The 57,671-nt window shown below is 53.6% G+C and carries 48 protein-coding genes and 1 pseudogene (1 of these 49 running past the window's edge); 25 read left to right on the forward strand and 24 right to left on the reverse strand.

Going from position 1 to position 57,671, the window contains the following annotated elements:
- Together H627_RS20330 and H627_RS17220 are read left to right on the forward strand one after the other, a co-directional pair.
- A pseudogene (locus H627_RS20330) lies at window positions 1-242 on the forward strand (IS66 family transposase); the annotation flags it as partial.
- A gap of 28 nt (window positions 243-270) precedes the next feature.
- Complete coding sequence (locus H627_RS17220) at window positions 271-3,729, forward strand: LPXTG cell wall anchor domain-containing protein (protein ID WP_152319376.1); 3,459 nt, start codon at window positions 271-273, stop codon at window positions 3,727-3,729.
- Between the two features lie 72 nt (window positions 3,730-3,801).
- Here H627_RS17220 and H627_RS0106060 read toward each other — a convergent pair whose 3' ends face one another.
- From H627_RS0106060 to pnuC, 4 genes are all read right to left on the reverse strand, one after another.
- The gene (locus tag H627_RS0106060; RefSeq protein ID WP_027828219.1) at window positions 3,802-5,424 is read right to left on the reverse strand and encodes an ABC transporter ATP-binding protein; all 1,623 of its coding nucleotides are present in this window, start codon (window positions 5,422-5,424) and stop codon (window positions 3,802-3,804) included.
- Window positions 5,425-5,459: 35 nt separating this feature from the next.
- On the reverse strand, window positions 5,460-5,681 hold the full coding sequence (locus H627_RS19995; protein ID WP_152319375.1) for a hypothetical protein: 222 nt from the start codon (window positions 5,679-5,681) through the stop codon (window positions 5,460-5,462).
- 81 nt (window positions 5,682-5,762) lie between these two features.
- Window positions 5,763-6,506: a deoxynucleoside kinase gene (locus tag H627_RS17225; RefSeq protein WP_051225220.1), complete on the reverse strand. Its 744-nt coding sequence runs from the start codon at window positions 6,504-6,506 to the stop codon at window positions 5,763-5,765.
- A gap of 19 nt (window positions 6,507-6,525) precedes the next feature.
- The gene (pnuC, locus tag H627_RS0106070) at window positions 6,526-7,266 is read right to left on the reverse strand and encodes a nicotinamide riboside transporter PnuC (protein WP_027828220.1); all 741 of its coding nucleotides are present in this window, start codon (window positions 7,264-7,266) and stop codon (window positions 6,526-6,528) included.
- A gap of 366 nt (window positions 7,267-7,632) precedes the next feature.
- Between pnuC and H627_RS20895 the strand changes: the two genes are divergently transcribed.
- A complete protein-coding gene (locus H627_RS20895; protein WP_027828222.1) occupies window positions 7,633-7,728 on the forward strand; it encodes a putative holin-like toxin in 96 nt (31 codons plus the stop codon).
- Window positions 7,729-8,077: 349 nt separating this feature from the next.
- On the opposite strand, the gene H627_RS0106085 is transcribed toward H627_RS20895, so the two are convergent.
- On the reverse strand, window positions 8,078-9,748 hold the full coding sequence (locus H627_RS0106085; RefSeq protein WP_027828223.1) for a MutS-related protein: 1,671 nt from the start codon (window positions 9,746-9,748) through the stop codon (window positions 8,078-8,080).
- 197 nt (window positions 9,749-9,945) lie between these two features.
- Here H627_RS0106085 and H627_RS0106090 point away from each other — a divergent pair, with 197 nt between their 5' ends.
- Complete coding sequence (locus H627_RS0106090) at window positions 9,946-11,721, forward strand: ABC transporter ATP-binding protein (protein WP_027828224.1); 1,776 nt, start codon at window positions 9,946-9,948, stop codon at window positions 11,719-11,721.
- A gap of 13 nt (window positions 11,722-11,734) precedes the next feature.
- Window positions 11,735-12,295 carry a MarR family winged helix-turn-helix transcriptional regulator gene (locus H627_RS17230; RefSeq protein ID WP_051225221.1) on the forward strand — a complete coding sequence of 187 codons (561 nt, stop codon included), beginning with the start codon at window positions 11,735-11,737 and terminating at the stop codon, window positions 12,293-12,295.
- 133 nt (window positions 12,296-12,428) lie between these two features.
- On the opposite strand, the gene H627_RS0106105 is transcribed toward H627_RS17230, so the two are convergent.
- Together H627_RS0106105 and H627_RS0106110 are read right to left on the reverse strand one after the other, a co-directional pair.
- Window positions 12,429-12,719: a type II toxin-antitoxin system YafQ family toxin gene (locus tag H627_RS0106105; RefSeq protein ID WP_027828225.1), complete on the reverse strand. Its 291-nt coding sequence runs from the start codon at window positions 12,717-12,719 to the stop codon at window positions 12,429-12,431.
- Window positions 12,706-12,984: a type II toxin-antitoxin system RelB/DinJ family antitoxin gene (locus tag H627_RS0106110; protein WP_027828226.1), complete on the reverse strand. Its 279-nt coding sequence runs from the start codon at window positions 12,982-12,984 to the stop codon at window positions 12,706-12,708. Before H627_RS0106110 ends, H627_RS0106105 begins: the two co-directional genes overlap by 14 nt.
- A 193-nt stretch (window positions 12,985-13,177) precedes the next feature.
- Here H627_RS0106110 and H627_RS0106115 point away from each other — a divergent pair, with 193 nt between their 5' ends.
- From H627_RS0106115 to H627_RS17245, 10 genes are all read left to right on the forward strand, one after another.
- Window positions 13,178-14,677 carry a DUF4127 family protein gene (locus H627_RS0106115; protein WP_027828227.1) on the forward strand — a complete coding sequence of 500 codons (1,500 nt, stop codon included), beginning with the start codon at window positions 13,178-13,180 and terminating at the stop codon, window positions 14,675-14,677.
- Window positions 14,674-16,383 (forward strand): glycoside hydrolase family 2 protein, encoded by a 1,710-nt coding sequence (locus H627_RS0106120; RefSeq protein ID WP_027828228.1) that lies wholly within the window; start codon window positions 14,674-14,676, stop codon window positions 16,381-16,383. Before H627_RS0106115 ends, H627_RS0106120 begins: the two co-directional genes overlap by 4 nt.
- A gap of 334 nt (window positions 16,384-16,717) precedes the next feature.
- A complete protein-coding gene (locus tag H627_RS0106125) occupies window positions 16,718-18,034 on the forward strand; it encodes an ABC transporter substrate-binding protein (RefSeq protein ID WP_027828229.1) in 1,317 nt (438 codons plus the stop codon).
- Window positions 18,035-18,202: 168 nt separating this feature from the next.
- Window positions 18,203-19,138, forward strand: a complete 936-nt coding sequence (locus tag H627_RS0106130; protein ID WP_027828230.1) for a carbohydrate ABC transporter permease — start codon at window positions 18,203-18,205, stop codon at window positions 19,136-19,138.
- Window positions 19,139-19,149: 11 nt separating this feature from the next.
- Entirely contained in the window at window positions 19,150-20,013 is an 864-nt protein-coding gene (locus tag H627_RS0106135; RefSeq protein ID WP_035440075.1) for a carbohydrate ABC transporter permease, read from the forward strand.
- Window positions 20,014-20,033: 20 nt separating this feature from the next.
- Entirely contained in the window at window positions 20,034-20,681 is a 648-nt protein-coding gene (locus tag H627_RS0106140; RefSeq protein ID WP_027828232.1) for a YesL family protein, read from the forward strand.
- 11 nt (window positions 20,682-20,692) lie between these two features.
- A complete protein-coding gene (locus tag H627_RS19160; protein WP_027828233.1) occupies window positions 20,693-21,481 on the forward strand; it encodes an acyltransferase domain-containing protein in 789 nt (262 codons plus the stop codon).
- Between the two features lie 34 nt (window positions 21,482-21,515).
- Window positions 21,516-24,092, forward strand: a complete 2,577-nt coding sequence (locus H627_RS0106150; protein ID WP_027828234.1) for a DUF4855 domain-containing protein — start codon at window positions 21,516-21,518, stop codon at window positions 24,090-24,092.
- A 21-nt stretch (window positions 24,093-24,113) separates the two neighbouring features.
- Entirely contained in the window at window positions 24,114-25,712 is a 1,599-nt protein-coding gene (locus H627_RS17240; protein WP_051225222.1) for an alpha-amylase family protein, read from the forward strand.
- Window positions 25,713-25,730: 18 nt separating this feature from the next.
- On the forward strand, window positions 25,731-28,019 hold the full coding sequence (locus H627_RS17245) for a glycoside hydrolase family 31 protein (protein ID WP_152319374.1): 2,289 nt from the start codon (window positions 25,731-25,733) through the stop codon (window positions 28,017-28,019).
- A 163-nt stretch (window positions 28,020-28,182) separates the two neighbouring features.
- On the opposite strand, the gene H627_RS0106165 is transcribed toward H627_RS17245, so the two are convergent.
- The 4 genes from H627_RS0106165 to H627_RS0106180 are packed head-to-tail and all read right to left on the reverse strand — an operon-like array spanning window position 28,183 to window position 31,421.
- Window positions 28,183-29,001 carry an alpha/beta hydrolase gene (locus H627_RS0106165; protein ID WP_035440076.1) on the reverse strand — a complete coding sequence of 273 codons (819 nt, stop codon included), beginning with the start codon at window positions 28,999-29,001 and terminating at the stop codon, window positions 28,183-28,185.
- Between the two features lie 29 nt (window positions 29,002-29,030).
- On the reverse strand, window positions 29,031-29,840 hold the full coding sequence (locus tag H627_RS0106170) for a MurR/RpiR family transcriptional regulator (protein ID WP_027828236.1): 810 nt from the start codon (window positions 29,838-29,840) through the stop codon (window positions 29,031-29,033).
- Window positions 29,806-30,720 (reverse strand): ROK family protein, encoded by a 915-nt coding sequence (locus H627_RS17250; protein ID WP_051225224.1) that lies wholly within the window; start codon window positions 30,718-30,720, stop codon window positions 29,806-29,808. The genes H627_RS0106170 and H627_RS17250 overlap by 35 nt, the downstream gene beginning before the upstream one ends.
- 2 nt (window positions 30,721-30,722) lie before the next feature.
- The gene (locus H627_RS0106180) at window positions 30,723-31,421 is read right to left on the reverse strand and encodes an N-acetylmannosamine-6-phosphate 2-epimerase (protein ID WP_027828237.1); all 699 of its coding nucleotides are present in this window, start codon (window positions 31,419-31,421) and stop codon (window positions 30,723-30,725) included.
- Window positions 31,422-32,277: 856 nt separating this feature from the next.
- On the opposite strand from H627_RS0106180, the gene iscB reads away from it, so the two are divergent.
- Window positions 32,278-33,594 carry an RNA-guided endonuclease IscB gene (gene iscB, locus H627_RS17255; protein ID WP_226999197.1) on the forward strand — a complete coding sequence of 439 codons (1,317 nt, stop codon included), beginning with the start codon at window positions 32,278-32,280 and terminating at the stop codon, window positions 33,592-33,594.
- A 61-nt stretch (window positions 33,595-33,655) separates the two neighbouring features.
- Here iscB and H627_RS0106190 read toward each other — a convergent pair whose 3' ends face one another.
- Genes H627_RS0106190 through H627_RS0106205 form a run of 4 tightly spaced genes read right to left on the reverse strand, consistent with a single transcriptional unit; the run spans window position 33,656 to window position 38,865 of the window.
- Complete coding sequence (locus H627_RS0106190) at window positions 33,656-34,489, reverse strand: carbohydrate ABC transporter permease (RefSeq protein ID WP_027828238.1); 834 nt, start codon at window positions 34,487-34,489, stop codon at window positions 33,656-33,658.
- Between the two features lie 10 nt (window positions 34,490-34,499).
- Window positions 34,500-35,375, reverse strand: a complete 876-nt coding sequence (locus tag H627_RS0106195; protein WP_027828239.1) for a carbohydrate ABC transporter permease — start codon at window positions 35,373-35,375, stop codon at window positions 34,500-34,502.
- A gap of 16 nt (window positions 35,376-35,391) precedes the next feature.
- Window positions 35,392-36,654, reverse strand: a complete 1,263-nt coding sequence (locus H627_RS0106200) for an extracellular solute-binding protein (RefSeq protein WP_027828240.1) — start codon at window positions 36,652-36,654, stop codon at window positions 35,392-35,394.
- Window positions 36,655-36,669: 15 nt separating this feature from the next.
- A complete protein-coding gene (locus H627_RS0106205; protein WP_027828241.1) occupies window positions 36,670-38,865 on the reverse strand; it encodes an alpha-galactosidase in 2,196 nt (731 codons plus the stop codon).
- A gap of 142 nt (window positions 38,866-39,007) precedes the next feature.
- On the opposite strand from H627_RS0106205, the gene H627_RS0106210 reads away from it, so the two are divergent.
- The 7 genes from H627_RS0106210 (at window position 39,008) to H627_RS19650 (ending at window position 45,149) form a co-directional block, all read left to right on the forward strand.
- Entirely contained in the window at window positions 39,008-39,832 is an 825-nt protein-coding gene (locus H627_RS0106210; RefSeq protein ID WP_027828242.1) for an AraC family transcriptional regulator, read from the forward strand.
- 202 nt (window positions 39,833-40,034) lie between these two features.
- Window positions 40,035-40,781 (forward strand): WxL domain-containing protein, encoded by a 747-nt coding sequence (locus H627_RS0106215; protein WP_027828243.1) that lies wholly within the window; start codon window positions 40,035-40,037, stop codon window positions 40,779-40,781.
- 67 nt (window positions 40,782-40,848) lie between these two features.
- Window positions 40,849-41,916 (forward strand): WxLIP family cell surface protein, encoded by a 1,068-nt coding sequence (locus H627_RS0106220; protein ID WP_051225225.1) that lies wholly within the window; start codon window positions 40,849-40,851, stop codon window positions 41,914-41,916.
- A gap of 13 nt (window positions 41,917-41,929) precedes the next feature.
- On the forward strand, window positions 41,930-42,211 hold the full coding sequence (locus H627_RS20335; RefSeq protein ID WP_162143228.1) for an LPXTG cell wall anchor domain-containing protein: 282 nt from the start codon (window positions 41,930-41,932) through the stop codon (window positions 42,209-42,211).
- Window positions 42,208-43,824 (forward strand): WxL domain-containing protein, encoded by a 1,617-nt coding sequence (locus H627_RS19165; protein ID WP_051225226.1) that lies wholly within the window; start codon window positions 42,208-42,210, stop codon window positions 43,822-43,824. The genes H627_RS20335 and H627_RS19165 overlap by 4 nt, the downstream gene beginning before the upstream one ends.
- Before the next feature lie 99 nt (window positions 43,825-43,923).
- On the forward strand, window positions 43,924-44,643 hold the full coding sequence (locus H627_RS0106235; RefSeq protein ID WP_027828247.1) for a hypothetical protein: 720 nt from the start codon (window positions 43,924-43,926) through the stop codon (window positions 44,641-44,643).
- Window positions 44,598-45,149, forward strand: a complete 552-nt coding sequence (locus H627_RS19650; protein ID WP_081674724.1) for a DUF3841 domain-containing protein — start codon at window positions 44,598-44,600, stop codon at window positions 45,147-45,149. The genes H627_RS0106235 and H627_RS19650 overlap by 46 nt, the downstream gene beginning before the upstream one ends.
- Window positions 45,150-45,206: 57 nt before the next feature.
- On the opposite strand, the gene H627_RS0106245 is transcribed toward H627_RS19650, so the two are convergent.
- Window positions 45,207-45,764: a TetR/AcrR family transcriptional regulator gene (locus H627_RS0106245; protein WP_027828248.1), complete on the reverse strand. Its 558-nt coding sequence runs from the start codon at window positions 45,762-45,764 to the stop codon at window positions 45,207-45,209.
- Between the two features lie 92 nt (window positions 45,765-45,856).
- Between H627_RS0106245 and H627_RS0106250 the strand changes: the two genes are divergently transcribed.
- Entirely contained in the window at window positions 45,857-46,603 is a 747-nt protein-coding gene (locus tag H627_RS0106250; RefSeq protein ID WP_027828249.1) for a sulfite exporter TauE/SafE family protein, read from the forward strand.
- Between the two features lie 111 nt (window positions 46,604-46,714).
- Here H627_RS0106250 and adhP read toward each other — a convergent pair whose 3' ends face one another.
- The 5 genes from adhP to H627_RS0106275 all read right to left on the reverse strand — a co-directional run bounded on the left by adhP (window position 46,715) and on the right by H627_RS0106275 (window position 52,015).
- Window positions 46,715-47,734, reverse strand: a complete 1,020-nt coding sequence (gene adhP, locus H627_RS0106255; RefSeq protein ID WP_035440077.1) for an alcohol dehydrogenase AdhP — start codon at window positions 47,732-47,734, stop codon at window positions 46,715-46,717.
- A 196-nt stretch (window positions 47,735-47,930) separates the two neighbouring features.
- Window positions 47,931-48,563, reverse strand: coding sequence for a TetR/AcrR family transcriptional regulator (locus tag H627_RS0106260; protein WP_027828251.1), 633 nt, complete (start codon window positions 48,561-48,563; stop codon window positions 47,931-47,933).
- Window positions 48,560-50,173, reverse strand: coding sequence for an ABC transporter permease (locus H627_RS0106265; protein WP_027828252.1), 1,614 nt, complete (start codon window positions 50,171-50,173; stop codon window positions 48,560-48,562). The genes H627_RS0106260 and H627_RS0106265 overlap by 4 nt, the downstream gene beginning before the upstream one ends.
- The gene (locus H627_RS0106270) at window positions 50,160-51,077 is read right to left on the reverse strand and encodes an ABC transporter ATP-binding protein (RefSeq protein WP_027828253.1); all 918 of its coding nucleotides are present in this window, start codon (window positions 51,075-51,077) and stop codon (window positions 50,160-50,162) included. The genes H627_RS0106265 and H627_RS0106270 overlap by 14 nt, the downstream gene beginning before the upstream one ends.
- 71 nt (window positions 51,078-51,148) lie before the next feature.
- Window positions 51,149-52,015: a LysR family transcriptional regulator gene (locus H627_RS0106275; RefSeq protein WP_027828254.1), complete on the reverse strand. Its 867-nt coding sequence runs from the start codon at window positions 52,013-52,015 to the stop codon at window positions 51,149-51,151.
- 117 nt (window positions 52,016-52,132) lie between these two features.
- On the opposite strand from H627_RS0106275, the gene H627_RS0106280 reads away from it, so the two are divergent.
- Window positions 52,133-52,876, forward strand: coding sequence for an SDR family oxidoreductase (locus tag H627_RS0106280; protein WP_027828255.1), 744 nt, complete (start codon window positions 52,133-52,135; stop codon window positions 52,874-52,876).
- Between the two features lie 134 nt (window positions 52,877-53,010).
- On the opposite strand, the gene H627_RS17260 is transcribed toward H627_RS0106280, so the two are convergent.
- The 3 genes from H627_RS17260 to H627_RS0106295 all read right to left on the reverse strand — a co-directional run.
- Window positions 53,011-54,141, reverse strand: a complete 1,131-nt coding sequence (locus H627_RS17260) for an alpha/beta hydrolase fold domain-containing protein (RefSeq protein ID WP_051225227.1) — start codon at window positions 54,139-54,141, stop codon at window positions 53,011-53,013.
- On the reverse strand, window positions 54,138-55,331 hold the full coding sequence (locus H627_RS0106290) for an MFS transporter (protein ID WP_027828256.1): 1,194 nt from the start codon (window positions 55,329-55,331) through the stop codon (window positions 54,138-54,140). The genes H627_RS17260 and H627_RS0106290 overlap by 4 nt, the downstream gene beginning before the upstream one ends.
- 162 nt (window positions 55,332-55,493) lie before the next feature.
- Window positions 55,494-57,671, reverse strand: partial view of a helix-turn-helix domain-containing protein gene (locus H627_RS0106295; protein WP_027828257.1) — the 3' portion only. It continues 45 nt past the right edge of the window; only the last 2,178 of its 2,223 coding nucleotides appear in the window; its start codon lies beyond the right edge, outside the window — the gene reads right to left on this strand; the stop codon is at window positions 55,494-55,496.

Raw genomic sequence — 57,671 nt, forward strand, 5'->3', positions numbered from 1 at the left:
CCGTCAAAGAACTGGTCATCGGTCGTAAAAATTGGCTGTTTTCGCAGAGCAAACGCGGCGCGACGGCTGCGGGGGTCATTCTTAGTCTGCTCACGACAGCACGGGCTAATCACCTCGATCCGAGTAAATATTTCAACTATCTATTCGACACAGTGCCTAATTTGCCGGCTCCCGGCGACATGGTCGCCTTGCAGGACTATTTGCCGTGGGCGCCGAAGGTGCAGGCGTTCTGTCACGAATAACAGCGGGTAAAGCAATGGTGCAATCTTCATGATAGAGGATTGCACCATTTTTGTCTTCACACCTATTTCAACGACCGCTTACAGTCAAGCAACAACACAAACAGAGGCTAATGTGCCAGCAGCAGAGACAAAAGCACAAGATGCCGCGAAAACGGCGGAGAATACAACGGCGGTTAAGTCTGCCATAAAAACTAATACATCAGTTTTGAACAATACAACCGCTCAGGCATCGGTACAGGCGCAATTACAGACAACTGATCAGACTGACCAAGTACAGGCTGCTGGTACGAAGGCGGCGGCTAAGCCTGCCGATTCAGCAGCAACGCCCCAACAGCTGGCCGCGACTGAGGATGATACAAAAGCAGATACCCAGAATGACGCCAAAGATGCCAAGACTGACACCAAGACAGATACCAAAGCCGATCCAAAGGAAACAGCTGATGACGACTATCAAACCGCTAAAGACAAAACCGACCACGCCAACGCGCTAGCCGCCAAGGCCAACCAAAGTGCGGCAGCACTGCAGGCGCTGCTGAAAGATCCTAAACCTGACGACACGGCTTGGCTGACGCAAGCCAACGCCGCGTTGAACGATTTAGCCAAGACGTCCAGCGATTTCACCGGCACCAAGATCAATACCGATGAGGTGGTCGCTGCTTACCAAGCCGCCCTTAATAATTTGCCGAACCAGCCCCAACCGAGCGCAATTCAGAAAGTCCAAGTGGGCAGCAAAGATGAAGCGGCGACATTGGCCAATTACAGCAAGCTGGTGGACGCTTATACCAGTCAAGTGAATACCATTTTGGCCAAAGTCAAAAACGGGCAGGCCAATTACACCACGGCCGAAGCGCTGCAAGCCGCGCAAAAGCAGTTGAAGGCGGCTGCTGATCAACTGAATGCGGCAATTAAGCAAGCTGTCGATAGTGCCAATAATGGCGATACCGCAGCAACCGAGCATGCCGTTACTGCGCCGGACACGACCGGCCGGACCCTGGACGACTACAAGCATGCCTATGACGATGCGTTAACCGCCTACAATTCGAATGTCGCTGTGTATAACGACACCACAATGGATCCGATGCAAAAAATCGATCCAGTGGGCACGAATCCAGATACCAGTACCACGCCCGATCCAACTAAGAATCCAGCCCAAACGGATTATGACCAGTTCAAAGATGAAGTCACCAAGGCCGCGGCTCAAAATAATGCGCACAACCACTATGCCGCAGCCAATGCGGCGTACAACAAGACCCAGACGGCTTTGACCGGTTTGGCGAGTACCGTTGGCGCCTGGCAAACGGCCGCTGATAATTACAACAAGATGGTCGCTGGTGTCAACGATGGCACACAAGTGACGACGGCCGATTTAACCGCTGGGCAGGCCGCTGTCACCAAAGCCCAAACGGATTTGGCGACAGCCGTCAACCAATTTGCCTCAGTGAATGACACGTATAACCAGGCACTAGCCGATTATCAAACGGCGCTCAATGATTACACCGCGAAAACCGGCAAAAATGCTCAAACGGCGGCGCTGGGTTATGGTTCTAGTGACGCGAATAGTACCTGGAATCAGTTCCAAAGCACGATCACCAAACTGCAAAACGACTTCACCGGGACAGACACCACAGCGGTACCGGCGCATAATGAAGCCATTATGCAGCAGAATTTGGTTAAATTTCAGGCCATCCAAGATATTGGTGCGGCGGCCCGCAACTTACAAGTTAAAGTCGAGCAGATTAACGCTGCCGCTAAGGCGCAGCAAAACGCGGTGGATACTTGGAATTCTGATATCGCCGCAGCGAAAGCCGACGGCCGCTGGGCTTTCTTCTTCGAGCAGCTGCATCTGGCCGGGGATGATTTAACGGCAAAGGATTACCAGTATATTGATGCGGTCAATGGCACGACGACACCGATTACCAGCACAACCGGTAAAGCGGATTATGGCAAGACCTACACCGATATTCAAGTTGGCCAGGCGATGGTCAATACGGATACTGATATTGCCAAGGATGCGACTAAGGCCAGTTATGCGTCTGCGGTCACTGCCTATCTCAAGGCAGTCAACGCCTACAATGCAACCGTGACTAAAGCGGAGGATAAACTCAGCACCGGCGATCCCACGGATGCGGCCACCGCAATCAAGGATGCCAATAATTTAAAGAACGGTCTGGAGGGCACGAATGGCTTTTCTGTCCAGTATCAGAAGCTGATCAAGACTTTAGCCGGTTTGGCGGCTGATCCGGATCAAAATGCTCAAGCTCTGAAAACCTTGGCTGATCCCCAAAAATTAAGTATGGATGGTTCAACTTCCCCTCAAAAAAAATATAATTCGAAGGTACAAACACTGATGGAAGCTGTGGTTTTTTCGTCAGGTACTTGGAATGATGCCTTACAGCAGAACTTTAATAATGCAACCTTCATTAATGACCAGACCTTTAACCCAACACAGTATACAGTGATCGATGACAAAGCCGCTCATCAGCTGTCAGCAGCGTCCCTGAAACGGATTTTTGAGGGCCAGTGGAACGACCTGGATTATAATCCCATCGGCTTCACGCTCCAGCCTACTTATACGCAGGATGGCAAAAAGCACTATTTAGCGGGGTATGGGATTTTCCAAGGAACCAATTCAGATGGTGATTTAAACGGTACAAATCAGATTTATACCTTCACGAGTGCAGATGCGGAACAAGAATTTGAAAAAAATGGATTGAAGCTCAGTGGTGATTCATCGCAAAATAGTTATGTGATTTTTTATTACCTGTCCGAGACCGATTACAGTCAGATGATCCCGACACCAACACCCGCCAAGGCGACCAATGTTAACCCGGTCAAGACACCAAGTCTAACGATGACGTCAGTATCCGCTTATGGCCCGAGTACAGCATTACCGGCACCCACAACGACCGATACGGTCACCGCGAATGGGCCAGCCTACCTCGCTGGGACACCAGCGACGCCTGATTATCAGTCGCCGGATAAAACGATCCAAGGGGCACCCACAATCACTTTGAATCAGCCCAAAGCACCGAGTACTCCGGGAACACCGGGCGGCCCCGGCCCGGGTACGCCAGACGATCCCAGTGCGCCAACGACACCGAGTGATCCTGGTACGCCAGGGGAGCCAAGTACCCCGGACCAACCGGGGACGCCGACGACACCAGGTCAGCCAGGCACACCAGTGACTCCTGGTCAGCCGAGTAAACCCGGCACGCCGATCACTAGCGGACAAACTAGTCAGCACGGCAGCCAGGGCGGGCAATGGCCCAATCTGACCAGCAATGCCCAGCAGGCAGGCCAAGTGCGGGGCAGCCGGCGGACACTGCGCCAGGTCGTATCGCTTCCTGGACACCAGCTGGCACGCACGCGGTTACCGCAAACCGGGGAGCACCGCAGCACCGGCTTGATGGCCATAGGTGCGGCCCTGATGGCTGTGTCCTTAGTCTTCGGCCGGACCTTGACCGTTCGCAAGCGGCGGCAGGATTAACAGAATAGACTGTTCCTTTTTGAACTAAAAAATCGAAGTCAGACTTGAAAAGAGTCCGGCTTCGATTTTTGATTACTGGTTAATGTCGTTCAGGGCGACTACCTGGTCCGCCAACGCCGCGATCTCCGGCCGCAGGTGATGGGTCACCATGAGGATCGTCAATCCCGGCATCGTCAGCAGGCTTTTCTCCAGGGCCAGACTGGCATCCTTATCCAGTGCGGACGTGGCTTCATCCAAGAGCAGAATTGGCCGGCCGCTTACCAGAGCACGGGCCAATGCAATCCGCTGCTTCTGCCCGCCGGACAGGTCGGTGCCGTTATGAGTCAAAACGGTCTCCAAGCCTTGGGCCAAGCCGTCAACGAAGGGGGTCAGGCCGACTTGCTGCAAAACCTGGGTCAGCTCGGCGGTTGGTACAGAGCGGCCGAGCGTAATGTTCCACGTGAAACTCGCATTAAAAATATACGGTTCCTGGGTCACATAGGCCAACTGGTCATGCAGGGCACCTTGAGGCAAGTCGCGATAATTCTGACCAGCCAGCGTGACGTCCCCGGTGTACTGGGTGATTTGTCCGCTGATGATACCCAGCAGGGTCGACTTGCCGGTGCCGGAGTCACCGGTTAGGATGAGTTTGCGGCCGACCGGAATTGTCAGTGATACATGGCGCAGCACTTTTTCCGGCCGATCGGCATAACCGTAGGTGACGTCGGTCAATTGCAGCGCGGTGGGCCGTGCCGACAAAGGATCAGCGGGCGTTCCCGGGACTGGTTTGTCCCCGGCACTGGCCAATTTATCCATGATCGGCCCCACCGAGCGGAATTCCCGCCAGTTGAAGGCGATCCCGCTGAGCTCAGCGAAGATCGTCCCGCCGAAGTACTGTACGCCGCTGATGGCGCCGACAGGCGTGAGCCGGCGCAGGATCAGCCAGCCGGCCTGGGCCAGCAAAAGCAGCTGGCTGAGAAAGGACAGGCCGTTGGTGCTGGCGTACATCGCCCCGCTGGCCCGGCCGAAAGCGATGTAGTGGTGATTCACATCCCGGGAGGCGGCCACGATTTTCTCCGCCAAGACTTTAGTCAGATTGGTCATGAATAAGGTGTCGAACCCGTTCAGCATGTCCTCCAGTACGTTGACCAGCCGCTCGTTGGCCTTGGTGCGGGCCAGTGAAGTCCGGTCCATCCAGGCCTTGAAGACCCGGGGGAAGATGACCATTGCCGCGGCAAAGACCAGGACGGTGACCAGCAGACTCCAGTGGAAGAAGAATAGGGTGGTGCCGCTGAAAATGATCTCGGCGATTTGCTGGATGATCATGAGCAGATCGCCGATGCCGTATTCGTTGATCGTACTGATGTCGTTCGTCAGCCACGAGGTATACGTGGCGGTGGTTTCGTGGTGGAAACCGGCATAATCCTGGGCGCCGAGGCGCTGGGCAACATCGGCTCGGATCAGCGTGTCGATTTCCTGAGTGAGTTTCGTTTTTTGGACGGTCTGAAAATAAAGCAGCACCGCGTAGCTTAAATCAGCGGCGATGGTGACGCCGACCCAGACAAAGAAGGGCCCGGCTTGGCGCTTCACGATCACGGTCAGCGCGGTGGCACTGCCGATGCCGCCCAGCGTCAGCAGCCCGGCGTTGACCACGATAATCGCGATGACGAGGGCCAAGCGCCCGCGGCGCTGGCCAAAATAATGCAGTAAAGACATAGAAGCATTCCTCATTTCTCAAATTCGATAACGGATCAGCAACTTGAGAAGTAAGCAGCGGAATGCACGGGTTTGCAGTCCGTGCGGTCAGGAATCCCCGGCGCCGCACGCAAAAAGCGGCGCAAATCATCACGATTCACGCCGCTCATCATTTTTACTGCATGATAATGATCGGAATTTAACGCTGCTCGGAAGGTGAGCGCTGAACTGTGGCTAATTTGAGGATGGTTCCTGTTCGATTGTTTTTCATCAGCCACAGTCCCTTCTATAATGTGCTCACTTGATAACTTTAGAATACCCATTGGCGGGGATAAAAGCAACGATTTGGTCTCAACTTTTTAACTGGCTTGGCTGTTCTTCAACACAGCCGTGACCGCCTGGGTTCGCCGCGCCAAAATCGTCTGATAGTCCGTTCGGGACAGCTTCCCCAGCGCCATCAATTTCTGCTCAATCTGGTCCAGCACATGCACCTTAGCCGCCGGATCGTTGACGAAATCATACTGATCCCGGTCGATCGTCACCATGGCCGAGCGGGTATAGCCCTTGGCCCAATCCACGTAAGCCTGGTTGACCCGCTGGTAGTAAGCGACCAAGTCCGGCTTGGTGTGGATGTCCTCCATCGCCCGGCCGCGCTTTTCAATCTCGCTGATCTCATAGTCCGGATCGATTTTCAGGTACACCGCCAAGTCCGGCATCCCGTTCCATGGGCTGCCGTTAACGTTGGCCTGCATTTCCTGGGACAGGGTGATGTAGATGTTGAAGTCCGTATCATCGATCTCGCCGTTTTGGTGGAGCTGAGAAGCCATGATGAAGTCGGATTCCAAGGATGAATCCATGACCGCGTTGGTTTGCGTCACGGCTTTCTTCAATTGCTGGTAGCGGAAGGTGAGAAAGGCGATCTGCAAAATCGTGCCTTCGGTCTTCCGGGTTTCTTTGCCTGCTGAATAAAATTTCTTCAGCATGTTGCTGATCATGACGTTATTTTCCACGTCTTCATAGTACGCCGGTGCTTGCAGATCCTGGGCGAGGATACGCGTCAGGGATGTTTTGCCTGCGCCGATACTGCCAAGAATATAAATCATTAATTATCGCCTCCGGACCTCAATGGGACTGGATTTCTTTCAAACCCAAGCGCTTGCGGCCGGCGTTGAACCAGGGACTGACGGTGAAGGCAAGAATGTCGTTGAGGACGTAAATACTGGAATTGATCGCCATGCCCAGACTGGCATCGCCCTGGGCAAACGTGACGGACCAGAGGATCAATTGAGCGATTCCACTGAACAGCCACCAGAAATACTGGTTGTTGTAGCGCAGGAAGCAGACGATGCCGCCGGTGAGGGAAATGGCGAAGGCCATACCGTCGTAAATCGGCCGGGGATCATTGGTGAAGCGGCCGATCAGGGCGGCACTGGCTGCCCAAACAGCGAGGGTGAAGAGAATCGACACGATCCATTCTTTGGCGGCGAAGGTCTTCAGGTGATCCTTCGTGTCGTCATTCCAGGTCCGCACACTGATCAATACCGGAATGTCCAGCGTGAGCACGTAAGCGGTCTGTTCAAAAATCGACAGATAGTTCTTGGCCGTGAAGCCAACAAACATGAAGCAGGCGGCACTGAGCAGACCCAACCAGCCGTTGACCGCTTTGGTTGCGTTGATTGCCAGGACACACAGCACGCCAAGCGTGGTGCCGATGAAGGTGATTACGGCGACGGGGGTGATCGGACTGTTCACCAGGGTCATGATCTGACAGCCCAGAGCGAACCAAAATAAATAGTAATTCTGCTGCGGCCAGCCTTTTAATTGATGGGCTAACCAACTGAAATAATTGCGGACTTGTGTCACATGAACCGACTCCTTTTTCAACTTGTTTTCAGAAATCCATTATAACCAGAATTGAGTTGAAAGAAAGGGTTGAAAACGCAATATGTATGTGTTATTGGAGGATAGACATACCATATGTTGTGTTTAGGCGTTATTGATTCTGAAAATCTAATCTTCAGTGATAGCGGCATATTTATTCACTGGTATATAACAAATCCCACTTCTGAGGAAGTGGGAAAACGCAGTACTGATGGCTATCTAGGCAGAAAACCGCTCAGATGGTATACTATTTGGGCAGAGCTTGCAGAGACGGCGGCTACATTCTGACTGCGGGAGGTGGTGTATTTTTGAAACCACTGTTTGACCACGGACAAGGAAGGGGTAGCCATGTCCACCGGGGACGCTTTACAAGTGATGGTTGCATTCGGGATTTTTGTCGTTGCACTCATCACGTTAGTGGTAAAGTTGATTGACCGAAAATAGGACGCAAAAATAACCGTCTCATGCTTGCTCAGGCCTAGACGGTTATTTCTACGTTGTTATGAGGGCCGCTTTTGAGCAACTCTGCGTTTCAGAGGGTATCGCCTGGAAAAGCGGTGCTCTTTTTCTATCCTCAGTATACAGGGTTGCTGACTATTTGTCACCAATCCAATTTGCCAAGTAACCGTCTCTAGCTGGGCAGCCAGACGGTTATTTCAACGTCGTATCATGTACCACTAGGGCCGCCATCAAAACGGCTCTGTGTTTCAGAGAGTACCGCTATGGAAAAGCGGCACTCTTTCGCTGTCTCTAGTATACAGACTTGCTGATTATCTGTCACCAGCGGGAATCGTCACTCCACCTGCGGCCACCGCTTGCTCTTTTCAAACGCCGTCGCCAGCTGATTGGCCTCCGTAATCAACGACTCCGGATAATCCATCGTCCCCAGCAGCGCGATCGCGTTGTGGGACGTCGCCGGTCCCTGGCGCAGCAGGTAGTCGAACTCGACGCCGTGGTCCTTTGTGACGGTTTCCTGGAAATGCCAGTTGTCGCAGGTCGCGGCCAGCATTTCGGTCAGTTCGTTATCGTGGGTGGCGATCATCACCAGGCTCGGATACTGGTTCAGCCAAGCCACCACACTGGCGGAAGCGGCGATGCGTTCCACGGTATTGGTGCCTTTGAGGATCTCATCCACGAAGCCGTAGCAGTGCTGGCCGGTGGCGACCAGGTCGAGGAGCCGTTTGATGGCTTTGATTTCTGCCACAAAGTAGCTGTCGCCCTGGGCCAGGTCGTCTTGGACGGCCATGGCGGTGATGACATTGCCGGGTTGGAGGGCGAAGGACTTGGCGGTACAGGTGTTGATCGTTTGGGCCAGAATGCAATTCACCGCCACGCTCTTCACATAGGTTGACTTGCCCGAAGCGTTAGACCCGGTGATGATCGTGTTTCGGCGCCAATTGACGGGGTTGGCTACGGCGTCCAGCAGCAACGGGTGGACCAAAGCGTCGGCGGTCACCGGGCCGGGGCGAAAGACGGGCTGGCAGGTATCCTGAATGGCCAGCCGGTAATTGGCAATGGCAATGGCGACTTCCAAATCACCCACACTCGCCCACAAATTCAGGGCGGCGTCATGCTTGTTTTGCAGCCGCTTGAGCACGAAGTTGTAGGCGATGAAGGGCAGCATGAAGAGACCGTTGATATAATCCATCAGCATCGCCATTTCATTGGCATCGGTGGTGCGAAAGGCGAAGGCAAACTCGGTGATCGCGGCGAGGGGCCGCAGGTTATCGCGAATCTCCTGCTGGACCGGGGTCTTGATCTTCGCCAGCTTCTGGGCAGTGACGATGGTCCGCACCAGATAGCTCATGGCGGTCAATTCGCCCTCCAGAGTCGCCTTTTCCTTTTGAAAATAAATGATATTGAACAGTGCGCTAAGCAGCAGAACCATACCGCTGGCGGGAATCAGGTTGGCGCTGCCCAGGGGAAAGGACACCCCCAGTACCACCAAAGAGACCAGCGGGATGGCGCCCATGATCACGTACTTCGTGATACCGTGCAGACTGCTCTCGGTGGTATGCAGTAGGTAGTTCTGACTCTGGTTGTGATCGACCCGGCCCAGCCGGGAGAAATCCTTCTGGACCTTCAGCCGTTCCTGGGGATGCTGGGTGAAAAAATCAATCAGCGGTTCGTTGACCGCGGCGTCACCGAAATTGAATCCGCGCAGCCGGCTGTACAGCCGCTCGGCGCCGATACTGGATTGGGTGGCGTTGATCTGCTTGAAGACGCGGAACATGTCCAGGTCGTGCCACGTGAGATCGTCAATGCGGCTGTCGTATTTGACCATCCGCCGCTGGGCTTCATAGGCCTCTTTCAAACTGGCTTCGGCGTTGCCCTGGTACGATTCGGGCAGCTCCCCCCATTCCCGGGTCAGCCGGCTGCCTAAGCGCTGATCGCTGATGTAGAGCCAAAAACCGATGAGGGCGATTAGGCCGATCACGATCAGTGCAATTGTCATGTAGTTCATGCTGCTCACCTGCCTCGTCCCACAGTATACCGGAAGCCGGTGCAGGGGTGGGAATAAATCAATCAAAAAAGATTTGTTAGTCTATGTTGACAGGGACTAACTATTCGAGTACACTGCTAATTTGTTAGTTAGATTAATCAGTAACTAACAAATAGTCCTCCCGGTTCCACCGGGACGTCAACAATGGAGGCAGTCGTATGCAGCGTTCAGCAGCACTCACTTCCCGCGCCCAAAACAGTGCGGGGCCAAAGAAATTTAATATGAAAAGCTTTCTCAAATTAATCAGGTCAATCAATCCCCACTATTGGGAACTCGCAGTGGGCCTAGGCCTGGGCCTGGTCGCCACCGCCGGCCAGTTACTGGTACCGACTTTGGCCAAGTCGCTGATCAACCAGCTGGGCCACGCCATCAACAATACGATGGTGGTCACGATTCTGATCCTGTTCATCGGCTCTGCGTTGGTCAGTGCCGTATCCGGCGCAGCCTTGGGCATCTTCGGTGAAGATGTGGTGGCCAAGCTGCGGGATAAGCTCTGGTCTAAATTGCTAGTGCTGCCGGTGACTTATTTCGACACCACCAAGTCCGGCGAGACAACTTCCCGCTTGGTCAATGATTCGACCCAGGTGAAAGACCTGTTGGCCAATTCAGTACCGCAAATGGTCACGTCGTTGTTCCAACTGGTGGGCGCGTTGGCCCTAATGCTGATGATGGATTGGCGGATGACCGCGATCATGTTTGCTGTCGTCCCGCTGTTCATCTTGATCTTCATGCCCGTGGCAACCCAATCCCGAAAGATTGCCTTTGCCCGGCAGGATAATTTGGCAGCGTTCAGCAGCGAAGCCAGCGATGTGCTGGGCGCCGTGCGGCTGGTCAAGTCGTCCAACGCAGAAGCCGTGGAAGGCCAGACTGGCCAACAGCGCATTCACCGGCTATACAAGTTGGGCATCAAAGAAGCCGTTTATGACGCCATCGCCCAGCCAATTACGACCACGCTGATGATGGGCATGATTGTTGGCGTATTGGCCTACGGTGCTAGCCGAGTTGTTACGGGGTCAATGAATATGGGTACATTATTTGCCTTCCTGATGTACCTCACCCAACTGATCGGTCCGTTCGCCACGCTGGGGCAGTTCTTCTCGGCCACGGCGAAGGCCAGCGGCTCCACGGCGCGCATCAATGAGCTGTTGAATGAACCGGAAGAAGCACGCCAAGGCACTCCCTTGACTGATATCGGTGGAGAGACTTTGGCGATGCAAAATGTGAACTTCGCCTACGAAGCCGATACACCAGTACTGAGGAATGTATCCTTCACTGCCGCCCCCGGTCAGGTGATCGCCTTCGCCGGTCCCTCTGGCGGCGGCAAGTCCACGATCATCAGCCTGTTGGAACGATTCTACACGCCGGATAGCGGGCGGATCATGATCGGCGGTCAAAATATCGCGGATGTTGATGTGGCTGCTTGGCGAGAGAAAATCGGCTTGGTCGGCCAGGATGCGACAATCATGGCCGGCACGATCCGGTATAATTTAACCTATGGGGCCAAACAGACGTATACCGATGAGCAATTGTGGCACGTCCTAGATATGGCGTACGCCAAGGACTTTGTCCAGGTCATGCCGGCGGGGTTGGATACCGAAGTCGGTGAACGGGGCGTTAAGGTCTCCGGCGGTCAACGCCAGCGGCTGGCCATCGCCCGGGCATTCTTACGGGATCCGCAGCTGCTGATTCTGGACGAAGCAACTGCCAGCCTGGACGCGGAGTCTGAAATGATGGTGCAAAAAGCCCTAAACAAGCTGATGCACGGCCGGACAACGATCGTCATTGCCCACCGCTTGAGTACTATCGTCAACGCGGATCGCATCTACTTTATTGAAAACGGTACGGTCACCGGCAGCGGTACGCACCAGGCGCTGGTCGCCAGTCATCCGGTGTATCGGCAATACGTACAGGATCAGTTCGGGCAAGTGGCTTGAGAAGGGAGATACCATGACTCAAACATCAGAAGTAATTCTCAAAACATTCGTTGATTTATTCCAAAAACGCTCATTCCGCGGGGCAATCGCCAGCGCCTATCGCTTTAATGGCGGCGCCGAGCAGCAACCCAACCAGATGCGGGCGCTGCAATTACTCGCCGATCGGGGCGAGCTGACTAACAGTGATCTGGTGGAGAGCTTGGATATTCGGCCGAGCTCGGTGAGTGTCTTGGTCCAGAAGTTAGAAAGTGCCGGTCTGGTCGCCCGCCATGCCGCCCCCGACGATAAACGGGTGCAGCTGATTGGGCTGACCGATGCCGGGCGCCAGTTCGTGCAGACAACGAAACAGTTGAAAAATGATCTGCCCAGCCAAGTTTTCAGCGCCTTAAACGATCAGGAGCAGGCAGATTTGCTGCATTTATTGCAAAAGCTGGACGCGGGGCTAGCCGATCAGGATGATCTGGATTGGCCAAAGGGCCGCCAGTTTGATGATATGCGGACTTGGGCCGAACGGTTCCGCAAGGCCGGCGGCTGGCACGGGTTTGGCGAGGGACCGCGGGGGTTGGGCCGGTAAAGCTGTTTGAGAATTTGACGTCGTTCTATCAAAAAGAAAGCCGGTATGCAGTTTGCCAAGATTTGGCGAACTGTATACCGGTTTTTTACGAACGTACGCGGCAACATGGTGTTAAAAGAGTTGACCAGCTACGTCATTTGCTAATCAATTCCTTGTGGCTGCCGGTGCGCACTAATACCAGGATGAGATCTTTTTTGACGATGCGATAGATGAGCAGCCAGTCCGGTGTAATGTGGAGCTCACGGTATCCGCGCCATTCGCTGCTGCTCAACGCGTGATCGTGGTATCGACTACGCAACAGCTCTTTGTGACCCTCTTCAGCAATAAGATTCACAACGGTGTGCAATTGCTGCATATCGTAGCCGTCTTTCTTGAGGCGCTTGAAGTCCCGGCGAAAGTGCGCAGTGTCTTTAGGCGTCAGCATTGTTCTGTTTCCACCAATCGTCTACCGATTTGTACGTCTTCAGTTTCTTGGAATCTTGTGCTTCAAGTAATGCAGCCATGGTATCCGCATTGAATCGCGATACCTGGAAAGGCAATGCCTGCTCACGCAAAGATTGTTTGAGGAAGAGGGTGATGGCCGTGGTCATGTCCATCCCAAGATCTGCGTACAGCTTCTGAGCGTCTTCTTTCAAGCTTTTGTCGACACGGAACGTGATTTGCCCTTTATCCTTAGTATCTGTTGCCATATTGATGAGCCTCCTTTTCGAAATACTCTTTTATGTCTATATTATACGCCCAGCGTAATCACATTGCACTGACACTGCATGACGATCGCTCTCACTAAGAAAAATATATCTGTAACAAGCAATTGATAAAAACGCTTTCCATAGATACAATGTAAGGGCCTGAGCAATTACATTTCTGGAAGGGGGAGTCAGAATGGCTCAGATCATGTTTTTACCGTTGGACGAACGACCGTGCAATTACGCTTATCCGTTGCGAATCGCACAACAAATGGCGGACATCAAGATGATCGCGCCACCGGCAGACATGCTATCCCATAAAAAAAAACCCGCCGACACCCAGGCGTTACGCCAATTCGTTTATGACCACACCTGGCGCAGCGACGTTCTGATTCTGCCGACAGAAATGCTGCTGTATGGCGGATTGTTACCATCGCGGCGACATCACCTGACGGCCGCCGATCTCAGCGGATATCTGCATTATTTACGGGCAGTGCGCGATGCCGCGCCACGGGCCCAGATTTACGTGTCCAGCCTGATCATGCGCACCCCGCAGTACAACAGCAGCGATGAAGAACCGGATTATTACGCCGAATGGGGCAAGAAGATCTTTGATTACGGCGTGCAATTAGATAAAACCGGGCAAACGACCACCGAGATCCCGGCGGACATCATCCAGGACTATACGACGCGCCGCCAGTTCAACCGGGAGGTCATCCTGGCCCTGCTTCAACTGGTGCACGAGCGGGTGATCGATTTTATGGTGATTCCCCAAGATGATTCCCATCCATACGGTTTTACCGCCATGGATCAACGTGTCATTTATCCTCAGATCAACCAACTGCGCTTGAACAATCGCGTGCTGGTCTATCCCGGCGCCGATGAGAGCGGATACGAGTTACTCGCCCGCGCGGTGAATCATCTGCACCACCAGACCCCGAAGTTCTATCCGTTGTATTCCTCGATCCATGGCCCATTAGTCATCCCGGCGTATGAAGATCGGTCAATCGGGGAAAGTCTCAAGTCCCACATCCTGGTGACCGGCAGTACGCTGGTCGGCACGCCGCGGGAGGCTGACGTGATTTTGGCCTACAACACACCGGCTAAGACCCAGCAAGAAGCCGCCGACCAGGATCACGCCGATATCAGTATGGCTCGGGAGCGCAACCTGCCCTATTTTGTCGATACCATTCGTCGCTTCGTTAATGAAGGGAGAAAGGTGAGTATCGCCGACAGTGCCTTTGCCAATGGCGGCGATCGCCAGTTGCTGACGATGCTGGCGGATCGGCCCAAATTGCTGCCGCATTTGCTGAGTTACCGGGCGTGGAACACCAACTGCAATACTCTTGGCAGCGTCCTCAGCGAGTCAGTGATCGGCCGAGAAATTCCCAACCAGCCGCGTTTGGCTAACCTCGTGGCGACGCTGAGCGATGATGTCTTTTATCAAGCTAGTATCCGCGCCGAGTTGACCCAGACGCTGCTGCCAGAATATCAGCTCAGCGCTTCTGATCTTGGCAAACACCAAAATATGGTTGCTCAAGCTGCCCGGGAAGGTATCGTGACCCTATACCGGCAGACAGTGCAGCGCAGCGGTCTACCGCCCCTGAAGAAAGCGCAAGTGAGCGTCACTTTTCCTTGGCAGCGCATGTTTGAGATCAACTGCACGGTTCAATTAAAGGAGGAAACCAAACTATGACAATACCTCGTCCAGAACATCCGCAACCCCAACTGGTCCGCCCCGACTGGCTGAACTTGAATGGCCAGTGGGATTTTTCCATTGATGCCGGCAACAGCGGTCGGGAGCGCCGGTTCTTTGCCGACCATCAATACGAACAGAAAATCACCGTGCCATTCTGTCCGGAAAGTGAATTGAGCGGCGTGCACCACCAAGACTTCATGCCCGCCGTGTGGTATCGGCGCCAATTTCAAATCACAGAAGCCCAGGCGGCTCAAACTACGCTGCTCCATTTTGGCGCCGTGGACTACGCCTGTGAAGTTTGGGTCAACGGGCAAAGCGTCGGAACCCACCGCGGCGGGTATGCCTCTTTCAGCTTCGATATTTCCGCCGCAGTCAAACTGGGAGAGAACACCGTCGTGGTATGGGCGCAGGATGAGGTCCGTACGCCGGGACAGCCCCACGGCAAACAGAGCACGACCTATGCCTCCCGCGATGTGTTCTATAGTCGGGTGACCGGCATTTGGCAAACTGTCTGGTTGGAATTTCTCCCCCGGACGCACATCGTTAACGTACAGTATTATCCGAACTTGGCGGGGCAAAGTATCGGCGTGCAAGTGCAACTCAAAGGTACCGCCAGCCTGACCGTTGATGTTAGTTATGCCGGCCAGTCCTGCGGTACCGCCACCGTTCAGGGGCAAACGGGCGTCGTCACGCTCAACGTGCCGCTCACTGCGCTGCATCTCTGGGAGGTCGGCCATGGCCGGCTGTATGATGTCACGCTCCACTATGGTGCCGATCAAGCAACCAGTTATTTCGGCATGCGGGATATTCAGATCAAAGGCAACCAGTTCCTGCTCAACGGCCAGCCGGTTTTTCAGCGGCTGGTATTGGACCAAGGCTACAATCCCCAGGGCATTTATACCGCCCCCACGGATCAATTCCTGGCCGACGATATTCAGCTGGCCTTAAAGGCCGGCTTCAACGGCGCTCGGTTGCACCAGAAGGTCTTCGAACCGCGCTTCCTCTATCATTGTGATCAGGCCGGCTTCATTGTCTGGGGCGAGTATGGCAATTGGGGTACGGACGTGGATGATGCCAGCGCCCTAAGCCACGTCTTGCCAGAATGGCTGGAAGTGGTTCAGCGGGACTTCAATCACCCATCAATTATCACCTGGTGCCCTTTCAATGAAACCTTGCAAAACCGTGACCGGCCCACCGGGGATATTTTGCTCCAGACGATTTATGCGTTGACCAAACAAGCCGACCCCACCCGGCCGTGTATTGACACCAGCGGCTTTACCCACACGGTGACAGATATTTACGATATCCATGACTACATCGGTGACGGGGATGAATTGGCGGAGAAATACGGCACATTGGCCCAAGGTGTTCTGCCGGATGTCCGCCAGATTAACGGTCAAGGCGACGCGACGAAACCAGTACTGCTCAGTGAATATGGCGGCATCCGCTGGTCCCCGGATGATTCCGGCTGGGGGTACGGCGATCAGCCCCATAGTGTGGCGGACTTCATCGCCCGCTACCGCGGCATCACCAACGCCTTGCTCAATAACCCGCAGATGTGCGGCTTTTGTTACACCCAGCTCTACGATGTGGAGCAGGAGAAGAACGGATTGTACACGTATGATCGGCAGCCAAAATTCGATCTGCCGACGATTAAAGCAATCACGTCGGCGCCAGCAGGTTATGAGGGCGCACCACTCTAGTATTCCCACTGTTTCTTGCCAGCTAATGCCCCTGGCAAGCACTTTTTTGAAGCTAAATGGAAAAAATATCTGTTTAAATGTATTTCAAAAATGATTTCCCTATGCTATCTTAAACATGTGAGCGGTTTCATTAAGCAACGTTACCGAATCGACGATCTGGGGAGGTTGGTCGATGGTTCTCGGTGGTGTCCCGGAGGCGCATAGGCGCGTTTCTCCTATGCCAAGTTTTCTTGCAGGTTTAGGCATTGGCGCGAATTCTAGAACCCGCCAGTGATATCCAATGCACTCATTAGTCTGTTGTATTTCAGAAACCCGAATGGGGAGGTATTCAAAAATGAAAAAGCACTTGATTCTGACGGCATTAACCGCTGTCTCCGCCGCTTTTCTCCTTTCTGCCTGTGGTTCCGGTACTGGTAATAAGACCAGCTCCGGCAGTGGCGGCGGCGAAAAGACGATCACGCTGCAAATTGGCGGCAAGGAAGATACGGAGCCGACATCGCAATATATGCGGTCTAAGAAGTGGGCCACAGACTTCAATAAGGCCCATAAAGGGAAGATTCAAGTCAAAATTGCCAGCGGCCGTGACCCGCAAGATACATTGACTGCTATTTCGGCCGGGTCCACACCGGACATTTTCTCCAACTATTGGAATAACGTCCCGCAATGGGCATCATCCCACGCCATCTTGAACCTGACTAAGTACATCAAGAAGTCTACGATCTTCAACAAGGATGACTTCCTGCCGTACGCGACGAAGATGGCTTCCACCCCTGAGGGTGTGCAATATGCCGTACCCAGTTACACCGAGTCGTCAGTCCTGATCTATAACCGGACGATGCTCAAGGAAGCAGGCTACAGCGAACCGCCTAAGACCTTGGATGAATTGGTGGCCATGAACAAGAAGATCACCAAGACTGAAAACGGTAAATTGACCCAAGCCGGGTTCATTCCGGACCAGCCGTGGCTGGATAACGTCGCCTGGCCGGTAGCAACCGGTGCGCAATGGGTGAATAAAGAAGGCAAGGTCACTTTCGACACAGCTAAGATGCGCAAGGCATACCAGATTCAAGTCGACATCATCAAGGACTTGGGCGGTTATAAAGCTGAGCAGCAATTCGTTTCTTCCATCGGTAAGATTCAGGAAGCATCCGACCCGGTATTGAATGGCAAGATTGCCATGATGCTGGTGCCTGACGGCTGGTTGGCCGCTTACTACAAGTATGGCAAGAAAGTCGACTGGGACGTTGCGCCGTTCCCGAGTGATTCCGGCGAAAACATGATCACCATCGGCACTTACTGTATCAATGCCAAGACCAAGAATCCGGATGCGGCATGGACGGTTCTGGAAGACTTCACCAGTGAAAAAACACTGAAGAAGTACTTCTTGGATGGCGACTTTAACAACGGCTCTATCTGGGCCCGCAAGAGTCTGATCAACGCGTTGGCGACTTCCAAGAAGTATCCGGCACAAATCAGAACTGTCGCGAAGAACTTGGAAACAGAGAAGCTGCGCGGTTTCGCCATCACGTCCTATACCAACGAGTATCTGGACGAAATCACGAAGGAAATGTCTGATGCTTTAGCTGGCCGGCAATCCGTTGCGGATGCCGCCGCCAAAGTACAAAAGACAATGGAAACCAAAGCGAAGTAACGGCCAGTACAGCAGGGCGATAATTAAACGCTGAGAGAGCGGGACAACTGTCGGTAGCCCTCGCACATTAAGGATAGCGACCCCTCTATCTCGGTTCTTAAAAGATATAGGGGCCGCTATTTTTATCGCCAGACCCTGGGTACTGCCAGTGATGGGAGAGTGTATACGATGACCGCACCGAAAACTAAATTTTGGAAAAAATCCAATACGGAGGAAAACGGCATTGGCCTGTTGTTCTCCATGCCTTGGATCATCGGGTTTATCGCCTTTCAGCTATATCCGATCATCCAAGCAATTTATCTGAGTTTTACGGAATATAACCTGTTCGATGACGCCAAATGGGTGGGCCTGAAGAACTATGTGGACATGGTGTCTGACGCGAATGTCTACTTAGCCCTGCGCAACACCCTGTATATGGCCGTGATCGGCTTGCCGATCACGATCTTGGTCTCCATTGGCATTGCGCTGCTCCTCAACTTCGGCATCAAGGGTTTGTCGTTCTTCCGAACGATTTACTATCTGCCCTCCATTGTGCCGCTGGTGGCCGCCGCGTCTGTCTTTATTTGGGTGCTGAATCCTGAGTTCGGGCTGTTTTCCCAGGCGTTATCGCCGTTCGGAATCACGGTACCGTCCTTCATTACGGATCCGGCCTATACCAAGCCGGGGTTGATCATCATGGACAGCTGGCGCAGCGGCCAAACCGCAATCATTATTCTGGCGGCGCTGCAAGCTATTCCCCGGACCCACTATGAAGCCGCTGATTTGGATGGGGCCAATGCGTGGGACAAGTTTTACCACATTACCCTGCCGGGGATTTCACCCACGCTGCTATTTGTTTTTATCACCGGTTTGATCGGTAGCCTGCAGTACTTCACCCAAGGGTTCGTCTTTTCTTCCATTTCCAACGGCGCGTCCAACATTGCAGGCTACGGTCCGGCCGGGTCCTTGCTGTTCTATGCGACGTATCTCTATAACACCGCGTTTAAGTATATGAAGTTCGGCTATGCCAGTGCGTTGGCCATGGTGCTCTTGGTGCTGATCATTATTCTCACCCTGATCACCTTCGCTATCTCCCGCAAAGCCGTTAACTACGCGACGGAATGAGGGGGATCACAATGAATAATACAACAACTGCTAACCACCTCACCGCGTTGAAGGTTAAGAAAGTCATCAAGCGGACCATTCCCTACATTATCATCTCAATCGTGGCGATTGTCTTCGTCATGCCGCTGTTGTGGATGATCAACACTTCGCTGAAGTCTTCAGCGGAGGTGTTTTCCACCACCTCCGGCTTCTTCCCGCGGGTCCCGCAATGGGATAACTACGTGAAGGTCTTCCAACGGATGCGGATCGGGCTGTACCTGAAGAATACGCTGATCACCTCGGTACTGCCGACGATCGGCCAACTGATTTCAGCGCCGATGACAGCCTATGCCATTTCGCTGATCAACTGGAAGGGGAAGAAGATTCTATTCCCCATCATCCTGTTGACGATGATGATTCCGGTCCAAGTGACGCAAGTTACCTTGTTCGGGATCTGGTCCAAGCTGAACATGGTCAACACCTTCACGCCGCTTATCCTGCCGGCCTTCTTTGGCGGGGCATACAACATTTTCCTACTGCGGCAATTCATGATGGGGTTGCCTAAGAGTTTGATTGAAGCTGCGAAAATCGATGGGGCAAGTCAAACTCGTATTCTGTACCAGATCATTTATCCGTTGTGTAAGCCGGTATTGATCACAATCGGGCTGATGACCTTCATGGGGGCGTGGAACGATCTGATGACGCCGCTGATCTATTTGTTCGATAGCGACAAGCTGACTCTGGCGGTGGCCCTGCAACGGTTCCTGACGGATGCTAATAAGCAGTGGGAACTGCTGATGGCGGCATCGACGATCTTCACAGCGCCAATCATTGTCCTGTTCTTCTTCGGGCAGCGCTACTTCATTGAGGGAATCGTCACATCTGGATTGAAGTAAGTACGAGAAAGGGTGGTCTTATGCTGGACTACGATAGTCCTTTGGGGCGGATTTTTTCCACAGTCGCCAATTTGTTATTGCTGAATTTCATCTTCATTTTGACCGCACTGCCGCTGATCACTGTCGGCGCCAGCTTGACCGCCCTGTATACCGCGACGATCAATTTGGTCCGGCAAGACGGAGAGTCGCCGGTCAAGGTCTACTTCCGAGCTTGGAAGAAGAATTTTGGCCGCAGTACCTTGCTATGGCTGGCAAGTCTCATGGTGTTGGCTGTGATGGTGCTGGATGCGTTATTTTTCCGGCGTATCGGTTTCCCAGGGGCCAGTCTGCTGTTCTATTTCAGCGTCGTCTGTATCATTGCGTTCCTGGTCGTGCTGACCTATCTTTTCCCGGTGCAGAGCACTTTCTACACCACGTTTTGGGCGGCGTTTAAGAACGCGGCACTATTCCCCCTGGCTTTTCCGGTGGACGCGCTGATCCTGTCTGCGATTACTTTTGTACCGGTGGTCCTGCTCTTGACTCACTTTGCGCAATTGTTGATTGGGTTCTTAACCCTCTATGTGTTCATTGGTTTTTCGCTTCAGGCCTACATCAACGCGTTTATTTTCGACAAGATCTTCAAACAATACACGGGGGCCGTCGGCGGTAAGTTTGCCGTGAAGCGCTAGGGGGTGGATCAATGCAGTTACAGGAGTTGTGTCAACGAATCGATATGCCGGAATCGGTCACGACCCAGCTAGTCGCAATCGACCGGCAGCGGGCAGTGCCGGTGAGCCGGTGGCAGGCTTTTTATCGCGGCCTGGCCGAATTTGAGCCTGATGAGGCGTTTTATCACAAGCTGCTGGCCGTCGCGCCCGATGATGCGTTGGGGTTCAACGTGCTGTGGCAGTCGCTGAATTTGGCGCTGCAAGCCGCTGACATTTACCGGCAGCGGAGTATTGCCGATGAGATTTACGCGGCTACGATGGGCTTCTTTTCCCGGACCGTCAAAGAAGGCCGCTTGGAACAGGGGATGTATTGTTTTCCCACTCGAACCTGGGGTATCCGCCAATTGCAGTTGCGGGAGTTTCGGCTGGGCACCCTGGAATTTGAAAAAACACCGACAGGCGTCATTGAGATCCACATTCCTTCGGATGCTGATCTTGACCAGTCCCAGCGCTTGGCGGCGTATGCCCAGGCGCGGCAATTCTGGGGTCCGGCGTATACCGATTATGAGTGCTTTTCGTGGCTTTTGTCCCCAGTACTCAAGCAGATTTTGCCGGCAAAATCGCATATTCTGCAGTTTCAAAGCGATTTTCGCATTGAACGGTGGGACAAAGAACAGGGTGATTACCGCAAGTGGATTTTTCATAATTCGCAAGCGCCAATCGCTGATCTCCCGGAGACCACATCGCTGCAACGCAGTGTAAAACAATTGCTGTTAAGCGGGGGAACGATTGGCGCCGGGGTGGGAAAATTAATTGTGTAATTGCTAGTCATGATTCAAGGAGGAGACAACACCGATGAAGAAACTGTTGGCATTCTGCTTACCATTGGCTTTTCTTGCACTTGGCGGTTTAGCCGCCCCGGCGAAGGTAACCGCCGCTGATTCAAGCATCACAAATGACGATCGGGTCACCCCGCAGCAAATCACCACTGTGCTGAACGGGTCGGCAACTGATCCCACGAAGGAGGCCGTACGCTTGACCCAAGGTGCTGGATACACTACGAGCATTAAGAGTGCGGCCCAATATACGGACACCGACACAAAAGAGTTAACCGATGGCGCAGTGGCCACCGACCAGAATTTTACCGATCCGATTTGGTCGGGTTACGCAACCAATGGTCAAGACTTGGTTGTGGAAATGAACTTAGGGAAGGACGTGGCCGATATCAGCCGCATTGGCGCGAACTTGGCCCTGGACCAGGATGCTTCAATCGGTGTACCGGCAGCGATGGAAGTATGGGCTGCTAATGCCCAGCATGATTACGCCTTGGTGGGTAAAAACATCCCGGCGGCAGACGCCAAATTGCCCGCGGGAAATACCTATACGGCTGCTGTGACGCTCCAGCAAAGTATCACCGCTCAGCGCATTAAACTGGTTTTCAAAAATCCGCGCCATGCGTGGATTTTCTTGTCGGAAGTTTATGCGGATAAATTGACTGGTGTGGCGGCGGATCCTATGGAACCAGCCAATTGGCCGGGGTATCACTATTATCCAGAAGTGACATTACCGATGACCAATGGGAGTCAAACCACCGACCAGAACCCGCAAGCGACCGTTAATTTGGCGGCCGGGCTGCACTATGGCGTGGCTGAAAAAGCAACGCTCAATGGCCCCGACGCCATACCTTGGTTCAATTCTCTGCCGGCGGCGACGCCGGCATATCCTAACGATGCCAATCTCAGTCTGACGGACGGCAAGTACGCGGCCAAGCCGGATATGGGTGACGACCCGTTACAGCCCTGGTTCCGGTTTACCCGGGGCGAGTCGCGGGATGTGTACTTTGATCTAGGCCGGGCGGCCGCTGTATCCGGCGTGAAAATTGGTTTTCTGAAGCAAACATCGAAGGGCATCCGGCTGCCGCGCAACGTTGATGTGTATTTATCCAACGACGGGCAGAACTGGATGCCAGTGTTCTACGGTAAGGATTATCAGAGTAAGGATGCAGACGCCATTGTGCGGCGTACGGATAACTTTGATAAACCCTATGCGGCCCGGTACGTGAAGATTGAGTTCGAAGTGGCCCCGCATATTTATACCGATGAGATTGAGATCCTGGGCAAGCAGTCTACGGCTGGGGCGAGCACGCTGACGCCGCAGCCAGAGCCGCAATATCCTAACGCCTATGCCTCACCGACCAAGTTTGGCTTGCAAAACACGATGTTGGCTTATATTCCTGGTGATCCCAGCGATAAGCAGGGGGTGCCGCGAACGGTTGACTGGTACAAGCCGTATACAGCATACATGCAAAACGGCCAGATCAAAGACACGATGTTTGATTCCTTCTTGATGCTGCCGTATCTTCATTTCCTATATGATGGTGAAAATAAACGGCCGTTGACGAAGAAGGATTGGCAAGGCTACATCACGAATCAATTTGCTGACCAGTACAATGTCAGTGCGTTGAATCAAGCGGTGGGTGAAACCAAAGCGGCGCTGAATAAGCCTGATTATCAGGCTTCAGTGATCTTGCCGCTGTTTTATCCGGTCCAATCCGTCAAAGATTTCGGCATTGTGAATGGCCGACATTTAAATTTTGCCAACACACAGAATCGTTATTTGGCGCTGCAGTGGATGGTGGATGAACAGTTGAAGGAATTCCAGGCGAAGGGTTACAAGAATCTCAAGCTGAATGGGTTCTATTGGTTCACCGAAGAATTAGACAACGGCGATCCTGAGATGGAAAGCATTTTGCAGCAGCTGACGAATTATGTCCGGGAGAAGGGTTACATGACGTCGTGGATCCCATACTTCCAAGGCAGCGGCTACCAGCGCTGGCAGGAGATGGGATTCGATTTAGCAATTTATCAGCCAGGATATGCCTTTGATGCCTCAGTACCTAAAGCGCGGCTGTACGAAACGGCCGCTAAGGCAAAACAGCTGGGGATGGGGACGGAGTTCGAAGTGGAAGGCGTGACGCCGACTTCAGTGACCCGCTTTAAGGATTATCTTTATGCCGCTGCTCGGAACGGTACCATGACGGATGCCGTGCATATGTATTACCAAGGCAGTGTGGATGGTGCAGTTTATGACAGTTACCAGTCCAAGGACCCGTATCTGCATTCTTTATATGATGATACGTACAAATTTGTGCATAACCAATTCACGACAGCGGTGGCAGCGCCGACTGCGCAATGGCTGATCGGCAAAGAGAACGGGACGATTTCAGGCACGATCACAGGCACCCCGACGACCGCAATCAAGGGTTATCAGGTGGTCCTGGATCCTAAGTTTGGGTCCGTCAGTCTCACGGCGGATGGGCATTTCACTTACACGCCGATCAAGGGTTACGTTGGGTCAGACAGTATCTCGGTCATCTATGACTATGGCTATCAACAGAGTGCTCCGACGACCATCACGTTTAACGTACAGTAAGTAATAGAAAGGACGGAGGATATGGTTGACCAAACACCGCGCTATGTACGGGTCCAGAATGCGGCGAATGAGTGGGAGGGTCTGACCCAAGACCGGAGGAACCACTGGACGAATGCGGCATACACCGTGGCGATCGATGAACATTTGGCGGTCACCATTCGGGCAGCCCAGCCGATCCAACGCATCCAACTGGAATGGGCGGCGGATTTCACCGGTCCCTGGCTGTTTCTCGGCGATGCTTTTGAACGGGCTTATGGCGATCTGCATTTCGCCCCGCTGGACGAAGAACGGATCTGCCATTGGTCCATGGCGGCTCGCCAAGGTGCGCTGGCGCGGTGTTTTGGCGTGGCGGTGCAGCCCAATGCGCTGTGTGCCTGGCAAGCGACGGCCGCTTCCGTGACGTTGTGGCTGGATGTGCGCAATGGGACGGATCCGCTGGATCTGCATGGGCGGGTCCTGGACTGCTGTACTTTGGTATTGCGGGAGTATCCCGAGACCGACACTGATTATTCGATGCTGCATGCATTTGCCCGGGCAATGTGCCCGATATCGCGCCACAGTGATGAGCCGATCATCGGCATCAACGACTGGTATTATGCTTACGGCGCCAATACGGCGGATCTGATCATCCAGAACGCGCAGTTGGCCGCGGCGCTCGCGGACGGCCTGGGGGTTAAACCGTGGGTGCTCATCGATGACGGCTGGGAGAGTGCTTACGATTCGCAGACGGAGTACAACGGCGGCCCGTGGCAGACCGGTAATGATAAGTTTAGCGACATGGGCAGCGTGGCACAGCAAATTAAGGCTGCGGGGGCTCAGGCCGGCCTTTGGTTCCGGCTGCTGCTGGTCCAGTCAGCGGCAACGAAGACGATGGTATTACATCGAGACCAGGATAGTCTGTTTCTTGATCCCAGCCATCCCGCCGTCCGCAAGCAGGTGGGCGCCGACATTCAGCGTTTCACTGAATGGGGTTTCAAAATGATCAAGCACGACTTCACCACTTATGATATCTTTGGATTGCAGGGAGTGGCGATGGGCTTGAACTACTTTGCCCAGCCGACGCATTTCTACGACAAAACCAAGACGACGGCGGAAATCATTAACCAGTTCTATGCCGCGATTCGCCAGGCGGCGGGAGCAGCGTTGATCATCGGCTGCAACACGATCTCGCACCTGTCAGCGGGCGTCTTCGACATTATGCGTGTCGGCGACGATACCAGCGGCCGCCATTATCAGCGCACCCGCTCCCGCGGGGTCAATTCATTGGCCTTCCGGCTGGCACAGAACGACGTGTTCTACCAAGCAGATGGGGACTGTGTGGGCATTTCGGACATGATCCCTTGGGTCGAAAACCGGAAATGGCTGCAGGTGTTGGCCCAGACCAAGACACCGCTGTTCATTTCCTGTGATCCCACGGGATTGACGGCAGAAATGCAGGCTGACATTCGCCAGGCTTTTGCTCAGCGGATGCAAGCCCAGCAAGACGGCGGCAGTGTGCCCGCCGGGTTGGCCGCGGGTCTGTACCCGACCCGGTGGCGGAATCCGACTACCGGCCAAGTAACTGATTTTGCCTGGTTCGACACCCCGCGCCAGTTTTACGCCAGCTTCCCATACTATTGAGAAAGAAGTGTGCATGCAGTGACAACACAGCAGCAAATCACCGGAGACAAGTACCGGTTTACGGTGCTGACCCCCAGTCTGATTCGCATGGAATATTCTGAGTCCGGCCAGTTCGAGGACGGCTTGACCCAAGTGGTGATCAATCGCGAGTTCCCCGCGTTCGACTTTAAAGTGATCGACTATCCGGATCGGCTGGATATCGTGACTGAATTTCTCCATGTCCATTACAACAAGCAGCCGTTTTCCGGCGGCGGGCTGTACGTCGAATTGTTGAAGAGTGCCAGTTATTGGGAACAGACTTGGCATTACGGCCAAGCCCTGGATACCTTGAAGGGAACTGCCCGGACGCTGGACGGCGTCAACGGCGCGATCCCGCTGGGGGACGGTCTGGTTTCACGGACCGGCTTCAGTATCTTGGACGATTCTGAGTCGCTCTTGCTGGATAATGCCGCCAATGACGGCCAGGGCGCGGTGAAGCCGCGGCCGATTGCGGAGCAGGATTTCTATTTCTTCGGCTATCAAGACCGGTATCTGGAAGCCCTGCACGATTACTACGTCCTCACTGGCTTCCCACCACTGGTCCCGCGCTTTGCCCTGGGCAACTGGTGGAGCCGCTATTGGCCGTATACAGAACAGTCCTTTACCCAGCTGATGGATAAGTTCCGGGACTGGCATATTCCCCTGAGTACAGTTTGTATCGATATGGACTGGCACTTGGTGGACATTCCAGCGCAATACGGCAACGGCTGGACGGGTTACAGTTGGAATAAGAAATTATTTCCGGACCCGCCTAAGTTCTTGCAGTCCCTGCACGATGACGGGTTGAAAGTGGCCTTGAATGTCCATCCTGCTTCCGGGGTGCGGGCTTACGAGGATGCTTATCCGCGCATGGCCAAACGGCTGGGGCTGGATACGAAGAATGAGCAACCGGCCGATTTTAACCTGATCGACCCGAACTTCCTCAAGTCCTATTTTGAGGACTTGCACCATCCCTTGGAAGACGAAGGCGTCGACTTCTGGTGGATCGATTGGCAGCAGGGGACGGAGACGGGTCAAAAGGGTCTCGATCCGTTGTGGCTGCTGAATTATTATCACTACAATGACAGTGTGCGCCGCCACGGCCAGGATGCGCTGATCCTGTCGCGCTATGCCGGACCAGGCAGTCACCGCTATCCCATCGGTTTCTCCGGCGACACGTGGATCACCTGGGATTCGCTGCAATTCCAGCCATACTTCACGGCCACTGCGTCCAACATCGGCTACGGCTGGTGGAGCAATGACATTGGCGGCCACATGGCGGGCCAGCGGGATGAAGAGCTGGAGCTGCGCTGGATGCAGCTGGGCGTCTTCAGCCCCATTAATCGGCTGCATAGTTCATCGTCGCTGTTCATCAATAAAGAGCCGTGGACTTTCTCCGCACCTTATGATCAGTACATTGTTCAGGCACTGCAAGCCCGGCACCGTTTGCTGCCGTATTTGTACACCCACGATGTTCGGGCCCACGAAGAAGGCATTCCGCTGATTTTGCCGGCGTACTATCAAGAACCGGGCAATGACGAGGCGTATCAAGTGCCCAATGAATACTTCTTTGGGGAGAAAATGCTGGTAGCCCCGGTGACGACGAAGCAGTCGCCGGAATACCGGATGGCCAAGACTAGCGTTTGGCTGCCCAAGGGAACCTGGTATGATTTCTACCACGATTGGGCTTATCAGGGGGATACGACCCTTGATGTGTATCGGGCGCTGAACGAAACGCCGGTGTTTGTCCCAGCAGGGGCCGTGATCCCGTTGACCGCAGCAGATGAAGCGACCCAGTTCGGAGCAGCCTTGCCGGAAACGATCGAATGGCATGTCTTCCCGGGCAGCGGCCAACAGCACTTTACACTGGTGGAAGACCAAGACGGCCAACGCTGCACCTCTACGGTGACGGTGGATTGGACGACGGAACAAGTGACGCTGACGGTAGAGGGTGATACGGCGGTGCTGCCCAGTAATCGGCAGCACGTGATCGTCTTCCACGGCGGGGCCGTGGCGGCGGATAGTACCGACCAAGCCGCGATTACCGCCGGTCAGTCGTTATCCTTCATCGGTTTCCCGGAGGATCGGACGGATGACTTGCAGGACGAGGCGTTGCGCCGTATTAAGGCGGCATGGACGAGTACACAAACCAAGGAGAACGTGTGGCGGATCATGCAGGGCGACGGGTCACTGCCCCATAAGCTGAATGCGCTGCGCAAGGCGGCCGATCCGTTCTTCGTGGGGATGATGTATGAGCTGCTGTATTGTCAGGAATCACAGGAAGTTTAAGTTAAATCATTAAAGTGATCATTTTTGAAAGTGGGGACCGTGATCAGCGAAGATCATGGCCCCCACTTTTTATGTTGATCACAGTGTGCATGCGCATTAAAAAGGCTGGCTCATTATCGATAGGGAGGATTCTTATCGGTAATGGGCCAGCCCTTTAGCGATGCTATGCAGAAAAGTTTTCTTTTACCCAGTTCTGAAACAACGTCGGCCAGATCGCCACCTGCGGGTCAACTTCTGTTCCCTTGGGCGTTCGAGTTTCGTCCGTTGCCAGACTCAACCCATGGCCGCCGTTGGGGAAAAGGTGCAGCTCCGCCGGCACCCCGGCAGAGCGCAGCCTTTGCACAAACTGCAGTGAGTTCTCAGCCGGGACCAAGTCATCCGCCATGGTGTGCCAAAGAAATGTTGGCGGTGTCTCGGCCGTGACGTGCAGCTCAGGACTGACATCATGCAGCAAGGTCGGATTGTGTTTCTCCGGCCCGAGCAGATGGTCAATGGAGGACTGGTGGGTATACTGGCCAGCAGTCAGGACAGAATAGGCCAGGGCGAGACCGCTGGGCCGCAACAGGCGCGGATCGCTGGCCGCGTCTTGCAATACAGGGGCCGACCACATCGTGGCCAAGCTGGCCGCGAGATGGCCGCCGGCGGAGAAGCCCAGGACGATGATGCGGTCCGGGTCCACGTGCCACGCGGCGGCGTTGTGCCGAATCAGCAGAATCGCTTGGGCCGCTTGGCGCAGGGCGGTGGGATACAGTGCCGGATAAACCGAGTATTTTAAGATAAAAGCATGATAGCCCATACCCAGAACCTTCAGGGCCACTGGTTCTGCTTCCCGGGGCGAAATGAACTCGTAACCGCCGCCCGGAAAGATCAGCACGACCGGGCGAACGCGGTCGCTGCCCATTTCATGATTATTGTCAATGACATAGCCCGTGAATTGGGCGGTGTCCGGGCCTTCAGTGATGACTTTTTGGATATAGTGCACTGCCGCAGCGCCTGCTTTCTAAAGAAATTTTACCGAGGATGAATGACCGAGATCGTTCGCGCCATGTCGGCCGCGTGCGCCGGATCGCGGAGCAGATAAACGGACAGGACGTCGATCAGGTACATCAGCGAGAACTGGGAATTGATGAAATTCTCCCGGTTCAGGAACAGCGCATTATACACCAAGACCGTGATTTCACTGGTTTCGGTCAGCTTGCTCTTTTGGAAGCTGGTGAACGAAATGATCGTCGCGCCCTGCTGGCGGGCCAGTTGCGCGGCCTCAATGACTTCCACGGTGTTCCCAGAGATCGAGATGCAGATGACCAGGTCTTTCGCCGTAAGCAGGGAGGCAGCAATTTTCATACTGTGGGAATCGGTGCAGGCGAAAGCCGTTAACCCCATCCGGCTTAAGCGCGTTTCGAATTCCTTGGCCGTCAGCCCGGAACTGCCGATACCGTAGACGTAAATCTTGCGGGCTTGGGAGATTTTGGCCACTACTTGGGTAATGGTCTCCTCGTCCAGGCGTTCGACGCTTTTGTTGATCACGTGCTTGTAGAATTCGTTGATCTGCTGCAGTGTGTCGTCGGAATTGGCGGCCGGGACCGGCCGCTGTTCCGTCGTGACGACGGCCAGCTGGATTTTAAAATCCGCGTAGCTTTTACAGCCGATTTTCTGACTGAACCGATTCACCGTCGCGATGGACGTGTGGGTGACTTGGGCCAGTTGAGTAATTTTCATTTCCCGGACGTCCCGGGGGTGATTGACGACGTAGAGCGCCACGGCGCGTTCTTTGGGATGAAATGCGTTAAACGTGCGCTCGATCGTCTTGAGAATGTCCATGTCCATGCGCCGCCTCTTTCTGTAAATAGTGGTAGAGAGCCCCATACATCCCGGCTTCGTTGCCTAGGGTGGCTGTCTTCAGGGCGGTGGCCGCGTATTGCTGCGCGGTGAGCCGCTGGCGAAACGCCGCGTCCAGCAATTGGCCGAACTCGGGGGCGCCTTCGATGATGCCGCCGCCAATGATGAATAATTCGGGTTTCAGTAAATGATTGATATTGACGAGTTCACTGGCGATGCCGTCCAGCCAGAGCTGTACGGCGTTTTGCACATCGGGATTGCCGTCACGAAAGGCGTGCACGACCTGATAGCCGGTGGTGAAGGGCTGATTGGCAGCGTCCGCAGCCCGGTGGATCAGGGCCTGCGTGTTGGCGTAGGTTTGGAAATCCTGGCCGTTTTGATTCACGTAACCCACTTCCCCGGCACCAAAACTGGCGCCGCGGTAGAGCTGGCCGTTGATCAGAATGGCGCCGCCGATGCCGGTACCAATGGTCATACAGAAAATATGCTGCTGGGGATAGTGATTGCGCCACAACTCGCCGAGCAGGGCACAATTCACATCGTTTTCGACCCAGCAGGGGACACCGGTGCTGTTCTCAACACTCTGTTTTAACGGCGTGCCCGTGTAACCGGGAATCGTGTAGCCGGCCGAGACGATCGTGCCGGTGTCCGGATCAACTACGCCCGCACTGGCGATGGCGACACCGGTGATACCAGAGTGGTGGTACGCCTGGTAAATGGTCCCGGCTTGGGCGGCAATGTGATTGTCCGCAGCCGTCTTTTCCGTCGGCGTTTCTTGTACTGCGGTGATGCGCTCACCGGCTTCAGTGAACAGGGCATGTTTGATCGTCGTACCGCCAATATCCAGCGCAAGCAGGGCCATGGTCACGCCTCCTGTTCTTCCGGCTGATCAATGGCTGCAACAAACCGTTTGGTGATTTGCTGCGGGCGGGTGATCGCGCCGCCGACCACAACAGCGAATGCCCCGAGATCCAGGGCCCGCCGCGCCTTTTCTGGCGTATCGATTTTGCCTTCGGTGATCACCGGTTTCGTGACCGCTGGAATCAGTTGTTTCAGATAAGCAAAGTCGTTGTCAGCAATGTTTTGCCCCTGGGTCTCGGCCGTGTAGCCGTGCATTGTCGTGCCGATAATATCGAACCCCAGCTGTTGCGCCTGCAAAGCTTCCGTCACCGTTGCCGTGTCGGCCATCAGCAGAATCTGGGGATACTTGGCCCGGGCATAGGCGATTAATTCTGCCAGCGGCATTTCCGGACGGGGATGGTTCGTGGCATCCATGGCAATGATTTCCACCCCGCAGGACGCCAGCTGGTCAATTTCCAGCGACGTCGGCGTGATGTACACCGGTGATCCCGGATACTCCCGCTTGATAATGCCAATCATGGGTAAAGAGACCACCTCCCTGATCGCCAGAATATCGATCATTGAGTTGGCCCGGATCCCCGCCGCCCCAGCCGATTCGGCGGCCTTGGCCATACGGGACATGATATAACTGCTGTGCAACGGTTCATCAGGCAATGCCTGACACGAGACAATCAGGTGGCCTTTGAGTGTATTCAAGTCCATGATCAGACCCTCTTTCCGCTAAGATGCATTACACCGCGTGCTGCGGGTAATGGCAAATAACCTTGTGAGCGGTCATTTTGTGAGCGGTTAAGGGCGCAAAAACTGTGTTACGCCACAGGTTTAAGATACCATATGGAAATGATTTTTGCAATAGATATGTGATGGATATAATTTACATAAGTGGGAAATGAATTGATCCAGTTTTTGGCATTCGAATCAGGGACGGTATTTTTTTGCTTTTGAATCACTTGTGCACGGGACAGTGGAAAGTACCATGCTGCTTAAAACGACCGTAAATATTTCGTAGATCACCGTGATTAAACGGAATTGTTGTCATAGCATAATTCGGAAAGCTTTTGCTAGAATGGAGATATGGGAGAACTGGTGTACCGGGATTGTATATTCCCCACTACCGCAATGATTGGCTTGGTACGAGTAAATCAAAATGATTCATTGCGTACATGTGTTAACCACCAGTGATTCCATACGATGAATTGATTTGATTGAAGCTTTGTCCGGTGTAATTGTATGTCAGTTACCCACGGCGAAAGCCGAGAGCAAATATGTTCTTAACTGACTAGCCTCTGTCTAGCAATCTAACATTACCAGACTACGTTAAGTAGGTGCACACCTTCAGATGGTGCCCTAGTCTGTCGCACTGTGAGGGCAACGTAAACAGCGGTGAGGGTGTAGCCGCAGTCGACCCTGACATCATCCAGTGCCGTCTCCACAGGCACGGACCCTATTTAACATTGGCGAAGGGCAATCCACACATGTTAGTCTCATTGCTGCATGTGATCAGCCCCTTACTTGAAGGTTGGCTGATAAATAAAAAAACAAAGGGGTGGTGACTGAGGTGGTTCAAAATAGAATATTTGTCCTCAATCAGGATGGGCAAGCATTGATGCCCTGTCGTCCGTCAAAGTGTCGGCATCTGCTTCATTGTAATCGTGCTATCATAGTCAGCCATACTCCGTTCACCATCCAGTTAAAGTATCAGTCGGGGTCTTGCTTACAGGACGTGTCAATTGGTGTTGATTCAGGTCAGCGACATATTGGACTTGCAGTAACGAGCAACGAAAAAGTGCTTTGGCAAGGAGAAGTGACTCTGCGACAAAATGTAAAAAGCCTTTTAGATACACGTCACATGTATCGACACACACGTCGACAGCGACACACACGATATCGAATGGTACGCTTCTCGAACCGAAAGCCTAGAGATATCCGCTTGGGCGTGTGGTTACCACCATCCGTTCGACAAAAATGCGAGCACAATATCCAATGGATTAATCGAGTGCGTAATGTTTTGCCACAAGCTGATATATCTATTGAAGTGGCCAAATTTGACGTACAAAAGTTGAAGGATCCGACCATTCACGGTATCGGGTATCAACAAGGCGACGCCTTTGGTTATGAAAATGTGAAACAATATGTTCTAGAACGTGATGAACATACCTGCCAATTGTGTAAACGCAAAATTGATACCGAGACGAAGAAAACATTGAAGTTGCACATTCACCACATCGTTTACAGGAGTAAAGGCGGTACTAACGCAGCCACGAATCTGCTGACGGTATGTACTAAGTGTCACACAGATCGAAACCATAGAGCCGGCGGCCCTCTTTATGCGTTATTTGAGCAAAAAAAGACAATACCACCGCTTAAAAATGCCACATTTATGAATATGTTGCGTAATCGATTGCTTACCGCTTTTCCTGAGGCGCATTTCACCTATGGCTACATCACAACGGTTCAGCGAAAAAAGTTGGGTTTGGCAAAAGCACATTATCGCGATGCTGTAGCAATCAGTGGAATTCAACAAATTATTGAAGAGCCAAAATCAGTTGTGATGTTTGATCAGTTTCGGACGAAAAAACGATCATTGCATGAAGCAACGGCACGCAGGGGGCGAAAGCAAAAGAATGTTACTCAAAAACGAGTGAAAAAGAATACGAAGAAAGTAAAAGGTTGGTGCTTGAACGATTATGTTCGAATCAGTGATGGACGTTGCGGGTTCATCACCGGGTTTAGTGGTCTCTGGATGGCTCATATTAGGGATCGTCAGGGTGGTTTGGTTAAAAAGCTCGTGAGTCTGACTAAGCTTGCCTTTCTTCATCACACAGGAACTTGGAGGTGTACAACTTTACCAACAGATGTCTATGACATGCAATAAAGGTCGGGAGACAGAAAAAGTACGCCTCGTATTGAGACGTACTTTACTGTCGTGAAATGGTTTACTTTACTGCTCCGTTACTCATCCCAGCAATAATGTTCTTCTGGAAGATGACATAGACAATCGTGATGGTAATGATCCCAACGACGTACGATGCGAAACTGGGTCCGTAATCGTTGAAATATTGGCCTTGATAGTTATATTGAAAAAGCGGCAACGTCCACATCTTAGAGTCCTTGTTCAAAATCAACAACGGCAGCATGAAGTCGTTCCAGAACCACAACGCGTTCATGATCAGCGTTGTCGCGTGCATCGGCTTCAGCATCGGGAAGACGATCTTGAAATAGGTCGTGATCTTGCTGGCACCGTCAATTTCGGCGGCTTCATCCAGACTCTCGGGCACGCCCATCTTAATGAATCCCACGTAGAGGAACAATGTCTGCGGTACCGCGTAAGTCAGGTACAGCAGCATTAACCCCCACATGTTGGCCAAGCCCAGCTTGCTCATCATGACGGTAATGGGAATCATGATGACTTGGAAGGGCACGAAGATCCCGAGGATCAGGAAGCTGTACATCAGACTGAACGCTCGTTTCTTCGAAATGTTCCGGGCAATGGAGTAGGCGGCCATGGGCACGAAGAACATGACCAGCAGAACCGAGATGACGGTGATCACCGTGGAGTTCCAGAAGTAACCGCCAATGCCGTCGGCCAACAGCCGCCGGTAGTTATCCAGTGTACCGGGATTGGGGAAGGAGAAGAAATTCCCCATGATGTCCTTCGTGGTCTTGAAGGAACTGAAGACGGTGACCAGCAGCGGGATCAGAATGAGGATGCCGCCGACGGTCAACAGGATATATTTGCCAATGTTGCGTGTTTTCTTTTCTGTTTGCATGACGATCCTCCTAATCGATCTGGAACTTCTGGGATACCTTGATCTGAATCAGCGAAATGATGGCGATCAAGATGAACAGCACCAGGGCAATGGCGTTGGCGTAGCCGTACTGGTTGTTCTTAAAGGCGTAGTTGTAAACCAGCAGGCCCAAGGACGTGGTGGCGTCGCTGGGACCGCCGGACGTCAAGGCGAAGATCTGATCGAAGGCCGTCAGCCCGCCTTTGAGCGCCATGATGAAGACGATGGAGATACTCGGCAGCAGGTAGGGCAGTTCGATCTTCCAGAAGATCGTAGTGTCGTTGGCCCCGTCAATACGGGCGGCTTCCTTGATTTCTTCGGGAATGCTCTGCAACCCGGCTAAGAAAATAACGATGGGCATGGCCACCCCTTGCCAGATCATGACGAAGACCACGGCCACGATGGCGCCGCCAGCGGTACCCAGCAAACTGGTTTCCAGCGCTTTGATGCCAAAGAACGAACCGATTGCCGGCAAGCCGTAGTTGAAGATCTGCTTGAAAATCAAGGAGACCGTCAACCCGGACAGGACGGCCGGGAAGAAGAACCAGGCCCGGAAGAACGTTTGGCCGTGGAACTTGGCGTTTAGGACCCGGGCAAACAGAATGCCCAAACCGATTTCGCCAATGATCATGGCCAGCGTCAAGATGATGGTGAAGCCAATGGCCTTCATGAACTTCGGGTCGGTGGCGAGGATCTTGTAGTTATTGAAACCGACTAGGTGGAAGTTATACGTCAGCCCGGTCCAGTCGGTAAAACTGTAGAACGCCCCTTGAATCAGCGGCACGTAGAAGAAAATGAGCTGCAATAGGACGGGGACGATCAGGAACAACCAACCCCAATATTTACTGATAAATTTCTGTAAACGCATGTTGTTTTCCCCCTCCTTAATTGCTGGCCTTCATCGGATTGAAGAAGGCGTTCAACGCGTTCACCAAATCCGACTTGCTGCCGTTCAACAGGTAGTTGGTGGTCAGTGTGAAGAAATCATTCTCACTGGTCCAATCCTGGGCCAGCCAAACGAATTGATGCTTGGTAAAGGCGTACTTGGTGATGCCGCCCAGCGGCGAATTGACGCCCGCCTGCTTGACACCGATGACAGAACATGGCGACCCATCAACATCATAATATTTCTGCATCGCTTGGGGCGTAGTCATGTAGGCCACGAACTTTTCAGCCGCGGCTTTGTGTTTGGAACTGGATGAAATGGACAGGGCCAAGTCGCCGGAACCCACGGTGAGGCTTTCACCCTTTTCTTTACCCGGGAAGGCAAAGGTGCCGACCTTAAACTTGGGTTTCTGCTGCTGAATAACCGGGTAGGCCCAGGAGCCGTTGGGCATGATCAGGGCATCACCCTTGGTGAAGGCCACGACGGCGTCGTTGTAGCTGGCCCCGCGCCAGTTATTCTGGGCGGCGTTGTTCTTGCGCAGCAGATCAAGCCGGTTGAAATCCTGCTGCATGACCGGGTTGCTGGCTTTGATACCGTTCACCGGACTGAACCGCAAAACTTGATTGGCTTTCTTCGCACTGCCGGCAACGGTGGCCAGGGCCAACTGATGATAGCCGTTCAGTGTCCAGCCTTCAGTCCCGGCGAGAGCGAAGGGCGTCTTACCCTGCTCACGGATCTGTTTAACGAGGGCTTCGAATTCAGCCCAAGTTTCTGGTACTTTCAGCCCCATTTTGGCAAAGGCGGTTTTGTTGTAAAAGAACCCGTACACGTTGGCAGTCAGCGGTGCGTTATAGACCTTGCCGTTAATGGCGAATTGCTGGGCGTAATTGTTCTTGATGTTCTTTAAGTAAGGGGCCTTCGTCATATCTTCGAAATAGCCGGCTTTCGCCCATTCCCGGTAATCGATGTTTTGCGGATAGATGTTAATGACGTCGGGCACATCACCAGCGAGCACCCGGGTCTTCAATACATCCCCCGCGTTAGGGACGTTTGTGACTTTGACCTTGATCTTTGGATTCTTCTTCTCGAAGTCCGTCGCAATTTGCTGCAAGGTCGTGGACATTTCCTTCTTCTGGTTGAAGAATTCGATGGTGGTTGTCCCGTTACTGCTGTTCTGGTTGCTGCCGCAAGCGCTGAGCAGCAAGGTGGTACTGGCGGCTAACAGGCTGATGCCGAGGATCTTTGTCAACCAATGCTTCATAATCTCCCACTCCTCTTAATTGATCGCTTTGAAATGATACTGGTGTGTCGTGAAGTCCTGCCGCTGCAAGGGCTGATATAACCCCATGTGCATCAGCTCGTCGCCGCCATAAACGGTGTGGGTGGCAGTGTCTTCATACTGCTTTGCCGGATCCAGTCCGGCCATTTTCACGATATGGAACGCCGGCTGGCCGTTGTTCAGCAGGTGGAACGTGAACAGCAGCGCTTCGTTCTGGTCGGCAGAAACAAACATCCAGGCATAATCATTGCCGCTTTCCAGCCGGAGAAAATGGCCGAATTGGATCAGCGGGCGGATCTGCTTGTACGCGGCGACTTGGGCCGCGACTTGTTTCTGTTCTGTTTTCGTCAGCTTGGTGAGGTCCAGTTCGTACCCGAACACAGCACTCATCGCCACGTTGCCCCGCGTCGCCAGAGACGTGCTGCGGCCAGTCTGTTCGTTTGGACTGACCGACACGTGCGCGGTGAAGGTGTTGGGCGGGTAGACCAGAGACGTGCCGTATTGGATGCCTAAGCGTGAAATGGCATCGGTGTTGTCGCTGGTCCAGGATTGCGGCATGTAGTAAGCAAAACCGGTATCAATCCGGCCGCCGCCGCCGGAACAGCCTTCCCACAATACGTCAGGGTACTTGGTGGTCAGCTCTTCCAGCAGCGCGTAGAGCCCCAGTGTATAGCGGTGGAGCACTTCTCCTTGACGGGCAGCCGGCAAAGCGTGGGAATAGATGTCGCTCAGATGCCGGTTCATGTCCCACTTGATGTAGTCGATGTAACCCTGATCAAGCAAGTCAGAAAGCTGGCCGGCAATATTGGCGCGTACATCCTCCCTACTTAAATCTAGCACATATTGGAAGCGGCTCGGCGATGGTGCCCGTCCTGGTACCGCTAACAAATAATCGGGGTGGGCGCGATAGAGGTCAGAATCCTTTGAAATCATCTCTGGTTCGACCCAAAGACCGAATTTCAGACCTTGGTTATGGACGTAATCGGCGAAATGCTTCAAGCCCAGCGGGAACTTGTGACTGTCCACGACCCAGTCGCCCAGAGAGGTGGTGTCATCGTCCCGGTGGCCAAACCAGCCGTCATCCAAGACAAACATTTCGATGCCCAGTTTCTTGGCGGCATCCACGATAGGCCGCAATTTTGCTTCATTAAAATCGAAGTAGGTGGCCTCCCAGTTATTGACGAGGATCGGCCGTTCTTGGTCGCGGTAGCGGCCGCGGACCACGCGTTCCCGAATCAGGCGGTGGTAAGTCTGGCTCATGGCGTTCAGCCCTTGGTGGGAATAAACGAGGAGGGCTTCCGGCGTCTGGAATTCAGCGCCGCCGGCCAGTTCCCAGGTGAAACCAGCGGGATTGATCCCGGCGACGACCCGGACTTGATCGATTTGATCTTTCTCCACCGTGAGGGCGTGGTTGCCGGAATAAACTAAGTCGACGCCATATACATCGCCGTGGAATTCATCAGCATCCGGGGCGGTGAGGGCGATGAAGTTGTTCATTTGGTGGCTGGTGGTGCCGCGGGTGCTGGCAAACTGTTTGATTCCGTAACCAACGACTTCTTTCTGGAGATGACGTTCGTTGGCGTGGGCGCCGGGGAGCGATAGCATGCGGTAGTCGCCGGCGGGGAAGTCGAGTTGGACCGACGCAGCCTGTTCCAAAGTGACGGCGGGCTGATCAGCCGGATTGCGGAAACACACGGAGCGGGCAATGACTGCCCGGTCGCGGTAAATGGTGTAATACAGGTCAGCCTGTAAGCGACTAGGCTGGTCCACGACGGTCACGATCAGGGTGGCCGCTTCATTGGGTGATTCCACATAAGCGGCAGGCAGACCGGGCAGTTTGGGTTTGCCTGGGACGATTCGGTGACTCGCATAGACAAAACGACTGGCTTGGGCGCCATCGGCCTGACGAATCACGAAGGCTGGAATGCGAAAGTCCGCTTCGCCGCGACTGCTGATTTCTTGGGGCAGAGTGTCTAACGAAAAGCCGCGTTCCGGCTCGGCCACCGGCAAGTTGCCGGCAAAGCCGCGATCCTTGCGGGGGTAGTGCCGTTCACCGTGGTAACCGGCGACCGCTTGGCCAAAGTACAAGTGGCCGAGCACACCGCCGTCTTCGATGGCGAATATGTAGCTGATTTGCTGGTTATGCAAATGGAATACCTGCGTTTTTGCGTCAAATGCAATCAAGTCTGCCATGAAAAATCCTCCTGTTTGGTGCAACCGTTTTCTATACTGCTTAGTGTACGGATTATGCACAGCGAAAAACATGGCGGTGCCGGCCTATTCCATGGCATAATGATAAGTGAACATTTTGACAGATATATTAGGAGGAAGTCTGATGGAGTTTGAATACAAGCGGGTCGATATTGAACATGTAGACTGTAACGTTGTTTTTTATGGCCGAGAGCAGACCCGCCCTAACTATGCGTTCGGGGGAAACAACGTGCGGGACAGCTACGTACTCCATTACATCGTTTCCGGGAAGGGCCGGTTCGCCAGTGCCGGCCGCAAATCCGTGGCGCTGGGAGCGGGGGATTGCTTTTTGCTGCCGCAATCTGTGCCCTGCTTTTACCAGGCCGATGGGGAAGACCCGTGGGCCTACGAATGGATCGGGCTGACCGGCATGCATTTGGGGGAGTTGTTCGACCGCAGCGGATTAGCGGATAAGTATTGGCTGCGGCATGTTGACGGCAGTGCCTTTCAGGAGCAGTTCGCGGCGTTGTTTCAGGGCCTGCACAGCGGGCGGGCGGCAACTTTGGCCAATGAGCTGCAGGTCCAGAGCCAGCTGTACGCAATGTTTTATGCCCTATTAACGGAATTTCCGGGGAAAGGGGCGCAGGAACGGGTCGGCGCCACCGCCACGATGAACCAGGCCGTCGCTTTTATGCGCCAGAATTACCCGCGGCGCTGCAATGTCACCGACGTCTGCACCGCACTGCATGTGTCCCGAACCTATCTGTATACTCTTTTTCGCCGGTTTGTCGGGATGAGTCCGCAGCAATATTTAACCCAAATGCGGATGGACGAGGCAAAACAGCTCTTGCGCACGACTGATAATGCGGTGGATGAGGTGGCCGCTCGGGTGGGTTACAAGGATGCGTTTACATTCTCGAAAGCGTTCAAGCGGGCGGTGGGAGCGAGCCCGCGGGAATATCGGCAATAATCTGAACACGCCTTGAAGCGGACTGATTTTGCTGCTATTTCCTGAAAAAATATCAAATTATTCTTTGAGCGGGAATGAAAATAGAAACGCCAGGGCTGCCGCTTTAGACCGTAGAGCGGTTGCTAGGGTAGTGGGATGTTCGATATAATAATAGTGTAAGGATTTCACATAATGTTTTACACGTTTGAGAGGAGAGGTATTTATGAAACGCACGTATGCAACACTTGCTGCAGCGGCGCTCTTGGGGATTAGTGGGGCATTGGTACCGGCTGCAACGGTACACGCGGACGGCCCTGGCCCGGGGACGGCGGACTACAACTTGAGCGCCAACACCAGCGTGACCAGTGGTCAAAAGTTCTTTGAGGCGGCTCAGGGCAACAGTGCGGCCACGGCTAAATCAACGGCCCAGTTCACAGTTGAGGGCGGCACATTGCAATTAATCGCCGTACCTGACTTGAACTTCGGCCAGATCCCGCTGACAACGATCGTTAGCAGCGGTGATAAGGCGTTGGAAAACAACTTGGTGAGCAGTGCAGACACTGATGCCACGTCTAAAAACGTGACTGCGTTTGACGGGAACAGTTCTGGCAAACTAATTGTTAATGACCTGCGCGGGATCACCGGCGGCTGGACTTTATCGACTACGCTGGGCACGCAGTTTACTTCCAAGACAGCCGGTGCACCGGCGCTAACGGGGATCACATTATCCTTAGCAGCCACGGGGACCAACCAAGTGAACGGGACAGTCTCCCTGGAAGGTAACGGCATTGGCGCATCCCCTGTTGATGTAGCGACGGCTACCGGTGCTGATCAAGGTAAAGGAGCCACAACTTGGGATGTCAATACCGCGGCTAACGCGAGCTTAAAGTTCCCTGGCCAAAGTGCTTATATTCCGGCAAGTGCGATTTATCAGTCGGACATTACTTGGACTTTGACCGCTGGCGCATAACGTCTGAATTAGTTTCAGATGACGGTACTCGCCGTCATCACTACTTAATAAGAAAGCGAGGATCAGTATGGTCATTAAAAAGCGCTGGATCGTGCTGCTGATGATCTTTTTGGTGACGCCGCTGCTGATGCTCGGATCAACCAACACGGTGCGGGCGGACGACACAGCGACTGGCGCGCAATTCTATCTGGCGCCGGTTTATCCAGCCAACCAAACGGACAAGACTTTGGGTTACTTCGTCTTGAAGGTGACCCCAGGGCAAAAGGGGTCAGTCAGTGTTCAGGTGCAAAACACGAGTAAAACCAATACTCGGAAGATCCAACTGACACCGACGGCCGCCACCACGAGCGACGCTGGCCAAATCAATTACTCGCCAAGCCCCAAAAAGGCGGACCCGACTCTGGCACACCCGCTGAATCGGTTATTTTCTAAACCGGTAACGATCACCATTCCGCCGGACGAAAGCAAAGTGGCTACCTTCGAATACATCATTCCAGAAGCTGGATTCAAGGGCCAGATTCTTGGCAGTATTCATGCACTGGATGTGACCGAAGAAAAAAGCACCACGGGCCAGTTTGGCCTGCACAATAAATTTGCGATGGCGGTGGGCATCATTCTGAGTCAGAATCCGACCCAGACGTTGGCCCCGGATCTCAAGCTGCAGCAAGTCCGGCCGGGAGTGAGCAATAAGCACCCGGCAATTTTGGCCCGGATACAGAACCGTGCCCCGCAGCTTTTTCGCGGCATGACGATCAATGCCAAAATCACCAAGCAGGGCGAGACGAAGACGATTTATCAGTACAAACTGAAGGACGGGTCCATGGCCCCGAATTCCAACTTTGACGCACCAATTTTGGGCGATGAAAAGGGAATTCCGGCTGGGGATTACACATTGACGATGACAGTTCAGGCAGAGGGGAAGACCTGGCGGTTTAAACGCAACTTCACCGTGACCGACAAAGAGGCGGCGAAACTCGCCGGCGCGAATAATGCGGGCAACCAGCAGCCGCCATGGCAAAAGTGGCTTATCTGGGCGGCTATCGCCTTGGCCGTGCTCATTGCCGGTTATGGTCTCTACCTCCTCGGCGTGCGAAGGGGGCATAAAAATGACACGGCGGATGCGCACCATTCTTAAAGCAAGCCTTATTTTGAGTTGCGGTCTTATGCTGGGTCAGGTATTGTCCCCCGATCAAGCGCGGGCCGCGGACAGCACCGCTCAGTTCACGGTTGTGGATGACCGCACCGTGCCGCCCAAGGGTGATGAAACACTGCCGGAATCAGGTATTAAGCCCGGCGGAGACAAAGACACTGGGCATATTCCCCAATTGAATGAACAGACCAGCCCTTGGCTGGTCATTATTGGGGTGGAATTAGTTATTTTGACGGGGATGGGCAGCTGGCATTTACGGAAGAGGGGGCGGCAACAGTGAAGAAATTTCTGTTGAAGCTCCTGGTGGTACTGAGTTTAGGCATACTGGCTGGCAGTGTTTTGGCTGCCCCAGTTATGGGAGTACTGACGCCGCAGGTAGCAGAAGCGGCTGACACGCCGCCAGCACCGCCGAATACGCCGAGCCGGGCTGGGTGGTCGTTCAACTTGCTTTTAACTTGGTTGATCACCAACGGAATCACAAGCCAGCCGGCTGACGCGAACTTCGTCGAAGGGACATCAGCTAAAATCGACTTTGCTTCCACCTATGATAAGAAAGTATGGCTATTAGACACCAACGATGTTACTGGGGTGACCACTCAAATTTATCGAAATGGTGCTTGGTCAGCTTACTCTGCTGCACCGACCATTGTTAAAAAGGCACCGACCGCCAATATCACGATGGATTTGGGCAGTAATTTACCAGTAGGGACCTACTATTTTCAGTTTACGGTAAATTATAATGGCGGGATACGCAATGCGTACAGTGAAAGAATTAAAGTGACGATTGTGCCGGCCCCTGAAGATGCAGTTAGTATTGGGCCTGTGCCGCATCGATCGGTGATTTTCTGGGGTGAGAGCACCGATATTGATGCCAATTTGCTGCCAGAAAATAGCACTTCTGTCGTTACCTGGACGCCCCCTGCGGCGAACATGGGTAGCCTGGCTGTTACAACCGGACTGGTCACTCGTTTTGCTTCGACCTTAATTGATGCAAATGCAACGGATGAGCGACTAAATAATGATAATGGGTTGCCGGCAACGATTGGCGCAACAGCAACTAATACAGTCAGGCCGGGTACGGTTAATGGTTCGACACAGGTGATCGTTGGTGGCTTGGTGAAACAAGATGCGATCGCCGGCCGCAGCTTTTCTTATACGCCGGCGGCGTTAGATGGTATTACGTTCCCCCAAGGGATGACGCCAAGCTATCAATGGACGGTGTATAATGCTAATCGGCAGAAGGTAACGACTTCAGCAGTACTCAATAACCCATCGTTTTCTTGGTCGAGTGTAGTGAAACCGCCAGTATCGGATCGTTATTACCTTCAGCTGAATATTATATTAAAGGGGAGCGGCAACACGGTTACTTGGCGATCAAACATGGCCCCCTTGGTGGTATCGACGCCGGCATCCCAGCTCATCGCCGTGCCGAACTTGCGCTTCATGAATTATGTCGATGGTGTATTCCGTACACCAACGATTGCTGACTTCTATCAGGCTAGCGGTGTAACGCTGCGTTATTCTCCACTGACTACGCAGGTTGGCAGGGGGACTTACGATGGGAACAATACCGGCTTTCTCGCTGTCCAAACAGTAGGCCAGAACTGGAACTTGTCAGTGCAAGCCAGCGGGTTTACCCATCAGCTATCGGGTCTGTCGCTACCCACTAATCCGACATTGACGCTGGCCGTGCCGCTGGCTAACGGCGGATCACAGGTCGTGTCTGTGCCAACTGGGGACGCGGCAGCACCGGTCACAGTGCTGGCTAACCAAACGACGAATTATTCCGGCAATCTCAACAGTGCGACGACCCTGCAAGTGCCCCAGACCAGTTTCATGCTGACGGGGAACTACCAATCCAATCTGACTTGGACACTGACGCAGGCACCTTGATTTGAACACGTAAGCACCTCAACTTCATGTGTGGAGTTTGGGGTGCTTTCTCGTTTATGTCGCGCTACAATATTATTATTTGGGGAGGGAGAGACGGCAATGGCTTGGTTGCGGGAACTCACTGTAGACAATGTGACCGTAATACTGACTTTGAACAAATTACGGCTGCCATTTCAAGTACAGGCATATCAGCCGTCATTGTCGATGATTGATCGGATGCTCAAAGTCACTTTTGCAACAGACCATCTGAAGGTCGGCGACGAGTTGGTGATGCATTTGCTGAATGCTGACTTGGATTACGATGACGAAAGTTCTGACGACAGTGCGTATCAAGTAGTTTATCGTCAAGGCAGCGGCAATAACTATGTCGCTGCCTTGGCTGCAGTACCGGATCCGTTGCGGCAGGCGTCATACATTCAATGTGCGGCAGACGAACAAGGTATTGTCCTCGATCTATTGCGGGGACTGCAACCTGAGGAAACGCTCTGCTTTGGTATTTTTACCGGATCAACGGAGGATAACGATGATGTGTGGGATGCCATCTCCGATGTAGGCAATCCGGCCGAATGGAGGGCACCCACGGTCTTGCCGTCTGATATGCACACTTTGCTGTGGCCAGAACAAGACACAGATGGAATTCCAGCTACGGAAGTGAGCTTGTTCGAGATGCCGTCGACACCTTCGGCAATACCGAGAATGCAGTCTGTGGTGAAGCGCGGGAATTCGTTGTCGTTATATGGTAAGACCGGGACACCCCGCGGGCGGTATTTTGAATGGGAATCGTGGCGGCGCAGTCAAGGAGGCGGCAGAAAATCCTAATCGAAACTTTTCAACGGCGATCTTTTCTGAAACAACGAAGTGACGTGTTGACAACGCCGCGGACTCGGGAAATATGGCGGGACGATGATTGGGCACAATTTGGTCGGGCATATCAATGGATGCGGGGTCAATATAGTCAGCGTGTACAGCCATTACCGCCAGCAAAGGCATTACTTTGGGGCTGGCCCAGTCCCCGTTTTGAAGACATGCAGTACAAAAGATTGAATGATCCTCGGACGGCTTCTGTACGTATCTGGGCGGAGGTACCAGATGACTTGATTCTTTCCAGTAATTTTGATGGATGGCACTATATATTGAGTGAATTACGATTTCATCGAAATAACACAGATATGCCTATTACTCAGGACTGGGAAACACTATTTGATCGACAATGGCTGGTGGCCCATGACTTCTACAACGAGAAATATTCTGGTGACCAAGTCGTCTTCCCCTACATTCGCCGCGAATGGATTCAAAAAGTGAAATATTTCCGCGGGCAATATTAACCGCACAACGAAAACTGGTGCCGATTTCTCCATCCAAGGAAATCGGCACCAGTTTTTTTAATTTCCTAACACATCCAAATACTGCGCAATCATCCGATCAAAACTGGTACTTGCCGGTACCGCAGTATTATGAAACCATCCGGCACCAACGTTGATCACCTCACCCACGATCAAGTTGCGCAGAGTCCGGGCGATGACAATTTGGTCGGCCTGATCGGTGCTGTAGACTGCACATAACCGCATTAATAGGTCGTTCAACGCAACCACGGCGGTAGTGGCCGTGCCTTCCTGCAAATGCCGCGGGGTTGTCAGAATAAAGCGGGTGAGTCGAATATTCTTGAGCCCCAGAGTCCGGCAGACTTGGGCAAATCTCAAAATCGCCGTCCGGCCGGATAAACCGAACAGCTCAGTCTTCAGCACCTCGGTGAGTTCGGTGACACCATGCAAGAAAACCGCCGCGCGCAGTGCATCTTGATTGGGATAATAACTATACAAGGCTTGGGATCGGGTTCCCAGGGCGCGGGCAATATTTGAGAACGTCGGCGTCTGGTCGGCGGTGATCAGCGTTATGGCTTGGGCAATGATTTTTTCTGATGAGAGAACTTGGCGTGACACGATAGGCACTCCTTTCAGCTTGACTAATACATAGTGTAACCTATAATTACAACTTGTAAATAGAAAAGCGGGATCTTGAAAGGAACTTTATCGTGAATATTGTATTGCTCATTGCCGTTGGTTTCATTGTTGGTCTGTTCGTCATCAGCATGGGCGGTGGTGGCGCGGCCATTTACTTAGGCGTGCTGACTGCCGTCTTTCATTTAGCGCCGGATCGGGCAGCGGCCACGTCGCTGATTACTGCCCTGCCATCGCTGGTCATCGGATCGTTCGGCTATTTCCGGCAGGGCAAGATCAACTTCCAACTTGGCAACCAGATGCTAGTGGCCGCTTTGCCGGCAGTGATTGTCGGGTCGCTGATTTCGCCGTACATTCCAGCTACTGTTTATCAGTGGATCGTCGGCGTGATTTTGTTTCTACTGGGCGTTCAAATTTTTATGCAGCGCAATCACGGCAGTAAGCGGGACACCGCCCAGCCCAGCCGGCTGAAGGCCAGTCTGTACGGGGTTTTGAGCGGCTTAATGGTAGGTGTCGCCGGCTTGAGCGGCGGTGGGCCAATTCTGGCCGGCTTGCTGCTGATGGGACTCGATATGTTTGCCGCAGTCGGTACTTCGTCCTACGTGCTGGTAGGCATGACGTTGGTGGGGGCCCTATTGCATCTGTCTGGCGGTCGCGTGGATTGGACTGCCGGCATTGGGTTAATGATTGGCGCGATTGGCGGGGCCTTGCTGGCACCTTTCTTATTGAATAAATTGAGTCAGAATGTGCACGCCCAGGGATATCTTAAGCTGTTCATCGCGGTTCTGCTGATGATCATGGGCGTAAAGACCGTGTTTTAAGCTTCTTCCAGTACTTTCCCCAACATGTGCCGCTTTCGGAATATACTGGATCAAGGCAGTGGTTTTTCCAAACAAAAAAAGATCCCGCGCTGCGGCGGGATAATGAATCAGCTATGCCAGAGAAAAATCGACCACGTCCCGGCCAATGATCTTGCCGGCTTTCATGTCGTCAATCATCGCGTTCAACTCGCTCAGTGGCCGCGTCTGCACGATCGGCACAGCTTTGCCTTCCGCTGCGAACTGGAATGCTTCGCGCAGATCTTGGCGGGTACCGACCAGGGAGCCGACCACAACAATGCCATCCAACACAGATTTGATGATGTTCAGCTGCATGTCGCCCTCCGGCAGGGCAATGCTCACGAGCCGGCCCATGGGCCGCAGGGTTTCGATGGCGGTATCGAAGGCGGTCTTGTTCACCGCAGAAACTACGGCGGCATGGACCCCGCCGACTTTGTCCTTGATGATCTGAACGATATCATCCCGTAACGGATTCAGGGTCATGTCGGCCCCCAGTTCCTTGGCACTGGCCAGTTTCTCATCGCTGGTATCAATGGCGATGGTGTGCAGGCCGAAGACATTGCGGGCATACTGCAAGCCCAGATTGCCCAGGCCGCCGACCCCGACAATGGCGACCCATTCGCCGGGATGGGGATCCGTCATTTTCAGCCCCTTGTACATGGTCACGCCGGCACAGGTGATGGACGTGGCTTGGACCGGATCCAGATCATCCGGGACGGGCACCGCGTAGTCGGCGGCGACAATGGCTTCTTCAGCCATCCCGCCGTCCACGGAGAAACCAGAATTCTTAGCAGCCCGGCACAGGGTCTCGTTACCAGTGTTGCAGTATTCACAGTCGCCGCAACCGGACTGGAACCAGGCCACAGAGACCCGTTCGCCCAAGTGGCGGCTAGTGACGCCCGGTCCCAGGGCGACCACCCGGCCGACGCCTTCATGGCCGATGATTCGGCCGGGCACGGCGCCGAAATCCCCGGAGGCCACGTGAATATCGGTGTGGCACAAACCGCAATATTCCATTTTGAGCTTCACTTCACCGTAACCGGGTTCCCCCAGCTCTTTGTCGACGATGTCCACGTACCCATCGGAGTTGGCGCGCACTACTGCTGCTTTCATAACTTCCGTCATCCCTTTCGTGACTTGAAAACGCTATTTTGAGATAAACTCAGCGTAACAAGTCGCTTCGTCACTGCACAAGGGGATCGCCCACCATTTTCATCGATGGACAACAACGGTTATTGAAATTGACAAATCAAAAACGGCCCTGAACCATTCTCGCAAGAATGCATCCAGGACCGTTAACAACAGCCGACTAATCGGGCAGAAAACCATGCTCCACAATGGTCAGCTGCCGATTGATATCTTCAATCAGTGATTCCAATTCTTCAATTTTCGTATACCCATGAGTCGCGATGTCTTTTTCGGCCTGGACCATGATGCTGCTGGTCACAGCGTTGACCACGGCGAGCACGTCGGCCATGCGGGCTCCCGGTCGCAACTTGATTTTCTGCATCATACCGGCAATATACTGATTGCCGATTTCCTGCGTGCGCTGCATCATCGTACTCATTTCTTTCTGCAATCGCGGCGGAAAGTGGGGCGTGTCAATATAGGCCTGCATCAGGAAGCGGAATTCGACGGGATACTGCAATTGCAACTTGATCTTGTAGCGCGTCGCCCGGGTAACCATGTCGGTCAAACTAGTGGCGTCAGTCCAGACCTGCTGGTCAACGATGGTGTAGAGCCGGTCAAAGGCGGTGTGGTACGTGTCAATATACAACCCCTGCTTGCTGCCGAAGTAATGGAAGAGCAGACCCTTCGAGACGCCAGCTTGCGCGGCAATATCGTCCGTTTTGGTTTTAAGAAAACCCTGCTGGCCAAAGTCGACCATGGCCGTGTGCAGGATCCGTTCAACTTTTTGCGGATCAGTCGTCACGTCTTTCATGCGACGTCACGCTGGCGGTAGCCGATTACACCCAGGATGAGGAAGACGACGGTGATGATAATCATGGCGCTTAACCATGGTGTTTGCACAGCATGCAGCGGCGCTTGATTGAGCCAGCCAAAAGGTGAGAATTTCCCACTATCCTTGGGCAGGTTGAGCAGTGAACCAAACATTTGCACCAGCAGGCCGATGCCCATATAGACCCAGAAGACCGCGCTGAGTCGCGGCACCCAGCCGACTAGAAGAGTCGCCAAGCTGACCAGGGCAAAGACCGCGGGCAGGCCGGCAACGAGCATCCGCGTCAGGTATTCTGCCGCTAGCGGGTCTTTCAAAGATGCATTTCCCGTGTAGTAGACCATCAGGATGCCGACGACGAATACGACCAGGGAGACCGCTAGACCAATCAGGTAATAACTGAGACTGATGGTCTGCCGGGTTTGCTTCGTGGCATGGATCACGCCGAGATAACCCTTGTCTTCATCTTCCTTGAGCCGAAAGACGACTTGGGCACCAGCGACGACTCCGAAGGCGACAAACAACAGAATATATAGCGCCAGGAAGGACAGCACCATGGTTTTGTTCGCCGCGTTGACCTGGGTGACGCTCATCATTTGGCGGTACAGCGGATTGGTTTTCAAAATATCGCCGACACTGTTCAATACACCGCCAAAGATGCCGCCAGCGACCACGGCCCCAATCAGCCAGCCGAGGACAACGCCCCAGGTGGTGCGGAACAGGAGCGCCGGGATAGAGCGCAGATAACCAGCGGCACGAGCCCGGCCCGCACGTTCTGGCAAAATACCGGTGCCGAGGTCCCGGCTTTTGGCCAATTGCCAGGCGGCGGCTGCTAAGAGCAGGGTGACGCCAAACATGAGCAGGACGGGCCAGTAATTGTTATCGGAATAGGCGTTGGTTTTTTGTGCCCAGCCAATGGGCGACAGCCAGGTCCAATCAGTGTTTTCGATATCGGTCACCGTGCGGACCAGATATGCCGCACCGAGGACGGTGTAGGCGATCATGTTGGCGCCGCGGGCGGTGCTGGCCAGTTGGGCAATCAGCAGGGTGAAGACGCCAAACATCAGATTAGCCGCGATCAAGGCGAGAGTGAACAGGAAGGTGCCATTGAAATCGGCCCCTTTCAAGTTCAGGCTGACGATGGTGCCGACATAGAGTACGAACAGAATGACGTTGACGATGACCAGTTCGCACAGGGCGGCGGCCACTGCCGCGGTCCGGCCGACAGTGCGGGCCCGGACCATTTCCAACAGGCCGCTTTCTTCTTGTCCGCGGGTGTTCTTCACCATCAGCGGCATGACATACAGGGCGTCTAGGATGACCATGAAGACCATCATGACGCCGGCAAAGACGGTCGCGGAATTCAAGGCAACCCCTTTGGGCATCGCCCCGAACAGCCCGGCCATGCCAGGCATTCTCAGCATGTTGAGCAGATCCTGCACGCCTTTGCCGGTGGATTCCATGATCGTTTGCATTTTGAAGGCACCGCTGGCCACCATCATTTCTAGAATGACGATCCAAACCAGTGAATACTTCAGATTCTGTTTCAAGTTCGCCCGAAGCAGGAAGCCGACGTGGCGATCACTGCGCAGCATGATGGCTCACCCCCTGATCGGAGTAATAGTGCAGGAACAAATCTTCCAAAGTTGGCGGGGTCGATTGCAGGTCGACAACACCCAGCGGCGTCAGGGCGGCCAGGACCGCGGCCAGCGCATCGTGATCCACCGCGAAGTCGGCTTGGGTATGGGCATCGCTTTCGTGCCAGTCATAAACCCCAGGCTGCTTTTGCAGCGCGCTCAGCGGTTTGTCCGTCTGGACTTGGATGCGCAGGCGGGACAAATGCTGCAGCTGGGCCAGGTTGCCCTGTTCAATGATTTTACCCTCCCGAATGATGACGATGGCGTCGCACATTTTTTCGACTTCCGACAGAATATGGCTGGATAACAGCACGGTCTTACCGGCTTTCTTCAGTTTCAATACTTCCTGTTGAAAAGTCAGTTCGTTCAGCGGATCCAGACCAGAGGTCGGTTCGTCGAAGATGTAGAGCTCGGCATCTTGGGATAGGGCAGCGATCAGCGCAACTTTCTGCCGGTTCCCTTTGGAATAGGTGCGAGCCTTCTTCTTCGGATCGAATTCAAATTCCTGCATTAGGGCATCGGTCTTGGCGTTGTGGTCTTGACCGTTGAGCCGCAGCAGCAGGTCAATGATCTCGCCGCCAGACAGGTTGGGCCACAGATAGACATCCCCGGGGACGTACGAGATTCGCGGATGGATCGCCAGATCGTTGTGCCACGGATCTTCGCCAAAGACCGTGGCGTCGCCGCCGTCACGTTTGAGCATCCCCAGCAGGATCCGAATCGTGGTGGATTTTCCTGCGCCATTGGGACCGAGAAATCCTAGTACTTGGCCGGCAGGCAGATTGAAGGTGACATCCTTCAAGGCCTGGGTCCGGCCGAAGTTTTTCTTCACATGATTGAGTTCAATAATATTCGTTGCCATGTTCTCCTCAACTCCTCGATGCAGAGTGTAGACCCCATTGACCCGTGAGTCAATAATTATTGACTGAACAGTCAATCTTTTTTGATGGCGGCGAGAAATGCTGCGGCAGCCGGGGAGAGGGGCATGTCTTGGGACCAGATCAGGCTAGCGTGGACGGCCACGGTTGGGCTGAGCGGCACGAAGATCAGGTTGGTGGCGGCGGTGTTGATGATGCCGGCCAAAGCCAGCACCGTCCCGACTCCAGCCGCCGCCAGCAGCGACGCGTTATATAACAAGTTGTACGTCGCCACGGTGGTGTATTGGATCGTGCTGGTGCCCAGCCAGTCAGCAATCAGCGCCGCGGCCCCTTTCTGCTGCGACATGATCACCCGCTGGCCTTGGAGATCAGCGGGGGTGATGACTGACTTTTGCCCTAGGGCTGAATCCCGCCGGACAAGGACGCCCCACTGCGTTGTTCCGGGCAATTGCAGAAAGTGATAGCCGGTTTTGTCTGTGGGTTCCATGACGACCCCGAAATCCAAAAGGCCAGCTTGCATCCGGCGGCGGACATCATTGGCATCCGTGCTGTACAAGCGGGTTTGCACCTGTGGGGCAGTTTGGCTCAGCGCTTGAATGGCCTTGGCGACCGTGGCCATCATCGGCGCTTCGGCACTGCCGATGAAGACCTCGCCGGTGATGCCCTGGTCTTGCTGGATGTTGGCCACAGTTTTGTCTGTAAGGGCAAGGATCTGCCGGGCTTGGGCGGCGAAGTACTCCCCGGCCTTCGTTAATTCAATCGTTCGGCTGCCGCGATTAAATAGCGTCACACCGAGTTCGTCTTCCAAGTCTTGCAATTGTCTGGAAATGGTCGGTTGCGAAACATGCAGCCTTTCTGCAGCGCGGGAAATATTGCGTTCAGTGACCACCGCCGTGAAGTACCTGAGTACCCGTAATTCCATAAGCAATCAGCCTCCTATGCATTCTAATCATAGCTTACTAGACAATATAAGTATTAGACAGAGGCTGATCTGGCTCGTAGCATAGACAGTAATCAATTAAGAAAGCGGGTCATATGGATGATCAAAGATAAAGTTGTTGTCATTACCGGCGCATCCAGCGGGATCGGAGCGGCCACGGCTATGCTGCTGGCGAAAAAGGGTGCCAAAGTCGTGCTTGGGGCCCGACGGGAAGATAAGCTGAAAGAACTCACTGCGGCCATTACGGCGCAGGGCGGGAATGCAGTCTATCAAGTGACCGATGTGACTAAGCCAGCAGACAATGCGGCTCTGGTCCAAAAGGCCAAGGATACCTTCGGCCGAATCGACGTCATGTTCCTCAATGCCGGGCTGATGCCGAATTCGCCGATGAAAGAATTGCAGACGGATCAATGGAATGCAATGGTGGACGTCAATATCAAGGGCGTGTTGAACGGCATTGCTGCAGCTCTGCCCAGTTTCAAAGCGCAAAAATCCGGCCATTTTATTGCCACGTCATCTGTGGCCGGCTTGAAAGCCTATCCCGGCGGGGCAGTATACGGCGCCACCAAGTGGGCCGTGCGGGACTTGATGGAAACGCTGCGGATGGAATGTGCGCAAGACCACGCCAATATCCGCACCGCCACCATTTACCCGGCGGCAATCAAGACAGAATTGCTGAAGACGATCACGGATAAGAGCACCGCGGAAGGTATGCAGCAGCTGTATGATACCTACGAGATCGGTCCGGACCGGGTGGCTAATGTCGTGGCATTTGCCATTGACCAGCCGGCGGACACCAATGTTAATGAGTTCACGATTGGACCGACGAACCAGCCGTGGTAATTTAGCTGGCATATGAATAGCCCCATCGCTTTCTGGAAATCCAGAGAGTGATGGGGGCTTATTTACAGTATGATACAAATGGTAGTTTACTGAATGATCTTATCCTTTAACAGACGCCGGCCAGAACTATTTTCTTAAAAGGCTTCATTTTTTCCTCCTTGGGAGATATCTAACCAATGATTGATCACCATCGCCGCATCTTCAGCCTGGGGATAGATACCGTATTTATCAATAAAGGCGTGGTCCATCCCCCGGTAGCAGACGTCCGTCGTTGGGACGCCCAAAGCGCCTAAGTGGCGAGCAAAGGCTTCGCCTTGGGGCCGCAAGTAGTCAAATTCCGGGGTCATCAGCAAGGTCTCCGGGAATATGCGCAGCCAATCGTCGGAGATTTCCCCGGGTGAAACCAGCGGGTCGCGCAGGGTACGGTTGCCAGGATAGATATTGATCAGCATTTTACGCAGCTGGACCATCCCGGTTAACCGATCGGCTAGGCGCGCCTCGTCTGTTGGGGCCACGTGGTAATTGGCCAGCGGCCACACTTCAGTCCGGGCAGTGAAGGATATGAGCGGATAGATGAGGATCTCATGGGTAAGCCAGTGGCGGTTAACCACCCGGTCGTGGTACGCAGCTTCCAAGGCTAAGGTCGCCCCAGCACTGTCGCCGCCAATGGCCAGCGCATCGGCGGGGGCGTGGTAGTCCGCGGCGTGGTCGTGGACCCAGCGCACGGCCAAATCAACATCCCGCTGCATGTCGTCCAGAGTTGCCTCCGGCGCCAACCGGTAATTAACGTTGAATACTGCCAACCGGCCATCGCTGTGATCCACAAGACCTTTACAGAAATTGGCCACCACAGCATCCGAACCGCCGATAAAACCGCCGCCGTGGAGGAAAATCAGGCATTGGCGCTGAGCGGCATAAGGCCGCTGATAAACGGTAATCGGGACTGCGGTGGAGAGTGTTTCTTCTGTGATCGTTGGGGCGAGGTTCACATTTAGAATGCCCATGGTTTGACGCACCGCCAGAGCCTGCTGCTGGGCGTCGTTTTGGGGTGAAAAGTGGGCCGGCGCTTGAATATGAACGACACGCGGCTGCGGGTCATGGCCTTCAAAGGCGGCAATCAGCGGGTCAAAATGTCCGTCGGGGGCGGCGGTGATTCGCCGGTCCAGACGAGTGACGCCCTGGTCCTGGTCAACTGTACTGAAATCTTGTAGATTCTGCAGTTGCTGGTAATAGGTTTGCATGGTGGGGGTCCAAAATGTGCTCATTGTACAGGCGCTTCCTTTCTGGCGGTGGGGCTGGCAAAGAAGAAGGCCAGCCCGAGAAGAACGATCCCCATTCCGGCAATTAGGAGACTGGTATTGGCACTCAGATCAGGGTGGATCAGCTTCATTAAGTTGAACAGATAGGGCGACAAGAAGACGCCAAGGTTGATTCCAATCAGCAGAATTGACGACGTGAGGTTTTCGGCATGCGCCGGCGAAATTTGGGCGCCCAGCATAAAGGCATAAGGCAGGGTGGAGGCAAAGAAGACACCGGAACAGGCGCTGATCAGATAATCCAGCCCGGCGGTCCGGCTCTCGGCCAGGAGTATCATCGTGATCCCGACGCCCAGCATGCTGATCAGGATAGTGTAGTGGCCAAGATGCCGATAAATTTGGCCGTAGCCGAGGCTGACAACCATCGCGGCAATCGTAAATGAGGATACGATCAAACCGGCCGCCCCGGGCGTGGTGATCCGATTTTCAATCAGTGCGGTCGGCACCTTGATATATAACGCAAACAATAAGGCATAGAACAGAAACAGGCCGACCGCCAGCAGCAAGACGGGCCAGCCCACCCAGGTTTTAGTTTTAACTGGTGCAGCTTTCTCCGCCGGTGTTTGGGTATCCCCCAAGAAGTCGCGGGGAATAGCCAAGGCGAACAGCCCTAGCGGCAGCAAGACCAGCAGATAAATCAGGAACGTAGCGTGCCAGTTGATCAAGGCCAGATAACCGGCCACCGCCGCAGTCACCGCACCGCACAGCGACGTGATGGCGTTGGCGTAGCCCAGCAGTGTAGCCGACTCATTGCTGGTGTACAAAATGTTGAGCAGGCTGTAGGCCAAAGGATTGACTAAACCGATACCTGCACCGAGCAGGAAGCGGGAACTGAGGATGACAAAATAATTATTGGTGACCAGCGGTGCCAATCCGGCCACCGTCGCTACCAGCAGCCCAAACATGATCATCCGTTTTTCGCCGAGATGACTGGCAAAAAAGCCGCTGACGAGGACAAAAATCATGATACCCAAGTTCGGAATGGTAACCAGCATCTCAATGTTCGCGGCCGATACGCCGGGCAGGTGCTTGGCCACCTCCGGGATGGCCGGACCGAGTGACGGGGCAATGGCTAAAATACTGGATAATGAGAGCAGCGCCAGCTTGAAGAGCGGCTGGTCACGGTTTTGATGTGCCATAGAAAACCTCCTTGATACCGAAATAATGGAAATCGCTTTCCAAGTACAGTATAAGGAGGCGGGCGGTTGGGCAGTCTGAACAAAAGGTCTCAGTTTTCTTGAGTTTTGACCACCGACAAAAAGCGGCACTCGGCGGGGTCACCGAATGCCGCAGTGATTCAATTATGCATCTTGGCCTTTCTGCCGCATTACGGTTCGATATTGGCCAGGGGGCAGACCGACGACTGAGCGAAACTTACGAGTGAAATTGGCCAAATCGTAATAGCCGCTCTGTTCAATGATATCTTTGATGGGGGCGTCTGTGGCAACCAGCGCTTCTTTGATTCGGTCAAACCGCAATTGCTGCAAATACGCAGTAAAAGTTTGCCCGGTGACATCTTTGACCCATCGGCTGGCATGGGGCAGCGATAGCCCAAAATGATCAGCAACTTCGGATAAGGAGAAATCAGGAGAAGCGGCGTGGCTTACAATATACTGTTCTAAATTGGCGTCTTTATTGGCAGTGATTCGTTTTTCTTGGCTCAAAGCGGCCTCTGCAATATCTTGGACGGCCTGATTGAGAATCAAATGCCGATCTGCCAGTGATTCGTTGGCAAGCAGATTGCGCAATAATGGCTCATTAAGGCGATGATGAATCTGATAATCAGCCTGGAGAATATGGGTAATGAGCATGGCTGAGCCGAGGTCAAACTGCATGTCTGGGTCAAAGGCGGTGCGCACCGCGGCAAATATATCTTCAAAAGCAGCCAGTGCCATCTGCGGATTACCATTTAACATACCCGTATCCAGTTTGAGTTGATCGGCCGTGTCTAAGAAGGCCGGCGTCATAGCCTTTTTTGGCAAGTGTCGGAAGATGTAGAATTTCTGATTGGGAGTCGGTTCAGTGGTCAGCAGGCACGAAGCGGCCTGAATAAAACTAGTATGAATTTCGCGGATACTATCGACCGTACCGCCTAAGTAGAAAGCCGCGACACCTTGCCAATCATCTGCAGTGACAATTTCGGAAAGCAGCGCTTGACTATTGGCCCGTTCGCCGTGATTTAACACGATGGCGCGCTGATTGTTGCCAATCGGCGCCGTCACATAGTACGCAAAATTAGTGTGTATGACGAATTGGCCAATATGATCAACGGTTTCGTCTGTAGCTGCGGAAAATAGAACAACAGTAAAAAAACGAAATGGCAGGCTGACCTGGGCCAGCTGCAATTTTGTTGTCAGATCAGCCGGTAGACCGACCCGTCCAGTTAGCAGCGATTGAAATACCTGTTCCCGGACAAAGGGGAGTTGCTGCAGGGCCTGCTGCTCGATTGTCTGATGGGCCTGAACATACGTCGTGATGGTGCGCTGTAATTGTTCCTGTTCCGATAGGCCAGCTGAAGCGGTGGCTGGTGCGGGGAATTTCTTCTCTATATCGGCGATCAGCTGATATTGGCGCCGCTCAAGGATATGGATACATAGAAATCCGATGCCGCCTAGAAGAATCAAGATCCAGAAATAGCGGCCGACAAAGTCGCCAAACACGGCTGCGAGGTGTGCTTTGCTGGCAATTGAGGTGACTGTGAAGAAATCCCCCGTGGCGCTGGCAGTGGTGGTCTGCATACCGTTTTTCCGCGCAGCAGCAGTGAGCTGGGTCAGCGGGACGGGGGCCGCTCCGGCGGCTAAATCGCGCAATTTCAGTTTGCCATAGTCCGTACTGACTAAGACTTGCTGATCGTGGGCCAGCACAAGCAGCTGATCAGACGCACCGACGGATTGATCCAGCATGTGCTGGATCGTACTGCCGTTGAGATGGAAAATAATGGTGGCGTAGGGTGCACTGCCTAGAGAACCGGCGGCGGGGACCAGAATGTTGAGATCGCCATTGAGCCCTTCACCTTTGGCTGCTAGCACCAAGGGTTTGTCAGTGTATAATGTTTGAAATTTACCGGGCATCTTCTCAGTGTTCGCGAGGCCGTATTTATACAGGGCGGCATCAATATCATATGTCCCGTCCGACGAATACAGTTGCGCTGGATCCCGATAGTAAAAGACCAAAAGCTTGTCAATGAGGGAACTGCTCAATTGATAGCGGGCAAGTGCGGATTGGAGGTCAATCGCGGTATCGATATGAACGTCATCGGTACTGATCGTTGTGTCCATGCCGATTTGCTGAGCGGCAATGAGGAGATGGTCCAACTGGTCATTGAGTTCGCTGGTGGCATTATCCAGCGTTTTTGTGTGGACCGCTTGTTGATTGTTCTGATGGATGCTTTCGGAAAATACCAAAAAGCTGACCGCTAAGATGACAAAAGGAATCAAAAATACAAAGATCAAGGATAGAAAATAACTGGTTGAGATTTT

The sequence above is a fragment of the Schleiferilactobacillus harbinensis DSM 16991 genome (assembly GCF_000425885.1).
In the GTDB taxonomy this organism is placed as follows: Bacteria; Bacillota; Bacilli; order Lactobacillales; family Lactobacillaceae; genus Schleiferilactobacillus; species Schleiferilactobacillus harbinensis.

Coding starts and splice junctions, on each gene's coding strand:
- H627_RS0106190 (WP_027828238.1), bottom strand. CDS start 34,489: ATGCAAACAGAAAAGAAAACACGCAACATTGGCAAATATATCCTGTTG.
- H627_RS17220 (WP_152319376.1), top strand. CDS start 271: ATGATAGAGGATTGCACCATTTTTGTCTTCACACCTATTTCAACGACC.
- H627_RS19160 (WP_027828233.1), top strand. CDS start 20,693: ATGCAGTTACAGGAGTTGTGTCAACGAATCGATATGCCGGAATCGGTC.
- H627_RS0106090 (WP_027828224.1), top strand. CDS start 9,946: ATGCAGCGTTCAGCAGCACTCACTTCCCGCGCCCAAAACAGTGCGGGG.
- H627_RS0106270 (WP_027828253.1), bottom strand. CDS start 51,077: ATGGCAACGAATATTATTGAACTCAATCATGTGAAGAAAAACTTCGGC.
- H627_RS17250 (WP_051225224.1), bottom strand. CDS start 30,720: ATGGCCCTGCTTGCGCTGGATATTGGCGGTACGACGATCAAACATGCC.
- H627_RS0106290 (WP_027828256.1), bottom strand. CDS start 55,331: ATGGCACATCAAAACCGTGACCAGCCGCTCTTCAAGCTGGCGCTGCTC.
- H627_RS0106130 (WP_027828230.1), top strand. CDS start 18,203: ATGACCGCACCGAAAACTAAATTTTGGAAAAAATCCAATACGGAGGAA.
- H627_RS0106115 (WP_027828227.1), top strand. CDS start 13,178: ATGGCTCAGATCATGTTTTTACCGTTGGACGAACGACCGTGCAATTAC.
- H627_RS0106265 (WP_027828252.1), bottom strand. CDS start 50,173: ATGCTGCGCAGTGATCGCCACGTCGGCTTCCTGCTTCGGGCGAACTTG.
- H627_RS17230 (WP_051225221.1), top strand. CDS start 11,735: ATGACTCAAACATCAGAAGTAATTCTCAAAACATTCGTTGATTTATTC.
- H627_RS17260 (WP_051225227.1), bottom strand. CDS start 54,141: ATGAGCACATTTTGGACCCCCACCATGCAAACCTATTACCAGCAACTG.
- H627_RS0106235 (WP_027828247.1), top strand. CDS start 43,924: ATGGCTTGGTTGCGGGAACTCACTGTAGACAATGTGACCGTAATACTG.
- H627_RS0106085 (WP_027828223.1), bottom strand. CDS start 9,748: ATGAACTACATGACAATTGCACTGATCGTGATCGGCCTAATCGCCCTC.
- H627_RS17225 (WP_051225220.1), bottom strand. CDS start 6,506: ATGATTTATATTCTTGGCAGTATCGGCGCAGGCAAAACATCCCTGACG.
- H627_RS0106195 (WP_027828239.1), bottom strand. CDS start 35,375: ATGCGTTTACAGAAATTTATCAGTAAATATTGGGGTTGGTTGTTCCTG.
- H627_RS19650 (WP_081674724.1), top strand. CDS start 44,598: ATGGGAATCGTGGCGGCGCAGTCAAGGAGGCGGCAGAAAATCCTAATC.
- H627_RS0106205 (WP_027828241.1), bottom strand. CDS start 38,865: ATGGCAGACTTGATTGCATTTGACGCAAAAACGCAGGTATTCCATTTG.
- H627_RS0106150 (WP_027828234.1), top strand. CDS start 21,516: ATGAAGAAACTGTTGGCATTCTGCTTACCATTGGCTTTTCTTGCACTT.
- H627_RS20895 (WP_027828222.1), top strand. CDS start 7,633: ATGTCCACCGGGGACGCTTTACAAGTGATGGTTGCATTCGGGATTTTT.
- H627_RS0106280 (WP_027828255.1), top strand. CDS start 52,133: ATGATCAAAGATAAAGTTGTTGTCATTACCGGCGCATCCAGCGGGATC.
- H627_RS0106170 (WP_027828236.1), bottom strand. CDS start 29,840: ATGGACATTCTCAAGACGATCGAGCGCACGTTTAACGCATTTCATCCC.
- H627_RS0106060 (WP_027828219.1), bottom strand. CDS start 5,424: ATGTCTTTACTGCATTATTTTGGCCAGCGCCGCGGGCGCTTGGCCCTC.
- H627_RS0106105 (WP_027828225.1), bottom strand. CDS start 12,719: ATGCTGACGCCTAAAGACACTGCGCACTTTCGCCGGGACTTCAAGCGC.
- H627_RS0106140 (WP_027828232.1), top strand. CDS start 20,034: ATGCTGGACTACGATAGTCCTTTGGGGCGGATTTTTTCCACAGTCGCC.
- adhP (WP_035440077.1), bottom strand. CDS start 47,734: ATGAAAGCAGCAGTAGTGCGCGCCAACTCCGATGGGTACGTGGACATC.
- H627_RS0106260 (WP_027828251.1), bottom strand. CDS start 48,563: ATGAAAGACGTGACGACTGATCCGCAAAAAGTTGAACGGATCCTGCAC.
- H627_RS0106180 (WP_027828237.1), bottom strand. CDS start 31,421: ATGGACTTGAATACACTCAAAGGCCACCTGATTGTCTCGTGTCAGGCA.
- H627_RS0106110 (WP_027828226.1), bottom strand. CDS start 12,984: ATGGCAACAGATACTAAGGATAAAGGGCAAATCACGTTCCGTGTCGAC.
- H627_RS0106125 (WP_027828229.1), top strand. CDS start 16,718: ATGAAAAAGCACTTGATTCTGACGGCATTAACCGCTGTCTCCGCCGCT.
- H627_RS0106215 (WP_027828243.1), top strand. CDS start 40,035: ATGAAACGCACGTATGCAACACTTGCTGCAGCGGCGCTCTTGGGGATT.
- H627_RS0106200 (WP_027828240.1), bottom strand. CDS start 36,654: ATGAAGCATTGGTTGACAAAGATCCTCGGCATCAGCCTGTTAGCCGCC.
- H627_RS0106220 (WP_051225225.1), top strand. CDS start 40,849: ATGGTCATTAAAAAGCGCTGGATCGTGCTGCTGATGATCTTTTTGGTG.
- H627_RS0106120 (WP_027828228.1), top strand. CDS start 14,674: ATGACAATACCTCGTCCAGAACATCCGCAACCCCAACTGGTCCGCCCC.
- H627_RS0106210 (WP_027828242.1), top strand. CDS start 39,008: ATGGAGTTTGAATACAAGCGGGTCGATATTGAACATGTAGACTGTAAC.
- H627_RS0106275 (WP_027828254.1), bottom strand. CDS start 52,015: ATGGAATTACGGGTACTCAGGTACTTCACGGCGGTGGTCACTGAACGC.
- H627_RS17240 (WP_051225222.1), top strand. CDS start 24,114: ATGGTTGACCAAACACCGCGCTATGTACGGGTCCAGAATGCGGCGAAT.
- H627_RS0106135 (WP_035440075.1), top strand. CDS start 19,150: ATGAATAATACAACAACTGCTAACCACCTCACCGCGTTGAAGGTTAAG.